The organism is Acinetobacter sp. YH12098, from assembly GCF_013419235.1.
GTDB lineage: Bacteria > Pseudomonadota > Gammaproteobacteria > Pseudomonadales > Moraxellaceae > Acinetobacter > Acinetobacter amyesii.
In genome coordinates, this window is the sequence record NZ_VPAO01000016.1 from 1 (window position 1) to 57,671 (window position 57,671).

Consider the following 57,671-nt stretch of genomic DNA (forward strand, 5'->3'; position numbering starts at 1 on the left):
ATTTCGGTAAAAACTGGTCGAGGTACGCCAACCAAGCGTTTAAATTCAGAATCTGAAAAACGGTTTAAGTTCTGATATCTCATGAAACTTAGATTGAGGTGGTTTTTACTTTCGCAAGAGATCTAATTGAAAAAAAATATCAGGAAATATTTGATGAAATTGTATCGTATATGGAAAAAGCTAGATCTGAACAAAAATCTAACCCTCTAATTTTACTTGAAATTTTAAAGAACTCTGAATTACCAAATTTTTCAAAAAAATTAGCTCAAGAAAATAAAATAGAAAATTTTAATTTTTGTATTTCATTAGCAAGTAGGTATTTACCGTCAATCCCTATAGATATAAATCAAGAGCTAATAAATCTTTCACAGAAGGTTGATAATGTAGAATATCTATTAAAGTCAGGATCTTACAGGGGATATTCAATCTATTTATCAGAAGAAGAACAAATAGAACAAGAAAATAAAGCTTATAATTCAGCTATGAATAGCTTAAGTGAAAATTTTTCAAAATATATTATAACCTGGATTCATGCATATAGAATTACTATGTCTATCAGAAGTAGTAAGAAAAATAATGAAATTATTGCTCATTCACATAAATATAGAGGATGGTCATTACCAAATTACAAACTCAATGAAGACCTGAGCTTTCAATTTAATACAAACTTTGGTTATGGAAATTCTAGTTATTTTTATAGCATTTTAGTATTTAAAAATCTTCAAATTTTTCCATTCATGGACTGGTGTAACTATAAGTATGCTCGAGTGAGTGAGATGATCCAATATACTGAAATATTTCATAAATTTAATACTGATCAAAAAAAGAAAGTAATAATTAATGATGATTTCTGGTTTGATGCAATGAGCTTTGTAGCTGACGCATGTAATACTTCTATACAAAGTGAGTATAAATTTATTAATAAATACATAGTTGAGCCAATTGAAAACTTAATTTCATTCTTAAATGAAATCGTAGAAATTAGTGATGAAGAACTTAACAGGAAGTATAGAAGTTTTGAGTATGGGCTAGAAAGTAATAATAATTCTATATATAAAGAAAAAATTTATAATATTAAATTAATGAGTGTCAAAGGGGCTAGAGTATCTGGTGCTTTGGACTTTATATGTAAGTTTAAAGAGTTATCTACATTAATAGAAAATTCATCTACATATATTAAAAAAATAGAAAGATTTAATGAAAAAATTAAACCATGGTTAGAAAAAGTTTCTATTGACTCAAAAGAACTAATGAAAAAATTAAGAGAGGAGCTTGATATATTACAATCTAAATTAATAGAACTCTACCAAGGAAATAACAGTAAAATAGGATTGAAAGATATGCAATTAGATAAAAAAAATCTAGATGAGGTATCCTTTAAAGAAAAACATCCATACTTTTTAGAACATGAAAAAAAATATATAAATACTTTAAAGGAAAAACAAAATATTGAAAACGACATAGAAAACGTTTCTAAATTATTAAAAAATATAAAATCTTATAATGATAAAATCGATGATTATTTTAATAATAAATAGAGCCTTGTTGCATAAATATTTTATAACCATATGCTTTTAAAGTATTTTATTGAAATTTTTAAATAAAATTAATTAAAATAAAATACTTATATGTTTATACAACAAAGCGATCAGGATATAAAAGATAAGTCGGTAGCACGTCAGTTTTTAGTGCTACTAAAATACTTACCATCAAAGCTGTTTAGATAATTATAAAATACTAATTTCCGGATAATTTTCTAGTAAAATTTTTTTAGTGGAAAAAAATAATTCATTAGCACTAGAAAATAAATTTTCAATTCTCTCCGCTAAGATTTTTAGCTGATCAATTGATGGGAAACTTTCGAACTTCTTAAGCTCCTGACTTAAGAGGTTTGTTTCATTTTCAATTTTAATTTTAATTTTAATTTTAATTTTAATACAATTTAATATATCTAGATGCGAGTCATCTATAGTTTTATCACCATATTTTTCAGCAACCAAGTTAAAAAGGATATTCAAAATATTAATCTCAACTTTCATATATGAGCTATATTTCTTGAATAGACCAAGATTTTTATTTTTTATTAACTCATTAATATGTTCTTGATATTCAATTTTTTTCGGCAATAATTCCTCTACTTTATGAATATTTATTTCCGAAATATCTTTATCACCCTTTACATGTTCAACAACTTTTTCAAAACTCTCTTTAACTTGTTTTTTATATTGTTGAGCATGAATAGGAGAAGCTGCATATTCTTCAGATTTTTTAGCAACATCAGCAGTTACATTTTGTAAGGCTTTACCTAAACTACTTAATTCATCCCAAAGCCCCATACTTAAAACTCCTAAACTATATTAATTACTAATGATATAGCGAGCTATTGTATAAGAATATTGGATCTGTCTGAAAAATTATTCATCTTGAATAATATCCATTTAACATAATGGCGGTTATACGAAGTACACTTGTATATTAATATAAATATCAACTACTTAATAAAACAAGAAAAATCCCAAAATGCTCAAAAAGCCGATTTTGAAACAAGTCGGCTTTTTTATGATCGTTTTTGATAGTTTTTGCCAATAAAATTGTTTAAAAAATGGTCAATTTTGGCATTTTCCCAATGTTCTCAGCTCTTCCAGGGCGAAAACTATCCCCAATTACTGTGGATGAAATTTAGGCTATTTTGTACGCTTAGGCTCACATCAATCTCGGCCCTTTGCTGCTATGCGGCATACTGGAATTTTCATATTATTGAATGGTCAGGAACAGGAAGTTCCATATAATAAAAAATAAGCACCAGGATGGCGCTATATAAGACATGCAAGAGCACAAAGACCTAATGTTCCAATAAAAAACCCCGGCAGGATGCCGGGGTTTTTTATTTGTATAAGCTATTTAAATAATAGCTTGTTCTTTTAAATGAGATAGTGCAGCAAGAATATATGATGAGTTGAAGGTTACATCGGTATAGGTTGATGGAGATCGACTTCCAGTTTCCTTAAAAATCTTATAAAAATTATCAACTTCATCAGTGCTTAAAGGGCGAATATTATCTTTGTTATTGTGAACAAATAATTTTCCGTCCTCACTAAACATAATAAATTTAGATTTTCTAGATTCAGTTTCTAAATTAACTGGTGTAGAAAAAAATTTAACGAGAGTTTCATATAGATTAATATTCATATAACTTAACCCTTTGTTTTCATGTATATATTTTTTCGATAAGCTCTCAATACTCATAGAAATAGCTTCTCTGGCTAAAAATGATTTCGTTCTTTGACTCTTTTCAGCCAGTTGATCTAACTGTTTTTCTAATTCTACAGGTAATCGAAGCATCAACATTATAAACAACCCAATCTAAATGTATATCAATTAGAGTATATCATTAAGATGGTAGTTTCAAATTTTTTGAACCGCTCTTTCTCTGATTTCAGGGGTATATTTTAATTTTGTCATCGGGATAGTCTCTCAGAATATTGACTCTCCGACAAACCCGGTACGGTTCACCTGGACAAATTCAAACAGAGAATCTCCAGATGATCCAAAATAGGATTGAGCATAATATTCATTTATTGAATTGAATATAAAAAATTTTCATGAGGATCAAGAATCATTATATTAAATTATATAATGTTGTTATTTCTCATGAAAATTAGCACCAAAATATAGGTGACTTTTATTGATTAAAATTTCCAATATGAAGTGACCAAAATACCCTTAAATGATCTAAATTGCTAAAAATTTCACCCCACTAAAAACTACACATAATAAATTAAATCATACACTTATAGTTAACATCATTTAATAGTATAAATCTCGGTGACCTTGCCAAGGTTGGGGTCTTGGGAGTTCGAGTCTCCTTTCCCGCTCCAAATTCAAAAAGCCCTCATCGAAAGATGGGGGCTTTTTTATCTATCGCTTACACCAATCAAAATCAATCTATATTTATTCAGTATGTGGAACATGGTTTGAGTCAGGTTCCACAAATATGAATAAAAATTAAAATTGCGTTAATAGGTCACACGGACATAATCACGATATTCAGGTTTCCAGAAATTCGCTTCAATCGCATGTTCGAGCACTTCAATGCTGACATTTGGCGCAACACCATCAGCAATCGCAGCTAATGCCACTTTCAATGCGATTTTCTTCGAAATATCCTGTAAATAATCCAAACTTGGCAATAAATCGGCATTTGGATCTGCCAATTTTGGTGAACAGTCTGCCAACGCCGTACTAGATGCCATCAGCATATTTTCCGTCACACGTTTCGCCCCAGATGCAATCACACCCAGTCCAATCCCCGGGAAAATATAGGAGTTATTGCACTGTGAAATATGATGAATCTTGCCGTGATAATTCACTGGTGCAAATGGACTACCAGTCGCAATCAGAGCCTTACCTTTGGTCCACTCGATAATATCTGCAGGCACCGCTTCGACACGCGATGTTGGATTAGACAGTGGCAACACAATAGGCTGTTCACAATTCGCAGCCATCGTTTCAATGACCTCTTGGCTAAACAGTCCCGGTTGTCCCGAAACCCCAATCAATACAGTCGGTTTGGCATGTGTAACTACATCCAAGAGTGAAATAACCGAATCTGCATTTGCCCAATGAGCAACGTTATCTGGTGCTTGTGCAAGTTTGCGTTGGAAATCTAAAAGATTCGGCTGATTTTCAGTAATTAAACCAAAGCGATCGACCATAAACACCCGCGCACGCGCTTGAGCATCGGTTAAACCTTCCGCCACCATTTGCTTGATGATCTGTTCTGCAATCCCACAACCTGCTGAACCCGCCCCTAAGAAGGTGACGATTTGATCTTTGAGCTGTTTACCTGCTGCGCGTGATGCTGCTATTAAACTTCCGACAGACACTGCTGCTGTCCCTTGAATATCGTCATTGAAGCAGCAAATTTTATCGCGATATTTTTCCAGTAAAGGCATCGCATTTTTTTGTGCAAAGTCTTCAAATTGAATCAGCGCTTTAGGCCAACGTTGTTGTATGGCTTTAATCACGTCATCGACAAATTGATAATATTCTTCACCGCTGATACGAGGCTGACTCCATCCCATATAAATCGGGTCATTCAACAGCTGTTGGTTATTGGTTCCGACATCTAAAGTAATCGGCAATGTATAAGCTGGACTGATCCCACCACATGCGGTGTACAGCGACAACTTACCAATTGGAATCCCCATCCCGCCAATGCCTTGGTCACCAAGTCCAAGAATACGTTCACCGTCCGTAATAACGATCACTTTCACGTTCTTTTTATTCACGTTATGAATAATTTGGTCAATATGATCACGGTCAGGATATGAAATAAAAATCCCACGATGACGACGGTAAATATCTGAAAAGCGCTGACAAGCTTCACCCACTGTTGGTGTATAGATGATCGGCATCATCTCACTAAGGTGGTTTTCAATTAAGTGATAGAACAATGTTTCATTGGTATCTTGAATATTGCGCAGGTAAATATGCTTATTGATATCACTATTAAATGCACAATATTGTTGATAAGAACGCTGACTTTGTTCTTCAATGCTTTCTGTTACGTGTGGAATCAAACCGTGTAAATTAAAGCTCTTACGTTCATCTTCATTAAACGCAGAACCTTTATTTAAAAGTGGGAGTTCTAAAAGTGTATTTCCGGCATAAGGAATATATAAAGGTCGTTTCGTTTTCAAATTTTCACTGGGCATTATTTAACTCGTTTAATTAATCTTTTGTTTCGCACTGCAAAAAGCGAAATGCACAAAAGTGACTATCTCGTTATTTGTTATAGCCTATCCTGATTCGAGCGCTTTGGGGCATTTAGTAAATTGATAGTAGTTTTAGTTAGATTTTATAATCTGATAACTCGATCATGCATCCAATCATCGCAACGCCTATTTTGGCTTAAACATATACGACTTTTAGCGAATTTTAGAAAATAGCAAAAATAATTAATGATTAAATTTCAGTCAATTAAATAAACTCAATACAAAGCCCTAAATTTGGTAGGTCTTTGGTAGGTGTGAATTTAAAACATCCCTCGCAATACTCAGTTTAGGTGAGTATCACCCATAACAAATGACAATGAATGGTAGAAGGAATCGCACCATGGCTTTTAAAAATATTGCAGATCAAACAAACGGTTTTTACATCCCTTGTGTTTCACTTTTTGGCCCCGGCTGTGCTAAAGAAATTGGTGCAAAAGCGCAAAATCTTGGCGCAAAGAAAGCGCTTATCGTGACCGATGCCGGTCTTTACAAATTTGGTGTGGCAGACACCATTGCCTCATATTTAACTGAAGCTGGCGTAGAAAGTCATATATTCCCGGGCGCAGAACCCAACCCAACTGACACCAACGTACATAGCGGTGTAGATGCCTACAATGACAATGGCTGTGATTTTATTGTCTCTCTCGGTGGCGGCTCTTCTCATGACTGTGCCAAAGGCATTGGCTTAGTCACTGCGGGTGGTGGCCATATTCGTGACTATGAAGGCATCGATAAAAGCACAGTCCCAATGACCCCGCTGATTGCGATTAATACCACCGCAGGTACGGCATCAGAAATGACCCGTTTCTGTATTATTACCAATACCGACACCCACGTTAAAATGGCGATTGTCGATTGGCGTTGTACCCCACTTATCGCTATTGATGACCCGAAACTGATGATTGCGAAACCTGCGGCGCTCACTGCAGCAACCGGTATGGATGCATTAACACATGCGGTCGAAGCTTATGTTTCTACAGCAGCCAATCCTATTACCGATGCTTGTGCTGAAAAGGCCATTGCAATGATCAGTGAATGGCTCAGCCCTGCCGTAGCCAATGGCGAAAACCTAGAAGCACGTGATGCGATGAGCTATGCACAGTACTTAGCAGGGATGGCATTTAACAATGCATCTTTAGGTTATGTTCACGCAATGGCACACCAACTGGGTGGCTTCTACAACTTGCCACATGGCGTATGTAATGCCGTGCTGCTACCACACGTTTGCGAATTTAACCTGATCGCCTGCCCTGACCGCTATGCACGTATCGCACAGCTCATGGGTGTGCCAACCGACGGTTTAACGGTGACTGAAGCGGCTTATGCAGCGATTGCAGCAATCCGTGAACTCTCTGCTTCGATTGGCATTCCATCGAGCCTTTCTGAACTTGGTGTGAAAGAACAAGACCTCAGCATCATGTCTGAAAATGCGCAAAAAGATGCCTGCATGCTGACCAATCCACGTAAAGCGAATCATGCTCAAGTGGTTGATATTTTCAAGGCAGCGCTTAAAGCCAATGCTTCTGTCGTCGACTTCAAAGCAGCAGTTTAAGTTAAGTCCAAAAGGTCTTCATGTTTAAGTGACCTAAGTGCCTACATTACCCTTTGAGTCTGGTGATGTAGGCTCAACTGAATCCATTTCACTTTTTATTTCAGGGAAGCGACTCTAGATTGGTCGTTTTCATACTGAGGTCACTCTTTTTTAGTTCGCATAACAGCATCGATTATTCATTTGACAAAAGCTTATGGCTCATCAAGGATAAAGCATAATGTCCAATAATATTGATGAGTATAATAATGAGCCATTCACATATTCAGTATCAGCCTGACATTTTGGGCGCAGGCTATGAACAAGCCACGCTGACCTTCCCGGATGATTATGAAGGCCCTGTGGTTGCCACACTGGTTCGCAAAAAAGCAGCGGCCCCCACCTCCAAAGCGGTGCTCTATATCCATGGCTTTATCGATTATTTTTTCCAAACCGAAATGGCGGAACGCTTTAATCAGCACGGTTTCGACTTTTATGCCTTGGATTTAAGAAAATATGGCCGCTCCATCCGCCCGCATCAAAAATACTATAATGTGCATGAACTATCTGAATACGATGCCGAAATAGATCAAGCCCTAACGATCATTGCAGATGAAGGTCACGATGCCTTACTGCTTTGTGGTCATTCAACGGGTGGATTAACCACCACCTTGTATGCGGCGCATCATCAAAATCATCCTTTAATTCAAGCCCTTTGGGTCAATAGCCCATTTTATGATTTCAACATGAATCCAGTGAAACGCGCACTGGGTATTCCACAGCTGAGTAAATTGGCAAAAACCTTTCCCAATTTAAAATTTCCAAGTGAACTGAATAAGTGGTACACCGCCAGCTTACACCGCGAACTCAAGGGTGAATGGGACTTCAATTTAGACTGGAAAAAGACCCGCTATCCAATGGTGTATTTAAGTTTCGTGCGGACAATTTATGAGGCTCAAAAAGAGATTCATCGAGGTATCAGCCTAGATGTACCGGTCTTGGTCATGCACTCGCATCAAACTAAAAATCCCAAAAAATGGGGTAAAGCAGCGCAGACCAGTGATGTGATTTTAGGTGTAAAAGACATCCAAAAATATGCCAAGAAAATTCAGGGCGATGTCACCATTCAAAGCATACACAATGGCTTGCATGATTTAGTGCTTTCGGAAAAAACCGCGCGTGAACAAGTCTATACCCAGCTCTTTGAATGGCTGGCCAATAAAGGTTTTTAACAGCCCGAATGACATTGCAACTTACTGTTTTAATTTCAACAAGGTCTGATGTACGGGATGCGATCTCGGCATCAGCTCAATCAGGCGTTCAACCGCATCGATAGCTTCAGGGAAACGCGCGACATGTTTGAGTAGAACATCTGTTTCTTTGGCATTAAAAATCGCTTGGCTCAATCGTGACTCAAGACAATCACGCCATGCCCCTAAAAAAGGACTTTCGGTTTTGGCCAAGAAAACCCCTGAACACAGTTTTAACGCCGAATCGAGATAACCTGCATCTAAAGCTTGCTCGGCTTGTAAAAAATCGGCTTCGACTTGCGCCAATAAACGATAGGGTCTTGAGCCTAACATGCCGCCCAAAATATCGCGTAGCTGCGACATTTCCGCTTTTAAAGTCCCAACACTCACCTTGCGTTCACCGTATAAGGCTTGATGCAATGTATCTAAGGTCATGCCTTGTGGACATAGCGCCAAGATGGTCAAAATTTCAATTTGCCGTGGGGTCAGCACCATCACTTTGCCATTAAATAACACTTGCGGCACTGCAAAGGCCCGAATGTACAAATGCTGTTTTTGAAAATCGAGCAAAGCCGATTGAATAATCGAAGCGCAGCGTTCAGCCGCAAGTAGCCCTAAACTATTGTGGTTTTTCCACACGGTGGATAAATCAACCACACCTAAAATTTGCTGTGTGTGTGGATCGATAATCGGTGCTGCATAGCAGACCCATTCATGTACAGACGGCATATAATGTTCATTTGAAAACACACAACTCGACTGTTGGGTTTTTAGAGACAACGCTAATGCATTGGTGCCGACCAATTCTTCGCGCCATTGCCCACCTGCAATAAAATGCACACTTTCCGCAGCACTTTGCATTTGCCGACTCGACGCACTCCAAATAATCGTGCTACCTACATCGCCCACGGCAAGTACCATCGACGACTGTTCGGCTATGTGTTTTAAATCTTCTGCACAATGTTGCAACGCATGATGCAATGCCGACTGTTGTTGACTTTGAGGGTTCAAATTCACCAAAGGCGCAGCACTCCGATTTTCCGGAATTTCCGCCTGCGCCGATCGCTGCCAAGAGCTCGCAATGCTCTCATTCAATTGCGAGGTTTGCTGCTTTGACAGACTCATGCCCTGCCTTAACCGTTCGACATTCTGTCGTTTTTCAGATAAATCCTTCTGTATCATCATTCATTATTCTCACAACAATTCATGACTAAAAATCCGTTTCCCGGCTTTTGTTTTTAAGACTGAAAAAAAATATTGTAAACCTTCTTGTCTCCAACCTTTTTCCAACCTTATACAGGCTATGCTAATCAAATAATGTACAAAAGTACCTTATACCAAAGCTGTAGATTGCCACAGATGGGCAGCCCAACAAGATCATAATAAACAAGCAAAGGAAAATTCATATGCGTTATGTCGATCCTAATCAACCCGGTTCAAAAGTTCAGTTTAAAGCTCAGTATGAAAACCTGATTGGTGGCCAATGGGTCGCGCCAGTGAAAGGTGAATACTTTGAAAATATCTCCCCTGTAGACGGTAAAGTTTTTACCAAAGTGCCACGTTCTTCTGCTGAAGATATTGAATTGGCTTTGGATGCAGCGCATAAAGCCAAAGCCCAATGGAACGCCTCTTCCCCAACCACACGCTCAAATATTTTATTAAAAATTGCCGATCGACTTGAAGAAAACCTAGAGCTCCTTGCGGTCGCAGAAACCTGGGACAACGGTAAACCGATTCGTGAAACCTTAGCCGCTGATATTCCACTTTGTATCGATCACTTCCGTTATTTTGCTGGCTGTATCCGTGCCCAAGAAGGCGGCATTTCTGAAATTGATGAAAATACTATTGCTTACCATTTTCATGAGCCACTTGGTGTGGTCGGGCAAATTATTCCGTGGAATTTCCCAATCTTGATGGCGGCGTGGAAACTTGCTCCAGCATTGGCTGCGGGTAACTGCATCGTGTTGAAACCTGCGGAGCAAACGCCTGTCAGCATCTTAGTCTTGGCTGAACTCATTCAAGACTTACTCCCACCGGGCGTGCTGAATATTGTGAATGGTTATGGTGTTGAAGTCGGTCGTCCATTGGCGACCAATCCACGCATCTCAAAAATCGCCTTCACAGGTTCAACCGCTGTCGGTCAAATGATCATGCAATATGCGACTGAAAATATCATTCCTGTGACTTTAGAACTTGGTGGAAAATCACCAAATATCTTCTTTGAAGACATCATGGACAAAGACGATGAGTTCTTAGATAAAACACTCGAAGGTTTTGCCATGTTTGCGCTGAACCAAGGTGAAATCTGTACCTGTCCTTCACGTGCTTTGGTGCAGGAAAGCATTGCTGATCGATTCTTGGAAATGGCTGTCGAACGTGTCAAACGTATTAAGACTGGTCATCCTTTAGATACCGACACCATGATTGGCGCACAAGCATCGCAAGAGCAGCAAGACAAAATCTTGGGCTGTATCGCGACAGGTAAAAATGAAGGTGCACAGCTCATTACTGGTGGTGACCCACGAAATGAAGTCGGTACAGGTTTCTATATTGAACCAACCATTTTCAAAGGCACCAATGACATGAAGATTTTCCAAGAAGAAATCTTCGGCCCTGTGCTTTCAGTAGCAACCTTTAAAGACTTTGATGATGCCATTAAAATTGCCAATGACACGATTTATGGTCTAGGTGCAGGGGTTTGGTCGCGTTCAGCGCATACTTCATATCGTGCGGGTCGTGCTATTCAGGCAGGTCGTGTATGGACCAACTGTTATCATATCTACCCTGCACACGCAGCATTCGGTGGCTACAAAAAATCAGGGATCGGCCGGGAAAACCACAAAATGATGCTTGATCATTATCAACAAACCAAAAACTTGTTGGTGAGCTATAACACCAAACCAATGGGCTTCTTCTAAATCTTGATTTGATCCAGACCATAAAAAAGCGAACCGAGGTTCGCTTTTTTATTTCAATTTTTGAATGGATCTAGGCATGTATCACCAAGCGTTACTGCGCTTGTAACGCATCCTCTACGAAATGTAGATGATCCACACCCCAATACAGCTCATCATTCACAAACCAACTCGGTGCGCCAAAAACACCTCGTTCAATGGCTTCTTCGGTCACCACTTTCAGCTCAGATTTGACTTTTTCATCATCCAACCACTGTTTCACTTGTTCTGCATCTAACCCCAGTTCTTGCATGAGTTGAATGAAGATGGTGAGATCATTTAAATTACGGGGTTGCCCAAACATGGCATCAAAAATACCCGTCGCCACTTGTACGAAGTTTTCAGGCTGAAACAGCTGAACGGCTGTGAGTAAGCGCATCAATTGTAAGGTATTGATTGGAAAATAAGGATTCATCTGTACGGGTATCTGCCATAGCTTTGCCCAACGTTGAAGATCAATCATGGAATAACGTGCCTTCGCAGGTACCGCCATCGGGCTACTATTGCCTGTGGCTTTAAACACCCCACCGAGTAGCATCGGCTTCCAGATCAGCTCTGCTTGATACTGCTGTGCAATCTGTTGAATGCGATGAAAACCGATATAGCTATATGGGCTGCCGACATCAAAATAAAATTCAATGACTTTCATTTTTTCGTCCTTTTTTTGCTTATTTTCCTAATATTTTTAAATCAGTGCTTACCAGCGTTCCATCCACGGTCGCAGATCTAATTCATGCGTCCATGCATCTCGTGGTTGCTGTGAGAGATGCCAATAATTTTCTGCAATATGTACTGGATTTAAAATACCATCTTGCGCTTTTTTCACGTACAAATCGGGAAAAGTATCTTTAATAAAGTCGGTATCAATCGCCCCATCAACCACCACATGCGCCACATGAATATTTCTAGGCCCAAGTTCACGCGCCATGCTTTGTGCCAAGGCACGAAGCGCATGTTTTGCGCCAGCAAAAGCGGCAAAGCCTGCGGCACCACGAACCCCAGCCGTCGCACCCGTAAAAATAATTGTGCCAGATTCACGGCTCACCATGCGCTTCGCCACTTCCCGACCCGTTAAAAATGCCGAGAAACATGCCATTTCCCAAATCTTGAAATATTTACGTGCGGTTTCTTCCAAAATACTACAAGGGACGTTGGCACCAATATTAAAGACCATCACCTCAATCGGGCCAATATTTGATTCGATATGCTCGATGAGTTCAATCACTTGCTCTTCTTTTCGAGCATCAGAAGCAAAACCATAGGCTTTACCACCCAGTTGTTCAATCTCATCAATTAAAGGCTGTAATTTGTCTGCATTCCGACGTGTCATACAGGCAATATAACCCTCTCGCGCAAAACGCTTGGCAATTTCACCGCCGGTTGCATCACCTGCACCAATCACTAAAGCGACTTTTGCTGAAGTCTTGTTGATTTGTTGCATAGTCTCACTCCATTGCTGTTTTATTTTTATTCCACGCTCATTTTATTTACGCGTCGGTTTTAAACCACACTTTATTAAATAACGATCGTTACTATAACGAATACTATGTTATGATTAATTTATCGTCAATCATAATTTTTTAGGGTCATGCACATGCGCTATAAACCCGAATACAAACAACAAAAACGACAAGAATTGCTCAACATTACGGGGCAAATTGCGAAAAAAAATGGCTTTGCTGCAACAGGTGTTGACAGCTTAATGAAAGCTGCAGGTGTCACTAGTGGCGCATTCTATTCACATTTTTCTTCAAAACAGGATTTACTCAAAGCATTGGTTGAATATGAATTGCAACAAAGCTTTAACATGTGGCAAAGCAACCCGCATCATAATGCAGCCGACTGGATTAATTTTGAATTAGATCGTTATTTAACCCCTTCCCACCTTGAACATCCTGAACAAGGCTGTGTTTTGCCGACACTTGCGACCGAAGTAGCTCGTGCAGATGACACGATTAAACAGGCCTATGAAAAGGAATTACTGCGTGGTCATGCTTTATTTAGCGCACATTTGGCGAGTGAAGAAAAAGCTTGGGCCATGATGTCCCAACTGGTCGGAGCGGTTTTAATTGCACGGGCAATGCATGATCCCGAATTACAAAAAAGCATTTTGCAGGCCAATAAAATGATCATTCAAGATTATTTAGCTGCACACTCAGCTGCATAAGTGACGATTATTTTATGTGATCTTTCATGTAGTTATGCGATTAAATGCTTCCGATAAACTGTCAGCTCCCTATGACTTAATTATTCAATATCCGTATAAGGTTGCCAATTTTTATGCTTTTCAATCGCTTAAAGATTGGGCATAAATGGCACAATTCAAATAAAGTCCTCTTTTCAAGGTTCTAACGACTGTGTATAACAATGAGCCATTAAAGGAAAATGATAAGCATAGGCAAAGAACGCAAAAAAACGTTAGACTATGCAACAATCAATGCAAGTAAATGTCATTCGAGACAAACAAAAAGGTGAAGATTGATGCCGCTCAATACTGTTGAAGAGCTCGTAGCTGATATTCGTGCAGGTAAAATGGTCATCCTCATGGATGATGAAGATCGTGAAAATGAAGGCGACCTTGTTATCGCTGCGACCCACGTACGCCCTGAAGATATCAACTTCATGATTACGCATGCGCGTGGTCTTGTGTGCTTAACGCTCAGCAAAGAGCGTTGCCAACAGTTAAATTTACCACTCATGGTTGATGCCAATGGTGCGCAGCACGGTACCAACTTTACCTTGTCTATTGAAGCAGCAAATGGCATTTCAACAGGCATCTCACCTGCAGAACGTGCGCATACGATTCAAACAGCGGTGGCAGCACATGCTAAACCTGCGGATATCGTACAGCCAGGCCATATTTTCCCGCTGATGGCGCAGCCTGGTGGTGTCCTTCACCGTGCCGGTCATACTGAAGCCGGTTGTGACTTATCTCGTTTAGCTGGCCTAGAACCCGCATCTGTGATTTGTGAAATCATCAATGAAGACGGCACTATGGCACGTCGCCCTGATCTTGAAGTGTTTGCTGAAAAGCATGGCTTAAAAATGGGGACGATTGCGGACTTAATTCACTACCGCATGACCAATGAGCAAACCGTTGAGCGCATTGATCAACAAACTTTAGATACTGAATATGGTACTTTTGAATTGTTCCGTTACCGTGAAATTGGTAACCCAGACATTCATTTGGCACTGGTTAAAGGCGAACCAAAACAAGGCATAACCACAGTCCGTGTACATGGTTTCAGTCCGGTTCGTGACTTATTAAAACTCAATAAACAAGATGGTGCTCCGGCGTGGAATCTCGATAAAGCACTCAAAGAAATCGCATCCAGCGATCGTGGTGTTTTAGTATGGATTGGTCAGCGTCATTTACAGGACTTAGGCCCTGCTTTAGAAAATTTAACTGCACCGAAAAATGTTAAATCCAATGCGGCACTGTCTCAGCAGTATCAAACCATTGGTGTGGGTGCACAAATTTTACGTGATTTAGGCGTGGAAAAAATGAAGCTACTCAGCTCTCCACTACGCTTTAATGCACTATCAGGTTTTAACTTAGAAGTGGTGGAATACATCACCGCAAATCAAACATCAGAGAAATAATCGAGGTTGCTATGGCAGTTCGCCGTATTGAAGGTATGTTACATCTCGCGAACGAAGACCGTTATGCGATTTTAGTTGGTCGTTTTAATAGCTTTGTTGTTGAACATTTGCTAGAAGGTGCCGTTGATACATTGAAACGTCATGGCGTATCAGAGGATAATATCACTGTTGTTCATGCACCGGGTGCTTGGGAACTTCCTGTGGTTGCAAAAAAACTTGCAGCTTCAGATCGTTTCGATGCCATCATCGCGCTTGGCGCAGTGATTCGTGGTAGCACGCCTCACTTCGATTTTGTTGCTGGCGAATGTGCCAAAGGTTTAGGCGTTGTTGGTCTAGACACTGGCTTACCAGTAATTAATGGTGTATTGACTACGGATAGTATTGAACAAGCGATTGAACGCTCGGGTACTAAAGCAGGCAATAAAGGTAGTGAAGCTGCCTTGACTGCTATTGAAATGGTTAACTTGTTAAAGGCTATTTAACGCTATGTCGCAAACACTTCAAGCAACTTATGCAGCAAAACGTAAAGCACGTCGCTTTGCTGTACAAGGAATTTATGAATGGCAAATGAGCCGCAATCCTGTGCATGAGATTGAAGCACGTACGCGTGTGGAAAATGCCATGCACAAGGTAGATCTCGGCTATTACCACGAGTTATTGACCGAGGTTGTTGCCAATCATGAAGCATTGGATGCGCTTTTAATCCCTGTACTCGATCGCGAAGTTGAAGCCTTAGATGGCGTTGAACTTGCAACCCTTCGTTTAGGCGCGTATGAACTCAAAGAACACCTTGAGATTCCTTACCGTGTCGTACTCGATGAAGCGATCGAGTTAGCTAAACATTTTGGCGGTGCAGACAGCCATAAGTACATCAATGGTGTATTGGATCGTTTAGCGACTACATTGCGTGCAGCAGAAAAGCAACAAGCTAATTAATTTATTAAGTAGTATGTTGTATGGCTGAGTTCTCTATCATTGATACCTATTTTAATCGTCACAGCAGTAGTGCTGTCGATTTAGGGGTCGGTGATGACTCAGCCTTGCTCACCCCTCCTCCACAGCAACAATTGGTCATCTGTGCCGATACTCTCGTTGCTGGACGTCATTTTCCTCTCGACACCAACCCACATGCCATTGGCTGGAAATCTGTTGCCGTCAACCTTTCTGACATTGCTGCAATGGGCGCCAAACCGCATAGTATTTTACTGGCATTAAGCCTACCCCAAATTGATCATGAATGGCTCAAAGGCTTTAGTCAGGGTTTATATGATTGTTGCGATCAATTTGGTGTGAGTTTAGTTGGTGGTGATACCACACAAAGTCCTCATCTGACGATTTCAGTTACAGCCCTCGGCTGGGTAGAATCAGGACAAGCTGTCCCACGTTCAGGTGCCCAAGTCGGTGATTATATCTGCGTCAGCGGACAAGTCGGTGATGCTGCATTTGGCTTAAACCATTTAGGTCATCGCTTACAACGCCGTTTAGATTATCCCACACCACGTTGCTTATTGGGCCAACAGCTCAAAGGCTTAGCCAACAGTATGATTGATGTCTCTGATGGGCTCGCACAAGATTTAGGACATATCCTCGCTGCTTCACACGTCGGTGCAGAAATTGAATTAGATCAACTTCCTATCGATCACGATGTAAAACAATTACAACAAGAAAAGCAGTGGCAATACGCCCTCGCGGGTGGAGATGACTATGAGTTATGCTTTACAATAAGTCCGCAGAATTATCAAAAACTTCTGCAACTAAAATTAGATGTAAACATTAGTAAAGTCGGTCAAATCACCCCAAATTTGGGAATCCGTTATAACAACCACGGTGTGGACCAAGTCATAAAATTTAAGGGATACCAGCATTTTGCATAAGCCAGCCATTAACTTTAAATCCATGTCTTGGTTTAACCGAGTCATCGCCTTTTGTGGCGTGGGATTTGGCTCGGGTCTTGCACCCAAAGCACCGGGCACCTTTGGCTCTGCTTTTGCTTTGTTGTTTATTCCAGGTTGGCTTGCAATCGGCTTTTTCAACTCCATTATAGTCATGATCATCATGTCGATTATTGGGATCTATATTTGCGGTCAAACCGCCAAAGTCATGGGTGTTCATGATGATGGCCGCATCGTATGGGATGAATTTGCCGGTCAGTCCATTACCTTCCTCCCAATTTTATATCTTGGGCAAATGAGCTGGACTTGGGCATTGATTGGTTTTGCTTTATTCCGTTTATTTGATGTCTGGAAACCGTGGCCTATTCGTGTCATTGACCGTCAAGTCGGTGGTGGCTTTGGCATCATGTTTGACGATATTATTGCGGGCCTTTGGGCTGCGCTTTGCATCTGTATTTATTTTTATATTTTGTCTATGTAATAGAAACACCTAGGATTAAACATGTCTACTAGCGTTATTATTCTTGCTGCAGGTAAAGGGACACGTATGCGTTCTCGTTTACCCAAAGTATTACAACCACTCGCAGGACAACCTTTACTCGGCCATGTCATCAACACTGCGAAAAAATTAAATGCAGAAGAAATAATTACCATCTATGGGCATGGCGGTGAATTGGTTCAAAACGCGTTTGCACATGAAAATGTCAAATGGGTTGAACAAGCAGAACAATTGGGTACAGGCCATGCAGTCAAAGTGACTCTCCCTGTTCTAGCAAAAACTGGGATTTCTTTGATTCTCTCAGGTGATGTGCCTTGTATCACTGAAGCAACATTACAAAAACTATTAGATGCATCTACTCAAACAGGTATTGGCTTAGTAACTTTAACGGTTAATGATGCGACAGGTTATGGTCGTATTGTACGTGAAAATGGGAAAATTCAAGCCATTGTTGAACACAAAGATGCCTCTGAAGAACAACGTAAAATCAAAGAATTTAATACCGGTATTTATGCCGTAAGTAATGCTAAATTGCACGAATGGTTGCCAAAATTAAGCAATAATAATGCGCAAGGTGAATATTACCTGACCGATATCGTTGCCATGGCGATTGCTGACGGTCTCGAAGTTGCATCTGTTGAACCAGAACGCGCTTTCGAAGTGGAAGGTGTCAATGACCGCGTACAATTGGCTGCATTAGAGCGTGAATTTCAAAGTTTCCAAGCAAAACAACTGATGCAACAAGGCGTTCACCTGATTGATCCTGCTCGTTTTGATTTACGTGGCACACTGACTGTCGGTCAAGATGTCCGTATCGATATCAACGTAATTATTGAGGGTGATGTTGAACTCGGTGATAACGTTGAAATTGGTGCAGGCTGTATCATTAAAAACACCAAGATTGCGGCAGGCACTAAAGTTCAACCGTATAGCGTTTTTGACAGTGCCATTGTTGGTGAAGACGCTCAAATCGGTCCATTTGCACGTTTACGCCCTGGCGCAAAATTAGCTGCAGAAGTACATATTGGTAACTTTGTTGAAGTTAAAAATACCACTGTCGGCTTAGGCTCTAAAGCCAACCACTTTACCTATTTAGGTGATGCGGAAGTCGGTGCAGGTTCAAACATTGGCGCAGGCACCATTACCTGCAACTATGATGGCGCAAACAAATTTAAAACCATTATCGGTGACTCAGCTTTCATCGGCTCAAATAGCTCATTAGTCGCTCCTGTCACCATTGGTCATGGTGCAACAGTGGGTGCTGGCTCAACCATTACCCGTGACGTGGCAGACAATAGCCTTGCGGTAGAACGTTCGAAGCAATTTGCCAAAGAAAACTATCAACGTCCCCAAAAATTGAAGAAATAAGAGGATTAAATTATGTGCGGTATTGTCGGTGGCGTTGCAGAACGTAGTATTACCAATATTTTAATTGAAGGCTTAAAGCGTCTTGAATATCGTGGCTATGACTCTGCGGGTTTAGCGCTGATTAATAAAGGCCATGTTCTACGTGAACGTCGCGTAGGTAAAGTTGCAAATCTTGAACAAGCCGTTGAAGAAGCAGATATCGCAGGTTCGGTCGGTATTGCACATACGCGCTGGGCAACCCATGGTAAACCGACTGAAAATAATGCCCATCCGCATATTTCAGGCAATGTTGCTGTAGTTCATAACGGCATTATTGAAAACTATCAAGAGCTTAAAGATGATCTTGAAGCACTTGGTTATGTCTTTACCTCACAAACAGATACAGAAGTTGTCGCGCATTTAGTCAATGATGCTTTAAAAAGCACTCCGAGTCTTTTAGAAGCAGTTAAAAGTGTCGTGCCTCAACTCAAAGGTGCTTATGCACTAGGTATCGTACATACCGACTATCCTGATGAATTAATCACGGTGCGTGAAGGTTCACCTCTTGTGATTGGTGTCGGTATTGGCGAGAACTTTATTAGCTCGGATCAATTGGCACTTTTACCGATTACCAACCGTTTTATCTACCTTGAAGAAGGTGATATTGCACGTTTGACACGTAATACCATTGAAGTATTCGTCGAGGGTAAATTGGTGAAGCGTCCAATCAAAGAGCTTGATGCGACTGTAAGCAATGCTTCAAAAGGTGAATATAAACACTATATGCTCAAAGAAATTTATGAGCAGCCTGAAGCGATTAAACAAACGATTTCACAAGCCTTAAATGGTAATGCGCTTCGTGATGATTTCCTTGCCAATGCAGCTCAAGATTTCAGCCAAATTCAACAAGTGCAAATCATCGCTTGTGGTACTAGCTACCATGCCGGCATGATTGCCAAATATTGGTTTGAACAACTGATTGACGTGCCTTGCCAAGTCGAAATTGCCAGTGAATTCCGTTATCGCTCACCTGTGATTGTGAATAATACACTGTATGTATGTATTTCTCAATCTGGTGAAACAGCCGATACTTTAGCTGCGCTGCGTGATACGCAAAAGCGTGCAGCAGCGAAAAGCTTGAATATCACCACCATGACCATTTGCAACGTGGCAACCTCGTCGATGGTACGTGAAACCAACTACAGTTTGTTGACGCTTGCAGGCCCTGAAATTGGTGTTGCTTCGACCAAAGCATTTACCACACAGCTTGCGGCATTGATGCTATTGGTATTGAAAATTGGTCAAATTAAGCAAAGCATTTCAACTGACCGTGTCTCTGAAATTATTGCTGCGCTTTGGCATACACCGAAAGTGATTTTAGATACTTTACAAAATAATGCTGAGATTCTACGTCTATCAGAATTATTTGTTGAAAAAAATCACTGTCTATTCTTGGGTCGTGGAACTGAGTTCCCGATCGCCCTTGAAGGTGCTTTGAAACTTAAAGAGATTTCATACATCCATGCTGAAGGCTATGCGGCTGGTGAGTTAAAACATGGTCCATTGGCACTGGTTGATAATGATATGCCTGTGGTGATTCTTGCTCCACAAGATGACATGTTGGATAAACTCAAATCGAATATGGAAGAAGTGCAAGCGCGTGGTGGTGAGTTGTTTGTTTTTGCAGATGAAAACAGCGGCATCAAAGCGAAAGATCGTCAACACGTGGTTTATGTGCCAAGTGTGAATGAAATCTTGTCACCAATCGTATACAGCGTACCCGTGCAATTACTCTCATACCATGTTGCCGTGCTGCGTGGAACAGATGTCGATCAGCCACGTAACTTGGCGAAGTCAGTGACGGTGGAATAATAATTTTTGATCAAGGGCTGGAATTTCCAGCCCTTTTTTCTATAGTTGGAAATAAACATGACAATGCTAACTTGTTTTAAAGCCTATGATATCCGCGGCAAACTCGGTACAGAACTCAATGAAGAGATTGCTTATAAAATCGGTCGCGCTTATGGGCAAATTTATCAACCTAAAAAAATTGTGGTTGGCTGCGACATCCGCCTAAGCAGTGAAGCTTTAAAGCAAGCCACCATCAAAGGTCTGAATGATGCGGGTGTTGATGTTTTAGATTTAGGCATGACGGGAACAGAAGAAGTCTATTTCGGTGCCTTTCATCTAGATGTTCAAGGTGGGATCGAAATCACGGCAAGCCACAACCCGATGGACTATAACGGCATGAAATTGGTCCGCGAAAATGCACGCCCCATTGGAGCAGATTCAGGTCTAAAAGAAATTCGCTTACTGGCTGAATCAGGCAACTTTAATGAAGTTATCACTAAAGGCAAAACTGAAAAATACAATATTCTTCCTGAATATATTGATCATTTAATGTCTTATACTGATCCTGCCAAAATTCGCCCACTCAAATTAGTCATGAATGCTGGTAATGGTGCTGCGGGCCATGTGGTCGATGCCATTGAAGTAAAGTTCAAACAACTTAACATTCCTGTTGAATTTGTGAAAATTCACAATGATGCTGATGGTACTTTCCCGAATGGTATTCCCAACCCTATTCTTGTTGAAAACCGTGACAGTACCCGTAATGCTGTAATTGAACATCATGCAGATATGGGTATCGCTTGGGATGGTGACTTTGACCGCTGCTTCTTATTTGATGAGAAAGGCAAATTTATTGAAGGCTATTATATTGTCGGTCTATTGGCACAAGCGTTCTTACTGAAACAATCTGGTGAGAAAATTGTGCATGACCCTCGTCTGGTTTGGAATACCTTTGATGTGATTGAACAATACCAAGGTGAAGCGATTCAGTCTAAATCAGGGCATTCATACATTAAAGAAAAAATGCGTGAGCACAATGCAGTGTATGGCGGTGAAATGTCAGCACATCATTACTTCCGTGATTTCTCTTATTGTGATAGCGGTATGATTCCTTGGTTATTGGCAATTTCTGTACTCTCAGAAACCCAACAAACCCTGTCTTCACTGGTTGAAGGCATGATTGAAAAGTTCCCTTGCTCAGGGGAGATCAATTTTAAAGTTGCGGATACTCAAGCCACCATTCAAAAGATTTTTGATCACTTTGCCGATCAAAATCCTGCAATTGATGAAACGGATGGCATCAGCCTGAATTTTGGTGCATGGCGTCTCAATGTTCGAGCATCGAATACTGAACCACTTTTACGCTTAAATATTGAAAGCCGAAAAGACCAAAATCCAAAACCAATGCAAAATTATGTCGATGAATTAACGCAGTTGATTCAAGGGTAAATTTTTCTGCATGCTAATAAAAAACCATTCAACTTATTCATTAAGTTGAATGGTTTTTTTCTTAGCTCAACTAGAAAGAAATTCTATTTAAGCTGACAACTGATTAAAATAATGAACGATCCAATGGAATTTCGACTCCGATAGACACTCCCGCATCTTCACCATAGACATCAGAATCACTCACCCATCCATTCAGCTTCAATGGCGCATTTGGTTTTAAGTAATGTGTCCAAGTAAGATCTAAAGCTTTAATTTCATCTTTTTGCGCAAATGCATGATTATTTATTGAATTTGACTGATTCACTTTGGCCATCATTACTCGACCATTTAAGCGATTCATAACATCAAAGCGAATATCTCCACCAAGACTTAGCATTTGACCATCCCCGCCCATGGCATGCCCTAACGGGAAGCCGTGTTGATAATAGCCATCCTTATAGTTACGATGGTTATAAGAAATACCTTGAGCATCTCCATTGGTTCGGGTATCGGCCCACTCCGTATATAATTGAAATGGCATATTATTGAATTGTGAAGAATAATCGACACCTGCTAAATACATTTTTTTTGAAGGAAGAAGCCCAGCTTCATCTTCACCTACATATTGCCCATAAACGCTAATCGGCACACCACTCCAGCGGTTTAAATTAAGGCGTGCATCAAAACCCGCAATTTGATTAGACTTATCTAGAGCACCATCATCAAAGTTGTCATTCCCTTTAATCGCATTCCATAATGAGTCAAAACTTTCTGACCGCCCTTCACCTCCCCATTGAAGAATTCGAGAAGCACCAAGCTCCAAGTACGGCAATGGCTGTGCAGTTAAACGAAATCCTAATAGTTTGGCGTCTGGAATTGCATGATAATCATCTAATTGACCTGCAAAAGCTTGATATTGCCAAGGTCCAATCCAAGACAACCACTTTGTTTCAAAGGCCTGTTGTTCCGCTCTTTGCATAGTAAAACCATAAACAGGGCGACTCGCATCACCACGGATTAGGCTTCCTTCATGTCCAGGTCCCCAATAGGTTGGGATTTGTCCCGCAATCAACCATTGATTCCACAATTTTCCTGCAATATAAGAACCTTCTAAATTGACATCATGTCCATGGTCAATGATTGGATCTTTTTCAGTATTGACTCGCAGTCTTGCATCCCACTGCGTTCCACCTGCATTCAATTCAAGGGCCGCTTGATATTGCGATTTTTGCTCATCTGCAAATTTTTGCGGGATGTTCTGTGGATCTGTTTCAGCAAATAAAGCGAGCTTAATAGAGGTATTTTCTGCTTCTAAATTTGCCATAACCGAATTGACAACTTTCTGCTGAGCATTATTTTCAATTTTGGCAGTAGATAATGCACGCTGAATTTCTTCACTACTCAATGGCCAAGTCGAAGTGCTGATTTGGATCACACCTTGCTGATTCAGCCAATTTAGATCTGTACGTAGATCATTATTATTCAAAATGATCCCTTGAGCGTAAACCGGCAGAGCTAGAGAAGAAAAAATGGCAAACGATAAAACCCTAAGAGCTTGATATTTCATATATTATTTCAGTCAATTTATCTTTCACATATGATAACGATTTTTTTCAAACAAAAGATAAGATCTATCATCATTTTTGCACAATCAATACATGATTCAATACTTAAGTTAAATAGTTAGGAGTATGACAAATACAAAATTTGCCATACTGTCTTTAATGAATTTACACATTAAATTTAAATCTTAGTTGTATCCATTTGGATTTTGCTTTTGCCAGTTCCAGCTATCCTTCAACATATCTTCTAAACCATATTGAGGCTGCCAATCTAACTCTGCGACAGCACGGGCATTATCAGCAAATGAAGTTGCAACATCACCTTCTCGACGAGGTACATATTCAAATGGTATCTCAACACCATTTACCTTCTCAAAAGTATCCCGAATTTGTTTTACTGAAATCCCATTGCCTGTACCAATATTCCAAGCACGGCATCCTTGCGTTTTTAAACGATGATTCAATGCGCATAAATGTGCATTGGCCAAATCAACCACGTGAATATAATCACGCACACCTGTACCATCTACCGTGTCATAATCATTGCCAAAAATTGACAACTTATCACGACGGCCGACTGCCACCTGTGTGACATAAGGCATCAAATTATTGGGTATCCCTTGTGGGTCTTCACCCATTTGACCACTTTGATGTGCCCCTACAGGGTTAAAATAACGCAGCAATGCAATTGACCAGCGCTCATCTGCAGCCGATAATTTCTCTAGTAATTGCTCGACAATCAGTTTGGTATAGCCATAGTTATTACTTGGCATACCTGTAGGCATGGTTTCATTCAAGGGTGAAATATTGGCTTCATCATAAACGGTTGCAGATGAACTAAAGACTAACTTAAAGACTTGAGCATGCTCCATCGCTTTAACTAAGCTAATAGAACCTGAGATATTATTTTCAAAATATTTTAGTGGCTCTTTTTGGCTTTCACCCACAGCTTTTAAGCCTGCAAAGTGAATCACCGCATCAATCGCATGACTTTTAAAGATTTGATCTAAAATTTGCTGATCGAGAATATCACCTTCAACAAAATCTAATTTTTTAGCTGCCAACGCTTGAACACGTGCTAAAGATTCGACAGAACTGTTGGACAAATTATCCAGTACAACAACCTCATGCCCTGCGCTCAAAAGTTGAATACAAGTATGTGAACCAATATAACCTGCACCACCTGTTACTAAAATTTTAGCCATTGGTTTTTCCTAATAATATTTGTAGTAAGCCTTGTGTTGAGCCATCTAAATCCGCAATATCCTTTCGATCACCATTTAATATTGGAAGTAGCTGATTGGCAATTTCTTTGCCTTTCTCTACACCCCATTGATCAAACGGGTTAATGTTCCAAAGCACCGACTGTACAAAAACTTTATGTTCATACATTGCGATCAACATGCCCAAACTATATGGATTTAGCTCTTGCAATAAAATGGTTGAACTTGGTTGATTACCTTCATATTGTTTATATTCCGGCAAATCTTGTACTTCTTGTTGATTTAAAGCTTGATTACCAAATGCCAGTAAGCGCGATTGAGCCAAACAATTGGATAAGGCCAAATGATGCTGTTCCACCAGCGCCTCTGCATTATCGACATAGGTAAATTGTTGGGCCTGATAGCGCTGCACTGGCGCAATAAAATCACAACTCACTGCTTGACTACCTTGATGCAGCAATTGATAAAAAGCATGCTGCGCATTTGGTCCCACTTCCCCCCATATAATCGGGCAAGTATCCCAATCCACTTTTTGACCATTACGCTGAATCGATTTACCATTCGATTCCATTTCTAACTGCTGCAAATAAGAGGCGAAATATTTCAAACGCCCATCATAAGGCAGTACTGCATGAGTCTGAATATCAAGGAAATTATTATTCCACGCACCCAATAAGCCCATTAATACAGGTATGTTCTGTTCGAAAGGTGCCGTCTGAAAATGCTGGTCTACTGCATATGCGCCAGCTAACAGTTGTTTAAAGCCATCAACACCAATTGTCAGTGCAATCGGTAAACCAATACATGACCAAAGTGAATAGCGACCGCCGACCCAATCCCAGAGCAAAAATTGGTTTTCGGCTGCAATACCCCATTCTGTCATTTTATCTGCTTTGGTAGATACGCCAATAAAATGATGCTTTAAAATTTGTGATTCTTGACCAAGTGCTTTTTCGAGCCATAAACGAACTGTTTGCGCATTGGATAAGGTATCAATGGTCCCGAACGATTTTGAAGAAATAATAAATAGCGTGGTTTCGGGGCGAAGTTGATGCAATAAATCTGAAAGCTGACTACCATCAATGGTCGAAACAAAATGTACATCGAGTGGCTTATGTGTGGATTTTTTGAAATCAGATAAGGCATGACTCACCATCAGTGGTCCTAAGTCTGACCCTCCGACCCCAATATTCACCACGTCTTGAATGACTTCACCAGTTGCGCCGCGGCACTGGCCAGCATGAATTTTTTCTACCAAAGCATACATACGCTCAAGTTGTGTATGCACTTGTTCTGCTAATTCAGGATGAGACTGATCATCTTTAGGTAACCGTAGCGCCCAATGCATGGCTGCACGCTGTTCGGTATAGTTAATTTCTTCAGTAGAAAATAAACGTTTCATCCACGACATTAAATCTTGTGTCTGTGCCCACTGGACTAGATTTTTGACAACGGGCTGATTGACTCTATGTTTACTAAAATCAAAAACCACCGGCTCTAAAGGCACAGAGAATTTTTCGAATCGCTGAGGGTCTTCAGCAAAGAGTTCTGTTAAATGCTTATTTTCAAATTCAGTTTTCAAACTATGAAGACTGCCTAAAACTGAATCTAAATGTTCGACCGTATAGGGTTGAGTTTTCATAGCCATTAACGTCCTACCCCCATATATGCAAAACCTTGAGACTTCACATATGCTGGATCATAAATATTGCGCCCATCCAAAATAAGCGGATGCTGCATGGTTTTAAGCAATTCGGTATAATTTGGACTCCAATATTGTTTCCATGCAGTCAATAAACACAAAGCATATGCATCTTGCACTGCCTCATATTGCTCTATGCAATATATAAGATCAGGTCGCTCACCATATATTTTTTTAATTTCATCCAAGGCTTGAGGGTCGTGTAATTTAACTTTTACACCTTGAGCCCATAGTGCTGCCAACATGGCATGAATAGGAGATTGTCGCGTACTGGAGGTTTTTTCTTTAAATGCAGCACCCCATATCGCAACAGTTTTCCCTTTTAAATCACCATGATAATAATTCCATAATTTACGGAATAAAACTTCTTTTTGCTGCTCATTAATGTCCCAAACTTGAGCTAGTAATTGGCTATTTGCACCAACACCTGACACCGTATGCGTTAGGGTCTGAATATCATGTGAAAAATTTTCTCCACCAAAGCCTGCACCCGGATAGAGATAAGATCCTCCAATACGATTATCCGCAGCCATCCCCTGACGAACTGACTCAATATCAATGCCTAATTTCTCAGCAACCATTGCCAAGTCATTGATATAACTAATTCGTGTCGCCAACATGCCAGAGATACTCAACTTGGTAAATTCAGCATCTAAAATGGGCATAAAAAGATACTGCTGCTGACGTGGGAATAAAGGGCGTAAGAGTTCCTTAATTTTAATTTGAGCAATATCCGATGCAGTTCCAACAATCAACTGCTTGGCTTGGGCAAAGCTTTGTAAAGCGTTTCCTTCCTGAATCATGTCGGGTAAATAGACCCACTCATCTTCATGCAAAATTTTTACAAACTTTTCTGTCCCATGTAGTCCTAAAGTGGACGCATTGATCATCAGTTTAGGGTGAATAATGGGACGTTGCTTGATGTCATGAAGAATTTCAATACATTGCTTTTCTTCAGTAGGATTAAAACTAAAGAAATAAGCATCTACATCTAGTGGAATATCATTAAAATCGCAGTATTTTAAAAAACTACTTTGTTGTTTATTGAGTAGATTTTTTACAGCTTCATCTTGCATATACATTGGTTCGCTTTCATACGTTTTCAGTGGTTCATACCAAAAAACGTGATGGCCACATTCTGCCAACAAAGCAGCAAATACACCTGAAAAGAGTGTTTGTCCAAATACTGCAACCTTCATATCAGTCTCTTTTTATAGTTTTAGTTCTTTGATCAGCGCTTTAAATTCTTCACCTAATTTTGGATGGTCTACGCCATAATGTAAAACTGCTTTCAGATAACCCAATTTACTGCCGCAATCAAACGTTTGCCCTTTCATACGATAGGCTTCCACTGTATCGGTCGCTTGCAAAGCTGCTATTGCATCGGTCAACTGAATCTCATTCCCTGCCCCTTTAGGCGTGTTATCAAGTAATTGCATAATTTTGGCAGGTAAAATATAGCGACCAACGACTGATAAATTTGACGGTGCTGAACCGACTGCTGGCTTTTCTACAATCCCTTGCATTTGGATGCTTTGACCTTCTGCAGGTGTCGATGCAACATCGACAATGCCGTATTGATCTACCATGTGATCTGGTACAGCTTCAACCATAATTTGTGATGCATGGGTTTCATCAAAACGTTGGATCATTAAACTCAAATCATTGGTTTCTGATGAATCTTTTACAAGAACATCTGGTAATAGCACAGCAAAATCATCATCACCTACTACAGCTTTGGCACACAGTACAGCATGACCTAAACCCAGTGGCTGAGGTTGGCGCACACTGATTACACTCACATGTGGCGGTAAAATTTCGGTAATCTCTTTGAGTAAATCAAATTTCTTTTTATTTTCTAGGGTGGTTTCTAGCTCAAAACTGCGGTCAAAGTAATTTTCAATCGATGCTTTGGAAGAATGTGTCACTAAAATAATTTGCTCAATGCCAGCAGCAACTGCTTCTTTAACTACATATTCAATCGCTGGGCGGTCTACCACTGTGACCATTTCTTTGGGAATAGATTTACTCGCAGGTAAAAAACGTGTACCTAAACCGGCAACAGGGAGAATGGCTTTTTTGATCATTACAAATAGTTCACTAATAAAAATTTATGACTTGATTTTATCTTTAATTTTTTCAGGATCATTTCCTTGAAATAAAGAAGGACCAACATGACCAGGTGCATTAATACCTTCTCGTTTGGTCATCACACCGACTGTTTTGAACATGATTTTAAAGTCAACCAAAGTATTATGGTTATCTACATACCATACATCGCATTTAAAGCGCTCTTCGTAATCAAGTTCATTTCGACCACTTACCTGAGCTAGGCCAGTCATACCGGGTTTAACTTCCAAACGACGTGCTTGTTCTGGTGAATATAATGCTACAAAGTCTTTCAGCATAGGACGTGGTCCAACAATACTCATATCACCTTTTAATACATTAATGAGCTGTGGCATTTCATCCAAACTGGTAGAGCGTAGTTTCTGGCCGAATGGTGTAATGCGCTGTTCATCTGGCAACGGTTCACCGTTTTTATCGACTGCATCTTTCATAGAGCGAAACTTAATCATTTTAAAAAGCTTGCCGTCTTTACCAGGACGCTCTTGCAAGAAAAAAATTGGAGAACCCAAATTTTTACGAACTTTTATTGCAACTAAAATAAATATAGGCGATAACAAAATAAGTGCTATTATTGCAATAACAATATCTGTAAGTCGTTTCATTTATTTAATCCTATAATTTTCATCAACTTTTCATTAACTTTTTGAGCATCAAATTTTTCACAAGCAATAGTATAACTCGCATGACCCATTTGATTAATTTGGATTGGATTTTCGATAAAATAACACATTTTTTCAACCAATGCGTCTACATTCCACTTAGGAACTAAAAAGCCATTTACACCATCGACTACAGTTTCACGGCATCCAGGCACATCTGTAGTAATAACAGGACGTCCTATAGCCATAGCTTCTTGCGTACTGCGTGGAACCCCCTCTCTATAATAAGAAGGTAAAACAAAGACTGCACTATCTGCTACATGCTCTGTTACATTCGTTACAAAACCAGGATAAATAATGATATCTTCAGCAACTAACCGATCTAGCTCTTTTTTTGATAAGCCATATGGATTTTCTAAATCGAGACCACCAATTACTTTAAATTTAACATCTGGAAATTGAGCTTTAACCAATTTAGCAGCTTGGATATATTCATAAATACCTTTTTCTGCCAATAAACGTGCCACAAAAATAAAAGTAATATCTTTAGATTCATCCCATTTTTGGAATGGATAATCTTTAAGATCTAAGCCAATTGCTCCTAAAACATTAACTGCATTTTTCTTGTGAAATATTTTATTTTTATTTATCAAATCTTTAGGATCATCTTCATTTAAAAAAATAATTTTATCTAAAAATGGAAATACAATTCTATATAATGTGACCTGAAAGAATCGAATCATTTTCATCTTCCATGATTGGCCTGTCGGGTGCTCCGTGAAAGGAGAACCTAACCCTTCTATCATACCAATGACTTTTGGTGATCCTGCTAATTTGGCCGCAAGAGAACCATAAATAACGGGTTTTGTAAAAAATGAGAATACAATATCCGGATTATACTGATTAATATATCGCTTTAACTCAACCATTGATTTAAGATCCTTGAAAGGATTTAAACCACTTCTACTAAGCTGATATGTGATTACTTCAGCACCTAATTTTTGAATTTTTTTTATCCAGTAATCGTCATATTCAGATACTAATGCATAAACTTGATAACCTTTATTGATACAAGATAGAATAAAATCTTTGCGAAATAAATATAGATTTGATGCAGTTGTGCCTATTAATAAGATAACCTTATTCATTTTTTAAAATTCCTCAAAAAATCTATCAAGCCTGAATTTAAAAAAACATCTTCCCATTTTTTTACTTGATAATAGCTCTGAGATCTTCTTTCCTCATAAAAACTATAAAAATCTTTATTTAAGGCATTAAAATCATCAAAAAAAATTAAGGAAATATTATTTTCAATTACAAAACCTTCAACCCAAAAATTACGATTAGATAAAACTGGAATATTAATAGCCAAATATTCTAAAAGCTTAGTCGAAGTTTGAATATTATAAGGATAAACATCAGGAACAAGATTAATAGCAAACCGAGATTGATTCATTAAATGTGGAATCTCATCGTTATTAACACGCCCTTTAAATACTATATTTTCACAATCATTTAAGCCTAATTTATTATCTCCGATTAATAATACTTTTAATTTTGTCTTCTTAAAAAATTCAATAAGGCTATCAATTCCTCTTTCTTTAGAAATATCACCAACGTAGCAAAAATCAAATTTTTTCCCAAAAAAATCAAAATCATATGTATCAAAGAATGATTCATTAACACCCATATCACGAAAACCGAATGGAACATTATCCCTAAAATTAAAAACGGTCATCACATTTTGGTTTAGAAAAGTCCGGAATACTGGCTTTTTCTGGAAATTTCTTTTAATGAAATTCTTTAAACCAATAAATTTACCAGTAGAAATAGAAGCATAGTCATGAATTTCAGGAATATCAATTGAGTTAAAAATCATAGGTGAATAACCCATCATTCTATAAACAACATCAAATTCTGACTGCTTTAACTTTAAATCATTTAAATTAATAACTTGTGAAAAAATTTTATCAGAATGATAACTTACAAGATGTTCATGAAGAGCATATACTTCTGGACCGTAACAAAATTCAGGTTTCAAAATCGCTAATCTAAGCATTTATATAATCCTCAACAAATAAAAACAAAAAATACAAATATGAAATCATAAATACTAATAATGAATAATATAAAAAATGTTTTTTCTTACTAAGGAAAAAATATACAAATAAGGCATTCATATATGGTATTAAAAACCAAAATAAAAAAGCATACCTATTTGAAAAAGGTAAATATCCAAGCAAATAAAATGGAAAACTTAAAATAATAAAAACCTTTATTATCTTAAAAACATTCAACTTAAGCTCAGTATCTAAATTCATATACTTGTTTAAAAACAAGTATATAAACACCCAGAAAGCACTATAAACAAATAACCCGAAATGAAAACCCTTATACATAATTACATTAGTATAAGAATCTTCCGAAAACAATATCACCCCATACCGCCCCAACAAACTGGAAACAACAACCTCATTCCACCCCATAACATACAAAAAATTTAAAAATAAAAATAAAAATAAAATTTTACCCATAGGCAATATTAATAAAAAAGGAATAATTAAAACCAAGAAAGATGACTTATGAAAAAACAACGAAATAACTAAAAAAAATATAAACAATAAATATTTTTTACGTAAAAAAAACAATAATGATAATAATGCTATATTTAGAGATAATCCTTGCCTTAATGCATTAGTTACAGCAACCTCAAACCAAGATGACCAAAGTAAAAAACTAAAAGATAAAAAATAAAATGGTAATATTCTTGTAATACCAATATACAATGAAATCTGTTGAATTAAAAAATATATTACTATAAAATTTAAAATAAAAATTGAGAAAAAGAAAACTTCAACCCCAAAACCATTTGAAGAAAGGCTCTCAATTAAAGCTTGAAATAAAAACTCATATGAAACATACTGAGAATGGTAGTAAAGAAAACGATACGTAACAGTATCACTACCAATAAGGTCTGTCCTTATGCCTACAAAAAATCCTAAAAAAATAAAAAGTATCAAAAAGACCAAGAACCTCATTATGAAATTACTCTTTTTATAAAATTTAAAATTCTATCCAAAAAACTTGGTTTCCAAGAAAAACTCCAATGATGAATTGCAAATGTATCCTCCTTAATATCGCTGTAGAATAACTGCTTTACATTCTGATCAGAATCAAATGGGTTATATGGATAAAAATATTGACTTTGATATATTTTGACATTTTCAAATAATTTATTATTATAAACAGTAGTTAAGACAAATGGTGATGTTTCATAAGACTCTAATTGATCATAATATGCCAAAACACTCTCTAAATACTCATGTTTCTCAACTGAACCTAAAACCCCTGCACTTACATTCTTATTATCTCTATTTTCTGAACCTGAAAAAAATTTATTATTTAATAGCGGGTCTAGATTTTTTACCAACTCTATATCAGTATCTAAATAAACTCCCCCAAAATTATATAATGCATAGAATCTCACATAATCAGCAGCAAAAGCATATTTTTTCTCATGTAAAGCCTTTTTTACAAAAGGATGATCAATAGGAGAATTACTTTCATCCCACAAAATAAACTCCCAATCAGGTAAATATTTAGCCCAAGTTTCCATACATTTTTTAACCAAAGGTGTATATTCATTCCCACCAAACCAACAGTAGTGAATTTTTTTTGGTATTAAATTAACACTCACGCTTAGAACACTCCTAACTTTTGTTTCTTGCTGTCTGAATATATTTTATAAATATACAATGGTGCTCTAATACCAAACATTAAGAATAAACCCATTAGCCTAAAGTGCCATTTAAAATTACGGTTAACCATCATTTTTAATCCAAATCTACCAGTTTGAATATCCTTTGGATGTTGACTTAAAGCAATCTGAATGTCTATCAGTTCTTTGACTTCTTTTAATTCTATTTCTGTTAGAACATCTGTTAATAACTCAATTTCAATTTCACTAGAAGACTTAAATTTCTGGATAGAAAGATTATCAGTTTCATTCGTATAGGAACCCAATCTTTGTCTATAAAAATAAACATTTGAACTTATACAAGAGATTTTTAAATTTTTATTATTTTTTAGTAATTTAAACAAATATAATTTATCTTCCATGTAATTAATATTTGGTATGAAAGATATATCTCTACATATATCACTTCGAATTAACTTATTCCACAAAGCACCATGCATTTGATCAAATGCTAATTTTCTAATTAACTCTTGATTACTAAAGTCTCCAGTTACTTTAACTCTTATACATTTATTCGGAAACATTACACTATAAGAAGCAATACATACATCACATTTTGTTCTTTCTACTTCAGTTGCCATCGACTCTAGTGCGTCATTAGCCAAATAGTCATCAGGATCTGCATGTATAATATATAGACCTTTAGCTTTTTCTAAACCATATTGTCTAGCTGATGCAACGCCACCATTAATTTTCGAATATAGCTTAAATCTAGAGTCACACTTAACATATTGATTACAAATATCTAAACTTTGATCAGTCGATCCATCATTTACCAAGATTACTTCAAAGTTTTTATATGTTTGATTTACTAGAGATTCCAACAAATCAACAATATATTTCTCCATATTATAAATAGGGACAATTACAGAGATAAACGGCATAATAGTTAGACATCCAAATCTAGCTTTCTTTTAAGCAGATTAATTGATTTTTGAATAAGCCTTGGATCTATGGCTTTGATATGTGTCAGTTTGGACGAGTATTCTTTCAAATCAGCTGAAAGACCTAAGGTTTTGAATAGTGAAGAAAATCTTGAAGCTCCACGTCCTTCATTAACTATACAAATAAATGGTTTTTCAAAAATTATTGAAAAGACAACCCCATGAAATGAATCAGTAATGACATATTTCGCATTTGCAAATCCAGCAAGCCAATCTCTTGGATCTGGCATCATAATATCATGATGATCAATTGAATCCTCAATAGAAGATTTCGCTTGGCAGCTATAAACCTTTTCTGCATGCTCTTTAGCGAAAGATTCAATTAATTGTGTCTTTTCACTGCTAGGATCTAGGATATAAGTGTAAATACCACTACTTTTTGAATCTAACCTATCTTGACCTATAAGTTTTTTATAATAAGATTGACCTAATAATAAAGTTGGATCGAGAACATGATCTACATCTAGATTAAAATATTTTTTACATAGCTCAACTCCAGAATCCTCTCTGACACTTATCCAATCAAATAAGTTAGCTAACTTTGAGCATCTAGCTGTCAATTCAGCATCATATTCCCATTCACTCACACCAAATGATGATGCATAGGCAATTTTTTTAATTTTCTTTTTTTCTAAAAAATCTAAGTAAAAGTTTTCAATACAAGGTGAATATTTAGGCCTCCAAGTTTGATCACTGCCAACTATAACAGCATCATACCCAATGTCATCAAAATGCTCGATTAATTGTAGCGTACTAAATAAAGGTTCTGACATGATTAAATTTGTGCTAATAAAATCTCTGGTATTTTTATAGGCAACCTTTTTTTTCGATTCTATAAAGATAGGTGATTTCCCTTTACCCAATCCTTTTAACAAAGCTCTATAAGCCAACCGTATGAAAAGATATGCAAGACTCTGTTTAGCTGGCTGACGATCAATCGTAACCACATTATAACCCAGTTGGGTAACAACTTGTTGTAGTGCCCACGCTTGCAACATGCCACCATAGTTATGTCCCAATGGTTGCGTTAAAATTGCAATCTTCATTACTTCATTACTCTCTTGATAAGTTCAATATTCTTTCCACCCATAATCTTTTTTAAAATAGCTTTAACTTGATTTCCTGAATTAGTACTTAGTCTATGCATGACTTTTAGGGCTTCACTTTCATCAATACTTTCAGTGAAGACCTCAAATATCATAGGTTTATTAATTAATGGATTAATAAATTCCTTATAAACACCTTCAAATGTATCTTTACTATTTGCAGAAATATAATCAAAACCTAAACTTTTTGCATATTCTTTGACAAGTGTCGTTGATTTAGCACCATAATGGCCAGCAGCGGCGACAAACTCATCTCCGTCATCACCAAAATGTGCAGCATGGTGATTATATTGTCTAAATTCTGTCCCCTTGCCATTATTTACTAATAAAATTCGTATGTTATTAGTTGTATGTCTATTACCAATAGCATTTAAGTCATAAAAGAATGCTAAATCCCCAATTACTCCAAAAAAAAGTTTATTCGGTTGCGCGAGTGAGGCTCCCAATAAAGATGAAACTCCTCCATCAATACCAAAACCTCCAACATTTGAATAACCTACTACACTTTCGGGTAAATTATAAAAATTCCAGGTTCTTAAACTATTAAGTATCCCAAAATGGATTACAGAATTTTCAGGAATTTTTGAAGCCAACTTAGATGCTAACCATACATTTGAAAAAGGAACATCTTTAATATTATCACGTACACTTTGTATAAATTTAGCACATGCTTCATAATAATCATGATTTGATTCTTTTTTAATAGCATGAGCATATTTTAGAAAAAATTGTTGTTCTGGCATTTCAAAAATATATTTTAGTTTCCTAAATGTATCTCTCAATTCTCCATCTGGATTTATACGCCACACTTCTGAACCCGCCAGACTTAATAATGGATAATCACCTGTTATCTCTCCAATATGTAATGTTATATCAGATTTTAAGTCAATTTTATTATGGAGTTCTTGAGCTGCTGCTAATGAAACTTGAAAACTATATTTGCCTTTATAGGCACTTGTATGATCGCAAAAAACCACCGCATTATAGACTTCACAAAAACTTTCTAATGCTTTAACTTCTTCTTGAGTCCATTTTTTATGTGAGCCAACAATCACAGATATACGTTTAGAATTATCTAATTTAGGTAATTCATCAAAATAATTAAATCTAGATATTTTTCTACAAGTGATATCATTTTTCTTTGTAAATGGAAGGCTATACGTGGTAGGCAAATTAATATGTACAGGCCCTCCACCATTACGAGTTAATTCTAAAATCGCTTGATTTACTTTAACCTCACATTCCCAAAAATCCTCTTGATCTTTAACGATAGGCAAATTGACACTTAATTTAGCTATATCTTTTGAAATTGTTGATCTGTCAATGACCTGTGCTACATGATGTCCTATACGTCCAACAGGCTGTGTAGAAGTAATTGCCAATACAGGTAACTTTCTATAATATGCTTCAGTCATACCCGGTACATAATTTCTGGATGCTGTAGCTCCTGTACAACTAATTACCACACTTTCATTGGTTTCCGCTGCAAGTCCACAAGCCATATAAGCAGCGGACCTTTCATCTACAGCTGAATAAATTTTAAAAAAAGGATCTTTTTGTATACTACCAATTAATGCTGTATTAGTATTTCCTGGTGAGGCAATTACATAACGAATACCATGTGCCTTTAACAACGATATTACAATTAATGCATTTTTTTCTGGTGTCGAGTAATAATCAATCATTGCTTAGTTCATCCTAGTCATCATTAACGGAATTGTTCTGAATAATAAATATTTAATTTTATCTTTAAAACTACTAATTTCACTTAATTGAGTAAATTCACCGGCAACTTTATCTTTTAAAGCCTCTTCTCTCCAGTTTATAGGCTTAAAGACAAATTGCTGATTATCGATAAAATTAAGTAAACATTCTTCCAATCCATCAGAACAACTAATGAACTCAGATGTATTTATAAAGTTATTAATTTTATCATTATTAAATGTCCTGTCATATAATCTGTCATAATAAATTTGATATTTTGCTTTTCTCCAAGAACTAAAATTTTTCAGGTCATCTTCAATCAAATTTGGGTTATAACCTTTATCTTTCAAAACATTTATATAAATATTTGTGATATCCCCCCATGTTAAACTAACATTACTGGTAATATGGAATGCTTCACCTAATGCATTTTGACTACCTAATAATGCTAAAATTCCGCGTGCTACATCCCTTCCTGAGGTTAGGGTTGTTCTTTTATTTTGCATTTCTTTTAAGGTTATAATACTTTTACCATTTAATACTCTATATAACCAATCTTCTTTCTCTAACACCCCCAATTGGAGACGTTCATTATCATAGGTTATATAAGGTCTAATAATTGTCCAATTATTCATTTTACAAGCAAATAAAAGATCCTCCTGTCTGGCTTTACTTAGTGCATATTCATCTGTTCGTAAGTACTCTTCATCTGTACTTACATCTAGTAATCGAGGAGAGTTTTCGGTAATAGATTCTTCTGAATTAGCATATACACGTGCTGAACTAATAAAAACATACTGGTTAGTATTTTTTAATAGAGACACATAACGTTTTTGGAAATGGGATGTAGAATAAAACATAAAATCAACAATAACATCCCATTTTTGAGATAAAAGCTTATTTAAAAATGTGTCTTCTTGTGCGTTTCCTTGGATGTATCTGATACTATTAGTGATACCTGAACGTGTTCTAGAAGTAACATTAACATCATGTCCTCCTTTTACTAACATATCACAGAGATGGATTCCCATCGCACCCGTTCCACCTAAAACCAGAACTTTCATATTTTTTTCCCGCGCTTAAATTTTTTAAATACCATATTCTTTACTTTACTTTTCCATTCTTTACTCAATCCAGCATAATAGATTAAAATAATTGAAAAGAGTAAGGATAAAATAATATATAAAGATACAGTGTAAAAATTATCCACATAAATAATTATTTCTAATAATTTAGAGACAAAAGTCGATATTATAACAACAAGAAATATTGGTATGAGAACATTTTTAAAATAAACAAAAATTTTAAAACCAATAAGATATTTTACTAATATCAACCTCAAATAAAACATTAACAAATTAGCTAAAATTGCGATATAAAAAACCCACTCAGCGCTGAAACCTGATTTTAAAAAATAATATGTTATAAAAAATATTAAAATTTGTACAGACCCTAAGCTAATTTCATACAAAGCCATCTTTCCTGGAGCTCTAGCAGCATTTGCGATAGGAAGAGCTAAAGCTATAATTAAACCTTCAATAATGGCTAATCGAGAAAATATAACTGCTTGAGGAGGTGGATTGACTAGCCAAAGCTTCAGAATATAATCCATTTTTATTATCAATGGTAATGCAAACATCCACATTAAAAAGAAAGTCAGCTTAGACCCATTATGAATTAGACTCATCATTTCTCTATTCTCCCCAGCAGCATAATGTTTGACTATAGGAGGATAGAGACTAGTATTTAAATTTGTAGCAAGAATCGCTATTTGGTTTGCAACATTTAAAGCTATAATTCTAGCAGCTACTGTAGCAGGATTAAAAATTTGATTAATAAGTACTGTTACAGCCTGATTTCTAAATGCCGTACTAAGTTGACCGAATAAAGTCCACCATGTAAAACCTATAATTTCTTTAAATATATCATTATTCCAATAAATTTTTTTTAATTGACATTCTTTATATTTTCTAAGACAAAGGATTATATAACTAACAGCTACAAAAGCTGATAAAATCAATAATATTAATCCATAATAGACAAGTTTATCATAATTTGTGTACGCTAAAGATAATACTATTATAAATTTCAACAAAGCATCCGCCACAGAAAGTAATGCATATATATGCATATCTTCATGTGCTATTAATATTGATATAAAAGGTGCTGTAAAAATTGACACAACAAATGCTAGTGAAGAATAGTTATATAAAGATATCGCAGCTTGTACTCGACTATCTGGTAGTTTCAAATTTTCTTGCACATACCAAAATCCGATAGTCTTCAATAAAAAGTAGGCGATTAATGCCATTCCTATATATATAATTAAATTTATACTAAAAATAGTTTTTAACTTATTATCATCATTTTCTCCAATAGCATAAGAAAAAAATCGCTGAGTTACTGCTCCCATACTGCCTGGTAGAAAAGCCAGTAAAGTTACAAAACCTGTAATTACTCCATAAACGCCAAAATCTTCAATACCAAGTTCATTCAAAACGACACGCATTGAATATAATGTTATCAGAATTATAATAATTTGACGTGAATACAAATATAGAGTATTACTTAATATCCTATTTTTCATTCTACCTCTAATTAGTAAAAATTTATAGTTATTAATCTACTCAATAACTAAAAAGAATTACTTACATAAATAACCATCAACATATTTAGTAAGTATATCATTCAATAACAATAAATTATTGCTATAACATAATTTCTTTAAATCGCAAAAAATAAAAGTTATTTCATCATATTCTCTATACTTTTCAAACGATTTTAAAATCCGCTCATGCTTTGTTTTTTCAACATTATCCGCATCAATCAACAACTCTTCATATAACTTTTCACCCGGACGTAAACCGGTAAATTGTATCTCAATATCGCCTAGACCATTTTCATCTATTGCTCGAAAACCACTCAAACGAATCATTTGTTTGGCCAAATCCACAATTTTAACCGGCTCACCCATATCTAGCAGAAATACATCCCCACCTGTACCCATCGCACCCGCTTGAATCACGAGCTGAGCTGCTTCAGGAATCGTCATAAAATAACGCGTGACTTCTGGGTGCGTTACTGTAACAGGCCCGCCTTGAGCAATCTGCTTTTTAAACAAAGGGACGACAGAACCTGACGAACCAAGTACATTACCAAAGCGTACAATACTAATTTGCGTTTTTGGATTCGTCGACGCTAGGCCCTGACAGTAGAGTTCCGCCATCCGTTTCGAAGCGCCCATGACATTGGTCGGGCGTACGGCTTTATCTGTCGAAATTAAAACAAAGGTTTCTACACCTTGGGCTACAGCTGCATCAACACTACGCTGCGTACCAATCGAAGTATTGTAAATCCCCTCAAAAGGATTGGCCTCGACTAAAGGCACATGCTTATAGGCTGCTGTATGATAAACCGTTTGTACCGCATACTGTTGCAATATACGTTCTAATTTTTGCTGATTGGTGACAGAACCCAATACTGGTATAACTTGTACACCCGAAGTCTGCAATTCACGATCAATTGAATACAAAGCAAATTCAGACATTTCAAACAGCACCAGCAATTTCGGCTGATGCTTCACTATCTGACGACATAACTCAGAGCCGATCGACCCACCTGCTCCTGTCACCATCACCACTTTATGTTTGATATTTTTCTCTAAAAGCTCAGGCTTCGGTGGTACAGGATCACGGCCGAGTAAATCAATAATATCCACTTCACGGATATCAGAGACTTTGACTTTACCATCGACCAGTTGAGTGACACCCGGTAATTCCATGATTTTGACATCAGTGGCTTCAAAGGATTCAATAATTTCCTTCTTACGCGCACGCCCTACCGATGGCATGGCAAGTAAAACTTCTTCAATGCCAAATTTACCGAGTTTCTTTTGTGCTTTTTTCGGTGAATAAATCTTTAACCCACTTAAAGACTGCCCGTGTAAAGAACGTTTATCATCAATAAAACATACAGGTAAATAATCATCTGAACGGTTTAGCGCTGCTGCAATTTGCTGACCTGCTAAGCCTGCACCATAAATTGCCACACGTTTACGGCTTTGTTTCTTAGCAAAAGTTTTAAGAGTAGCGTAGCGAATGACGGCACGGCTCCACCACATGTATGAAAACAGCATAAAGCCATACATGAGCGGAATACTCATGGGAATAAATGCAACATTCAATTTTTTAATCGTGTATAAGGCCACGATTTGAATAAATGTTCCGATTAAAATTCGCAGCAAATAGTCTTCATTAAATGAACGCACAATTGCACGGTAAATACCGAGCAAAGCAAAAATCAGAATGCCAACCACACCGACATATATGTACCAAGCATCCAGTCCTTGCATGACCTGTACATTGGGGCGTGCCAAACGTATGGCATAAGCCAGCCACATCATCAATGGTAAAATACAGATATCCATCAGCACCAAAACGATTTGTTTTTGGCGACGCGGTAATGATGCTATAGAACGGATAAAGTCTTTCACAAGATGCTCAAATGGGGTCAGTAAAGCGAATGAGAGCGCATATTATACGCTCTTTTCAGGTTTAGATTTTTGCGATCACCGCTTGGATCGCATCCACGGTTTTCTGCAGGCTGTGCTCAGACAATGTTGGGTGTACAAGGAACATTAAGCTTGTTGTACCGAGCTGATTAGCTTGCGGTAAAGACTGCGCAGGACGCCAAGGCGTACCATCAAATGCTTTTTCTAAATACACTTCTGAACACGAGCCGCTAAAACAAGGCACATTCAATGCATTGATTTCTGCCATGATTCGATCACGCGACCAGCCGTTGGGTAATGCATCGACATTGACGTGAACATAGCATTTATAGGCTGCATGCACATATTCAACAGATGGTTTTGCTACAGTAAAATACGGACTATTATCAAACGCCGCTTGGATACGCACCATATTAGCATTACGTTTTGCAGTCCATTCTGGCATTTGTTTGAGCTGTAAACGGCCAATCACCGCCTGCATTTCCATCATGCGCCAGTTGGTGCCAAATGAGTCATGCAGCCAGCGGAAGCCCGGTGGATGTTGCTTGTTATACACGCTATCAAAGTTTTTACCGTGATCTTTATATGACCACATTTTTTTCCACAGACTTTCGTCATTGGTAGTGACCATGCCACCTTCACCGCCCGTGGTCATGATTTTGTCTTGGCAGAAAGACCATGCGCCTATATGACCGATGGAACCAGCTGATTTTCCTTTGTACATTGCACCATGCGCTTGGGCACAATCCTCAATCACAAAAAAGCCTTTTTCCTCAGCCAACCGCATGATCGGATCCATATCACACATCCAACCCGCCAAATGCACACAAATAATGGCTTTGGTTTTCGGAGTAAGCACAGCTTCAATGGTACTGCGTGAAATATTCTGTGAATCCAGCTCAACATCGGCAAAAACAGGATTGGCACCTGCAGTCACAATCGAGCTTGCCGAAGCTAAAAAGGTACGTGAGGTAACAATCACATCATCGCCTGTGCCAATGCCAAGGGCTTTTAAGGCCAAATCCAGTGCGACTGTGCCATTCGCTACAGCGACGGCATACTGCGTCTGTGCAAATGCTGCAAATTCTTTTTCAAACTCACGGCACTCTTGTCCTGTCCAATAATTGACTTTATTGGATAAAAGGACTTTTGATACCGCATCGGCTTCTGCTTGAGTAAAGCTTGGCCAAGGTTCAAATGCAGTGTTTAACATGAGTTTTTCCTAAATTTATCATTTACTGGTCAGTATACGGGCAGGATTTCCCACCACTGTTACGCCCGCAGGCACGCTTTTGGTCACCACAGCGCCCATACCCACCACAGCACCACGACCAATCACTAAAGGCTGATCAGGTGTACCCTGCTTAATCATCGCACCCGCACCAATATAGGCATGGTCATGAATATGAATATTGCCGTTGCATTTTACGCCTGGCGCAAAAGTAACAAAATCCCCAATCACACAATCATGCTCAACATAACTGTATAAATTGGCTTGAAAACACTTACCGATTCTGACATTTGAGCCAATAGTGACAAATGGACTTAAAGCAGAGCCTTCAGCGAGCTCAAGCTGATCCATTAAAACCACATTGTCCGCAGTGATCGACCAAAGCTGAATGCCATCCATCTTTAAACGCTGAGCGATCTTTTCTCGCACATGACTATTGGCAATGGCAATTTGTACGTATTTTTCTGAAGCCATTTCATTTAAAAATGCGAGGTAATTCATGGCACGATGACCATTTACGTCTGCAACCGATTCTAAGGCATCATCAATAAATACAATTTCTGAAGCATCATTTTCACGTGCTAATTGCTGGCGTGCAACAGGCATCAGGCTACGCCCACAACCTGAAGCTCCATAAATCGCATAGAGTGTTGTCATTATTTTTGTTCCGGTGTGCCGGTAAATTTGGTCGTGGTGGCTTCACCTTCGGCACTGATATCATCCTTGGCAATCACTTTTTTCACGGTTTTTAACATGATTTTAAAATCGAGCCATAAAGACTGATTTTCCACATACCACGTATCGAGTTCAAACTTTTTTTCCCATGAAATGGCATTACGACCATTCACTTGAGCATGTCCTGTGATGCCCGGACGCACGTTATGACGTTTGGCCTGCTCACGATTATAGAGCGGTAAATATTCCATCAATAATGGTCTTGGTCCGACAATACTCATATCGCCTTTAATCACATTCCACAGTTCAGGCATTTCATCCAAACTGGTGGCACGAAGCATTTTACCAAATGCGGTCAGACGCTCACTGTCTGGCAATGGATTGCCATCGAGATCTAGTGCATCTTTCATGGTGCGGAACTTCACCATTTCAAAAGGCTTGCCATACAGACCCGGACGTAGCTGACGGAATAAAACAGGAGAACCTAAATTCTTTTTCACCTTATAAGCCACCAAAGCATAAACAGGAGACAGCAGCACCAGCGCAGATGATGCAATAACAATATCCAATAAACGCTTTAACATGGTTCACTCTTAAGATTAGATGAAGATGGGGGAATGGTATCCATTTATAGCAATGATTATACCCTGTTCGAGACCATCAGATTTGTAAAATATTTTCAACCGTCAAAGGGACTCAAGTATTGCCCATTCCAAAAGATCCCGAAAATATAGTCGTTTAGAGATCGGTCCAACGACGATTGACTGCATGACCCGGGTTATTCATGCTGATCACCTTCGCGTAGTTTCCTACCGCAGTTGCATTTTCAGGAATGTCTTTCGTCACAACGCTGCCCGCACCGATAGTGGCATTATTGCCAATTTTGACATGCTCAATGATGCAAACATTCGGCCCAATATAAACATTGTCACCAATTTCTGCTGCTTGACGGCCACCATTGGCACCAATCGTTGTAAATTGCGATAAATTTACATTATTGCCAAGCACAGTCGTAGGGTTAACAACCAGCGGCCCGCCATGACCAATAAACAGACCATATCCAATTTGAGTTGTGGTATGAATATCTATGCCGTACTGCTTTTTTTTATAATAATAAATGGGATAAGCCAACTTTGCCCAAAATGATTTTGCACTGGCCAAACGCAGCCAAAATGAAAAATTAAAACCACGATTGAATAAATAAGTTTTCAAAAATGATTTAAAACCAAGATTGCCCGTATAACGGTATAAATCACTTTTTATATATTTTAAAGTCATCTGGATCGCCTCTTAAATTGGGTGAATCGCCTTTAATGGATACCCATTTCAGCCAGCATATGCTTATTCACTTGATGCACATCATATTTATTCAGCGCGATTTCTCGCGAACGCTGCCCCATATATTCAATCAATTTTGGATCTTCAATAAAGTATTGCATGCATTGCACCAAATCATCTATAGACTTCACCCCGACCAAATAACCATTCACACCGTGCGATACCGTTTCACGACAACCTGGTGCATCGGTGGTAATAATCGCCCGTCCCATAGCCATCGCCTCTAATACCGTACGTGGCGTGCCTTCACGGTAGGAGGGCAACACGTAGACCGAGCTTTCCGCAATTGCAGGACGGACATCACTGAGTTTGCCCCAATATTTGAGGCGATCATCGGCAATCCATTCATCGAGTTCGGCTTTAGAAATAGCTGATGGATTATCATCAATCCAACCGACCAAATGAAATTCCGATTCAGGATATTGTGCTTTGATGATGCGCGCCGATTCAGCATATTCGCGCACACCTTTATCACCCAAAAGCCGTGCAATAAGTAAAAATGAGGCTTTAACTGTCCCCACATCATTTTGCGGTAAAGGCAATACATCAAAGTCTTGTACATTGACACCCGAACCATTCACCACCACCGTCGGTTTACTAACATCCAGTAAGTGCATCTCTTGGAACAGCTTTAAATCATCTGGGTTTTGGAAAAAAACTTTGTCGCTACGTTTGAGCGCTTGTGTATATAAGCCATGCACCAGCTTTTGAAACAGACTACGCTTGCCAGATTCCACATTTTGAAAGGCATAGCCCAGACCTGTAATTAAAGCAAAACGATGCGGTACTTTCACAAGCCATGACGCAAGCGTGCCATAAATCACAGGTTTGATCGTGTAAGACAGTACATAATCCGGCTGAATTTGACGGATCTTCTGATAGAGATGTTTTAACAGTTTTAAATCCGCCAGCGGATTGGTGCCTGTGCGCTGCATGGGAATTTCATGCAGATGATAGCCAAGGGCTTGCAGTTTTTGCTGCTCTTCAGGAAATGATGCAAACTCAGGCGCCATAATATGAATTTCATAGTCTTGCGTATGAATAGCTTCCAACAGTTTCCCGCGGAAATTTAAAACAGAAGGCAGAAAACTGCTGATCATCAGAAATTTCAACGGCTTTGCTCCCAAACTTGCATATATTGCTGACTCACTTGCTCAATACTGAAATGTGCTTCTACACGCTCACGCACGGCTTGTTTTAAGCTTTGTTTTTCTGCTTCTGATTTTTGTGTATAGGCTAAAATCGCATCTGCCAAAGCTTGCGCATTACGTGGTGGAACAATACTTCCTAAATCCTGCACAATATATTTGGCATCGCCAACATCGGTACTGATACATGGCAGTCCCGATGCCATCGCTTCCACCAACACATTCGGAAAACCTTCGGTAATTGAGGTCATGAGAAATGCATCAATGGATTGATAAAAAGCAGGCATATCCGAGATTTGATCAAGCAAATGCACTTTTTCGGCATCTAGCTGATACTGCTCAAACAAGGCTTTTACTTCAGGATTTTCTAAACTCGCGCCGCTGCCAGCAATTTTAAAGATGATATTTTTATCTTTCAGTAAGCCCATCGTTTCAAACAAATAGGGGTAGCCTTTGGCCGTGTGATAACGCCCTGCAAAACCAATCACCGTAGGCTGATTTAACTGTAAATTCGGCTGAAACTTATCGAGAAACACGCCATTGGCAATCACTTGGCTATTGCCATTTTTAAAGCCGAAGGCCTGATGCTGTTGCATGGATGAATGCGCACAATAAATAATAGCACTAGGTTGCTGTGACAGTATTTTGCTTATGCCCAACGCAATCTTGGTACTGATCGATTCATCTTTAGGAGAAGCAAGCGAATGATGAATACCCCAAACTACTTTTGGTTTTTGGGCTAAACCAATAATGCTTAAACTTGTCAATGCATTGGCATGGTACATCCAACATTGCACGGTTTTCGGTTGTAATTGTTTGAGTAAAACACGCAGTTTTTGAATCGTCCCCAGCGTATTGATTCCATTCCAACCCAATGCATAATATGACTGACATCGATCTAAAGTACTTTGATACACCTCGGAGGTTTTCATCAATGCAATAACCACATGCTGATAGTCATGTTCAGTTTGCTGGATTAAGCGTGCCAGCATCATCTCAGCACCGCCCACCCCTGCAAAGTTGGTGATCACATGCACCATCAACGGTTTGCTCATGTTGCAGACTCCATCATGTTTAAGTACTGCTGCAATACCGTTGCTTTGTGGAATTGCTGAATATGGGCTTCAAAATTAGCTTCTGAATAATGTACATAATCAGCAAAAATTGCCTGTTGCATCGCCTGGGTTAAACCTGCCTGATCATTACATTCAACCAATAAACCAAACTTAGAGTTTTCTAGAATTTCCATTGGTCCACTTGGACAGTTGGTACTCACCACTTTCACTTTAGAGGCTAAGGCTTGAATAAGTACACCCGGCAAGCCTTCCCAATTCGAGCTTAAAACAAATAGCGATGCATATTTAAAATAAGCGTATGGATTGGCATCAAAGCCCGGCAAATCCACGACATCTTTTAAACCTAAGTCAGATACCAAATCTTCAAACTCTGCACGCAGTTCGCCCTCACCTAAAATCAATAATCGGGTTTCAGGATGCTGATCATGCAAGGCTTTAAAGGAGCGGATCAGAAAACCAAAGTTCTTTGCTTCAGTGAGACGCCCCACTGCCAAAATCACTTTATGGTCACCATTTAAAAATTTGTGTGTGACTGGCGCTTTGAGTTTTTCAAAATAGGCATCGTCCAATACAGGGTTATAAATCGTGCTCAGATTATTATTTTTATAGCCATAATATTCACGAAAATCGGCTTCAACCCCTTTGGAAACACAAACCACTTGCTGTGCTATGGGATAAGTCCAATTCACCAAAGTTTTCAGCAAAAATTTGGCAAGACCTTGCAATTTTAAGTTTTTGGACGGCGTAGATACTTCACGGAAGATTAATAGCGTTTTAACACCTGCGAGTCTTTTCGCAATACCTGCCACAATATTGGTGTGGGTTTGCGTTGCGACTAAGCAGTCGTATTGCTCAGCTTTCATTTTTATTTTTAAAGGCGTGATGCTATTCATCACCCGACCGCAATTAAAATTCACCAATTCAATTTTAGAACTCACTTCGGGTAATAGCTTGGCTTTGTCACCTGTGACATTACACACGCCCAAATGAATATTGAGACCTTGTTCTGCAAAGCTATTGGCGAGTTGAATGACTGTACGTTCTGCACCGCCACCGCCCAAGCTCGGCAAAAAGAACATGACTTTATTCAACATATGCAGACCTAAATTTTAAAATGGGAGAATATTAATGCAGTGTTTTTGAGGCTTGAATCGCCATGGCATGCTCAACACGCTCACGATAATCCGTGATGCCAGCAAGCTCACTGTCACTGGCACAGGTGCTTTGAATTTTGGATTGATAATCGGAAAAACTGGATACCACTTTGGCAGGTACGCCAATCGCCACGCTGTGATCAGGAATGTCTTTGGTCACCACCGAGCCTGCGCCAATCACCACGTTGGAGCCAATGCTTACACCCGGCATTACAATAGTATTGACCCCAATAAATACATGAGAACCGACTTGAATCGGCGCAAAGCGTTGATAGCGCTTCCCTTGCTCATCTTTGACTAAACAGGTACTGCCATCATGGGTAATAAATTTCACTCCTGAAGTGACCGTCACATGATCGCCAATACTGACCAAGAACGGTTCCGAGCCCCAACTTTTAATATAGATTCGGCAGTTTTCACCAACTTTCACACCTTTTTTACGTGCATAAGCCACACTGCCTTTTACCATAAAATAAGCTAAATCAAACAGCTGTCGAAAAGCAGAAACCATAAATGACATACACAGTACCTGAATGAGGCGAGGCAACTTAAAAGGAGGAAAATAAGTCAGCTATTTTACGCTGAAAATACACTTTACGATATGGAAACCGCAGTCACGATGCAGGATGAAAAATAAGATCACAGCGATTTAATTTTTTTGGCAGGACTGCCGACATAGACACCCGAGTCGTCCAAAGGTTTCGACACGAGGCTACACGCGCCAATCACCGAATCATTTGGAATTTTCACGCCATCAAGTACCGTCACCCGCGCACCAAGCCAAATATTTTCACCTAAACTGACCCCTTGTTTGGTAATCGCATCTTTCACCAAAATATCAGGTTCACCAAATTTATGATTGCTGGCAATGATGATGCTTTGCGTGCCAATACGGGTGTTATCGCCAATGCTCACACCGCCACAGCCATTGATAAATGACTTAGAGTTAATACTGACATCTTTACCAATCGACACCTTGCCACCAAAGCATTTGATATAACAACTTTCACCAATAAAACTGTTATCCGCGATTTCTAAGCTCGCACCTTGCTCGACAATTAAACTGACATGATCGCCAATATAAACATTGTTGCCAATTTTCACTTGTCCGCTAATATCGACCGTACAGGCTTTGCCGAAATAACGAAATTTGGTGCCAAAAGCCACATTATAAAATTGCTGACGGGATTGTGCAGTGAACCAATTCATCAGTTTTAACAGTTTAAAAAACATCAGCTTTTGTTTCTCCACACCACATATAAAATGGCAAAGTTATAAATGATCAGTGCTACAGGCACCGCAAGCAACATATATACTTTATCAGCAAAGACTGCATAGAAGCCTGCAAATAAAGCGAACTTAATGATGAGTTCTACGATTTGCAACTTAAACAGCACTTGGCTATTGCGCTTAGCAATCAGAAAAGCTGAGCTTGGCGGATTACAGAAAATCGCCCAATAGCCCAAAGCTAAAATTTGGAAATAGCTCGAAATACCCACCCATTCACTGCCAAAAACCCATAAATATAAAGATTCAGGCAATACAAAGACCAAAGCAAATAATGGCAGTGAAACCAGACTGAGTAGTACACTCGCCTTTAAAGCACTTTGATTGGAATCCGTGGTTTTAAATTTGCGAATAAAGAACTGACGCAAAGTTTGCGAAATCAAATTAATCGGAACACGCAAAGTCCTTTCGACAATGGCATAGAAGCCCATCGCCTGCACACCGACAAAATGCGACACCACATAGTAAGGCAAATTATGCGAAAAACTATTCAGCAAGGCATGCGGTGTATTGGCATAAATAAAATCTTTGTAATGTTTAAATGCTTGCCAACTCACTTGATACAGTTGATTATTTAGTAAATAAATCAGCACCGCCACAATCATGATAATCGAGCTGACGTTATAACTATTCGCCAAGCTGATCTGCATCACGAATGGCAACGAGAGTTGCACCAACACGACAATGGCACTTCTAAAAATATTTAAACCTGCACAAAAATATTCTTTATGCGCTGCAAATTGATAGTTATACAGACTTTGAATCAAAGTGTTGGCAAGTATGCCTGTGGCAACAGCCCCTGCCATTTCAATATTTAGAATAAAACTAATAACAATGCCGCTAACAATCGCGATGAAAGTTGAAAATACTACCCCTTCAAAGATCAGGCTTTTTTTATCACCTTCTTCGGCAACTAATAGCGCTTGATCCAAACGCAAATTGGCTACAGTTGAAAGTACACTGACTATCGCCAATGCAATCCCGTAAGCCCCAAAGTCAGCAACAGAATATAGGCGTGTTAAAACAGGAAGTGCGATAAATGTCATTATCGCACCTGCCAGTAAACTTAAGGTAATTAGCCCAATCGACTGATACTTTGCGAAAATTTTCGCAATCATCTGTTCAATATCATTTTAAGTTGTTTACGTACCAACGCATCGCCAGTTGAATGCCTTCGGCAATTTTGAACTGCGGTGCATAACCCAAGCCTTGCTCAATTTTGGCAATGCTGGCTTGTGAATGACGTACATCACCAGCTCGGAAATCACGGTACACAGGATCGCGCTCAAAGTTCACCGCATTTTCAGCAAGTGCCACCTGAATGGCACGATATAACTCATTCAACGTAGTACGGTCACCCACAGCCACGTTATACACTTGGTTTTTCGCTTCATCCGATGCTGTCGCCGCCAAAATATTGGCTTGAACCGTATTATCAATAAAACAGAAATCACGACTGGTTTCACCGTCACCGTTGATGAAGACATCCTCACCATCAATCATCGATGCCGTCCATTTCGGGATCACTGCCGCATAAGCACCGTTTGGATCTTGGCGTTGACCAAACACATTAAAATAACGTAGGCCAATCGCTTTAAAACCGTATGCACGTGCAAACACATCGGCATAGAGTTCATTTACATACTTGGTCACCGCATAAGGTGAAAGTGGATTACCAATATTTTCTTCCACTTTTGGCAATGCCGGATGGTCACCATAGGTTGAACTGCTGGCCGCATAAGTAAAGCTAGCAACACCCGCATCACGTGCTGCGGTGAGCATATTTAAGAAACCACTGATATTGGTTTCATTGGTGGTGATGGGGTCTGCAATTGAACGCGGTACAGAACCTAAAGCGGCTTCATGCAAGACATAATCCACGCCAACACAGGCTTTTTGGCAGTCGGAAAATTGGCGAATATCACCTTCAATAAAACTGAATTTCGCCCATTGCTCAGCAGTCACTAAACTTTGCACTTCATCCAAATTATGCTGATGACCTGTAGCAAAGTTATCTAAACCCACTACGGTTTGGTTGAGCTTAAGTAATGTTTCGAGAAGATTCGAGCCAATAAAGCCCGCAACACCCGTTACCAGCCATGTTTTAGGCGCTGTTTTAAGGTGTTCACATACCTGTTGATATTGATTCATTTGGTATGCCCCTTACAAACGAAGATCAGATTCAGCTTGAGATAACACGTATTTCAAGTCATACAACACATGATCAGCTTTACCCAAAGCACGGATGGCATCTACGCCCATGTCTTTAAATTGCTCATGCGCGACTGCCAAAATCACAGCATCATACTCACCTTGTGCAGGCATTTGTACAGGCTGAATCCCATATTCATGCACAGCTTCAGCAGCATCCACCCAAGGATCATATACATCAACATTGACATGATATTCTTGCAGTTCTTTCACAATATCAATGATACGGGTATTACGGATATCCGGGCAGTTTTCTTTAAAGCTTAAGCCTAAAATGAGGACTTTGGCATCTTCCACTTGAATGCGTTTTTTCAGCATGGCTTTCACTAGCTGAGTCACAACGTAAGCGCCCATACCATCATTTAAACGACGACCCGCTAAAATAATTTCAGGGTTGTAGCCAATCGCTTGGGCTTTATGCGTTAAATAGTACGGGTCAACACCGATGCAGTGACCACCGACTAAACCCGGACGGAATGGAAGGAAGTTCCATTTTGTTCCCGCTGCGTGTAATACCGCTTCGGTATCAATACCCATTTTATTGAAAATCAATGCCAATTCATTAATTAAGGCAATATTCACATCACGCTGAGTGTTTTCAATCACTTTCGCTGCTTCTGCAACCTTAATGCTAGCTGCTTTATGAGTACCCGCTTCAATAATCAGGTTATAGACTTCATCAACATAATCAGCCACTTCTGGTGTTGAACCCGAAGTGATTTTTAAAATATTGGTTACCCGGTGTAATTTATCACCCGGATTAATTCGTTCAGGGCTATAGCCTGCATAAAAATCCTGATTGAATATTAAGCCTGAATTTTTCTCTAAAACAGGAATACAGACTTCTTCTGTTGCACCCGGATAAACCGTTGATTCATAGACAACCACATCACCTTTTTTCAACACTTTTGCAATGCTTTCTGAAGCTTTAACCAATGGGGTTAAATCTGGTTGTTTATATTCATCAATCGGGGTTGGCACTGTAACAATAAAGAAATTACAGTCTTTTAAATCTTCTAAATTTGCGCTGTAACTTAATTGAGCTGATTGTGCTAATTCTTCAGGAGAAACTTCTAGGGTATGATCACGTCCGCTACGTAATTCATCAATACGCTTCTGATGAATATCAAAGCCCACCACGGGAACTTTTTTTCCAAACTCAACAGCTAGCGGTAAACCGACATAACCTAATCCGATTATGGCAATTTTTAATTCGGAGAGTTGTAACATACTGAAGCCTATGTCATCGATGAATCATCAATCATCGTTATGTTGTAAATAGCGTTAAATTATATCAGAAAATCAAATTTCGATTGTGTAATGATGTTCTATGAGGACTGTAATTTTAATCAACAATATTTATTGGATTAAACAACTCCCCCTATAAAACCAACTTTGTATATTTAAAAAAATTTAACTAACAACAAGATCTTTAAAAAGATATTTATCCATACAAGTGTTGATTAAACTTACGATTTAAAACAAATGTAAAGCTATATTCTACGAGGTGAATAGTATAAACTTAACATTCTAAAATGAGTAATTTGGGTACTTAAACCCGTATTTCAATGATTCAAAAATTTTATAAATAGGATTTGTATTCGAGTGAGTTACTATCGTTATAGCTGTATGTTAGCTTTGAGTCTGAGTATGACGGGTTGTGCCATTACTTCAGGCTTACAAACCTATGACCTTCCTAAGGAAGGTACATTTCAGACTGATTTAGGCTCGACAGTCAATGTTATTAAACTAACTCAAGAAAATTTAGTTGCTGTTCAACCCGCCCAAGTAAATCAGCAAAATTTTGCCCATCTATTCAATCAACAACAAAAAAGTTATCGTTTAAATCCGGGTGATATTTTATCTATTTATTTATGGGCATATCCTGAAATTACACCACCCACAAATACAATAAGCAATGCAGAAGCGATTAAATCAAATGGTTACCAAATTGATCAAAGTGGCTATATCCAATTCCCTATTATTGGCCGATATAAAGCTGCCGGAAAATCGCTGACACAAGTCAATCAGGAATTACGCAGTCAACTTGCTCGTTACTTAAAAACCCCAGATGTGATTGTTCGGGTACTTTCCTACCAAGGCCAACGTTTTTCTGTTCAAGGTAACGTGATGAAAGGTGGTCAGTTTAATTTAACCGACCAACCAACTAGTATTTATACTGCATTAGGTATGGCGGGCGGAGTAAATAGTCAATTTGGTGACAATGCATCTTTAACCTTAGTTAGAAATGGTCAAAGTTATGTACTCAATAGTATTGAACTTGAAAAAGCTGGATATTCTTTACACAACTTACTCATCAAACCAAATGACACAATTTATGTCAACTCACGTGAAAACCAAAAAATTTATGTGATGGGAGAGTCTGGCAAAAACCAATCGTTACCAATGCGTGAACAAGGCATGAGCCTCAGTGATGTCCTCGGTGAAAGTCTAGGGATTAACTCACTTTCAGCAAGTCGAGGTAAAATCTACGTAGTGCGTAGCGATGTAAATAGCCCGATGACTGAAATTTACCATTTAGATTTAACCAGTATCGGTGACTTTGGGCTCGCTAACCAGTTCAAAATGCGCAGCAATGATATTGTGTATGTTGATGCATCTGGTTTAGCTCGCTGGCAGCGTGTAATCAATCAAGTGATTCCTTTCTCAAATATCATCTATAACTTGGACAGATTGGGCCAATAATGTTATTTAAAAATATTTTGGTGGTCTGTGTAGGTAATATTTGCCGAAGTCCTATGGCGGAGTATCTCCTAAAAAAAGATCATCCCGACCTGAATATTTATTCAGCTGGAATCTCAGGTATGATTGGACATGCAGCAGATGAAAAAGCTCAATACTGTATGCAAAAAATTGGCATCGATATGAGTGGACATATTGCCCAAAAATTAAATGCTGAACTGATCAAAAAATCAGATTTAATTTTGGTCATGAGTTCAAATCAACAAAAGCATATTGAACAGACATGGCCATTTGCAAAGGGAAAGACTTTTCGTTTAGGTCATTGGCAAGGTAAAAATGTGCCTGACCCATATCAGCACGATCAAGCTTTTTTTGACCAGACCTCAGAACTGATCCAATCTTGCGTTGCAGATTGGACTAAACAAATTTAACTTTTGATGTACGATTATGAGCCAAAATACCAATACAGAAGATACAATTGATTTAAAAGAATTATTTTTCTCTCTGATTGCACAGTGGAAGTTAATTGCTTTATGTGTAATTTTAAGTCTCGTTTGTGCCCTGCTTTATTTAAGAACCACGCCTGATACCTACGCAGTAAATGCACTGGTACAGGTTGAGGAAAGTAAAGGAACTTCAGCAGCACTCTTGGGTGATCTATCAAGCATGATTGATCAAAAACAATCTGCCCAAGCAGAAATTGAGATTCTTAAATCACGTTTAGTTCTTGGTAATGTCATTCAGAGTTTACATCTCGACCTAAAAATTTCCGGTACAGAAAATTCTTTCACTGATCGCTTATTTTCCCCGCATGAATATGTCACAGAATATAAAAATAAATCAGTAACTTTTAAAGACGATGAAAAAAGTTTTGAAGTCCGTCAATTTAATGTGCCTAACGTATATCGTGATAAAGACCTCAGTTTAAGCTTCGAAGATAATCTCATTACACTGATAGATACCGAAACTGAAGAAAAAATTCTGACTGCGAAGCTCAATCAAGCGAATTCATTACGTACCACTGATGGATCGTGGGATATTTCGATTTTTACCCGCGACAAGTTAAAAGATCACTACCTAATTCAAAAGCAATCTTTACCTGCTGCAGTTGATAATATTTTAGAGAATTTTTCGGTTGCTGAAAAAGGGAAAATGACCGGTGTCCTTGGATTAAATTATCAGGGTCAAGATAAAGAACATATTACCCAAGTACTCAATTCAATTTTAGCAGCCTATAGCCAGCAAAATATTGAACGCCGTTCAGCTGAAAGCGCGCAGACCTTAAAGTTTTTGGATGAGCAACTACCTGAACTAAAACAACAACTGGATGTTGCGGAACGCGAATTTAACAAATTCCGTCAAGAGTTTAATACGGTAGATGTCACTAAAGAGTCTGAGTTGTATTTAACTCAAAGTATTACACTCGAAACCCAAAAAGCACAGCTTGAACAAAAAGTAGCTGAGGCGTCTGCAAAATACACCAGCGAACACCCAGTGATGCAGCAAATGAATGCACAATTGGGGGCAATTAATAGCAAAATTGCTGAACTAAATGCCACATTAAAAAAACTTCCAGATTTACAACGCCGCTATTTACAGCTTTATCGTGAAGTTGAAGTGAAACAGCAACTCTATACCGCTCTACTCAACTCTTACCAACAACTCCGTATTGCAAAAGCAGGGGAAATTGGTAATGTCCGTATTGTGGATACTGCTGTAGAACCGATTGAACCAATCAAGCCGAAAAAATTAATTGTTCTGATTTTATCGTTATTTGTCGGTGGCTTTATTGGTGTATTAATTGCTCTTGTTCGCAATATGCTTCGCTCAGGAATTAAAGATTCTTCAGAAATTGAAAATAATCTGGATCTTCCGGTTTATGCCACTGTGCCACGTTCCCCTGTTCAAGAAAGTCGCATCAAGTTACTGAAGAAGAAAAAGACCATTCCTGTACTTGCGGTTAAAAATAGCGATGATATTGCAATTGAAAGCCTGCGCAGTATGCGTACTGCCATTCACTTTGCACTGACATCTGCAAAAAATAACCTGATCATGATTTCGGGGCCAGCACCAGAAGTTGGTAAATCGTTTATTTCAACCAATTTAGCTACCATTCTTGCGCAAAGCGATAAACGTGTTTTAATTATTGATGCCGATTTACGTCGTGGTTATTTGAACAAATACTTCAATCATGACAACCAACCAGGTCTTTCTGAGTATTTAAATGGTCAGCGTGATCTAGACAGCATCATTAAAACCACTGAAATTCCAAATTTGAGTGTGATTACTCGTGGTAAAAGCCCTTCTAATCCATCTGAGCTTTTAAGTTCTGGTAAATTCAAAGAATTCTTAGATTTGATTTCACCGATGTTTGATCATGTGATCATTGATACCCCTCCTGTACTTGCGGTGACAGACGGTTTCATTATTTCGCAATATGCTGGTGTGAATTTGGTGATTGCTCGTTATGCGAAAACTCAGTTGAAAGAACTAGAGTTAACCGTGAACCGCTTTGAACAAGTGGGTGTGAAGGTCAATGGTATTATTTTAAATGACATTCAACGTAGCTCAGCTGGTTATGGTTATGGCTATAACTATTCTTATGGTTATAAAGCTTCAAAAGACCAAGACTAATTCAAGCCTATTCAAAAAAGCCACCGAATACGGTGGTTTTTTTTATTTTCGAAATTTATGTTGCATGCATCATTCTGTATAAAAAATGTTTTATATATTCATACCGTTATAGTATAAAAATAAGAACATGACTATGATGATCTTTCCTGCACCTTACCTGATCATAGAGATAGGTAAGCGCTGAACAGGAAAAGTCTGCTAGAATTTCAGCAACTTTTTACATATAAAATAATTGTGGGAAAATATATGAGTAAGGCCCTACCTATCGCTGTCGCTGTATTACTCGGCGGTGCCGCACTTGTTCCTGTTTACTATGCAACTAAAACACCTGCTACGCAATCAGCAACATCAACTCAACCAGCTGCAAATGCTTCTGCTGTCGCTAAAATCAGTTATGCACTTGGTTATGAAGTTGCCCATCAAACGCCTCCAGAATTAGATATTGATAGCTTTGTCACTGGCGTTCGTGCGGGTCATGCTCGTGCAAAACCTGCATATACTGAAGAAGAATTACAAAAAGCATATGCTGAGTTCCAGCAAGAAATGCAAAACAAGCAGCTCGAAAGCAATAAGCAAGCACAAAGTAGCAGCGATAATTTCTTAACAGAAAACAAAAGTAAAGCTGGGGTTAAAACCACTGCTTCTGGTTTACAGTACCTAACAACGAAAGAAGGTACAGGTAAACAACCGCAAGCCACATCAGTTGTTAAAGTTCACTACACAGGTAAGTTAGTAGATGGCACAGTATTTGATAGTTCAGTACAGCGCGGCGAGCCAATTGAATTCCCATTGAACCAAGTAATTCCAGGTTGGACTGAAGGTCTACAGTTAATGAAAGAAGGCGGTAA

Annotated in this window: 51 protein-coding genes (1 of these 51 running past the window's edge); 17 read left to right on the forward strand and 34 right to left on the reverse strand. The window is 38.4% G+C overall.

The features are described 5' to 3' along the window. Positions 1 to 170: 170 nt before the first annotated feature. The gene (locus FTU38_RS06680; protein WP_180110826.1) at positions 171 to 1,538 is read left to right on the forward strand and encodes a hypothetical protein; all 1,368 of its coding nucleotides are present in this window, start codon (positions 171 to 173) and stop codon (positions 1,536 to 1,538) included. A 189-nt stretch (positions 1,539 to 1,727) separates the two neighbouring features. Here FTU38_RS06680 and FTU38_RS06685 read toward each other — a convergent pair whose 3' ends face one another. The 3 genes from FTU38_RS06685 to FTU38_RS06695 all read right to left on the reverse strand — a co-directional run bounded on the left by FTU38_RS06685 (position 1,728) and on the right by FTU38_RS06695 (position 5,717). Then, positions 1,728 to 2,336, reverse strand: coding sequence for a hypothetical protein (locus FTU38_RS06685; protein ID WP_180110827.1), 609 nt, complete (start codon positions 2,334 to 2,336; stop codon positions 1,728 to 1,730). Between the two features lie 565 nt (positions 2,337 to 2,901). Then, positions 2,902 to 3,348 carry a ribbon-helix-helix protein, CopG family gene (locus FTU38_RS06690; protein ID WP_016658834.1) on the reverse strand — a complete coding sequence of 149 codons (447 nt, stop codon included), beginning with the start codon at positions 3,346 to 3,348 and terminating at the stop codon, positions 2,902 to 2,904. Positions 3,349 to 4,016: 668 nt separating this feature from the next. Further along, complete coding sequence (locus FTU38_RS06695) at positions 4,017 to 5,717, reverse strand: NAD-dependent malic enzyme (protein ID WP_180010820.1); 1,701 nt, start codon at positions 5,715 to 5,717, stop codon at positions 4,017 to 4,019. A gap of 400 nt (positions 5,718 to 6,117) precedes the next feature. Between FTU38_RS06695 and FTU38_RS06700 the strand changes: the two genes are divergently transcribed. Beyond that, positions 6,118 to 7,329, forward strand: coding sequence for an iron-containing alcohol dehydrogenase (locus FTU38_RS06700; RefSeq protein ID WP_180010822.1), 1,212 nt, complete (start codon positions 6,118 to 6,120; stop codon positions 7,327 to 7,329). A gap of 245 nt (positions 7,330 to 7,574) precedes the next feature. Then, positions 7,575 to 8,537 (forward strand): alpha/beta hydrolase, encoded by a 963-nt coding sequence (locus tag FTU38_RS06705; RefSeq protein ID WP_180003558.1) that lies wholly within the window; start codon positions 7,575 to 7,577, stop codon positions 8,535 to 8,537. Positions 8,538 to 8,558: 21 nt separating this feature from the next. Here the strand turns inward: FTU38_RS06705 and FTU38_RS06710 are convergent, their stop codons facing one another. Then, positions 8,559 to 9,740, reverse strand: coding sequence for a transcriptional regulator (locus FTU38_RS06710; RefSeq protein ID WP_180003559.1), 1,182 nt, complete (start codon positions 9,738 to 9,740; stop codon positions 8,559 to 8,561). Positions 9,741 to 9,961: 221 nt separating this feature from the next. On the opposite strand from FTU38_RS06710, the gene FTU38_RS06715 reads away from it, so the two are divergent. Further along, positions 9,962 to 11,473: an aldehyde dehydrogenase family protein gene (locus FTU38_RS06715; protein ID WP_180003560.1), complete on the forward strand. Its 1,512-nt coding sequence runs from the start codon at positions 9,962 to 9,964 to the stop codon at positions 11,471 to 11,473. Between the two features lie 91 nt (positions 11,474 to 11,564). Here FTU38_RS06715 and FTU38_RS06720 read toward each other — a convergent pair whose 3' ends face one another. Together FTU38_RS06720 and FTU38_RS06725 are read right to left on the reverse strand one after the other, a co-directional pair. Continuing rightward, positions 11,565 to 12,158 (reverse strand): 2-hydroxychromene-2-carboxylate isomerase, encoded by a 594-nt coding sequence (locus tag FTU38_RS06720; protein ID WP_180010826.1) that lies wholly within the window; start codon positions 12,156 to 12,158, stop codon positions 11,565 to 11,567. 48 nt (positions 12,159 to 12,206) lie between these two features. After that, positions 12,207 to 12,950: an SDR family oxidoreductase gene (locus tag FTU38_RS06725; RefSeq protein WP_180110828.1), complete on the reverse strand. Its 744-nt coding sequence runs from the start codon at positions 12,948 to 12,950 to the stop codon at positions 12,207 to 12,209. Between the two features lie 153 nt (positions 12,951 to 13,103). Here FTU38_RS06725 and FTU38_RS06730 point away from each other — a divergent pair, with 153 nt between their 5' ends. The 9 genes from FTU38_RS06730 to FTU38_RS06770 all read left to right on the forward strand — a co-directional run bounded on the left by FTU38_RS06730 (position 13,104) and on the right by FTU38_RS06770 (position 22,150). Beyond that, positions 13,104 to 13,676: a TetR/AcrR family transcriptional regulator gene (locus tag FTU38_RS06730; protein WP_180110829.1), complete on the forward strand. Its 573-nt coding sequence runs from the start codon at positions 13,104 to 13,106 to the stop codon at positions 13,674 to 13,676. 314 nt (positions 13,677 to 13,990) lie between these two features. Continuing rightward, positions 13,991 to 15,112 carry a bifunctional 3,4-dihydroxy-2-butanone-4-phosphate synthase/GTP cyclohydrolase II gene (gene ribBA, locus FTU38_RS06735; RefSeq protein ID WP_180026167.1) on the forward strand — a complete coding sequence of 374 codons (1,122 nt, stop codon included), beginning with the start codon at positions 13,991 to 13,993 and terminating at the stop codon, positions 15,110 to 15,112. An 11-nt stretch (positions 15,113 to 15,123) separates the two neighbouring features. Further along, on the forward strand, positions 15,124 to 15,594 hold the full coding sequence (gene ribE / locus FTU38_RS06740) for a 6,7-dimethyl-8-ribityllumazine synthase (RefSeq protein WP_067765591.1): 471 nt from the start codon (positions 15,124 to 15,126) through the stop codon (positions 15,592 to 15,594). Positions 15,595 to 15,598: 4 nt separating this feature from the next. Beyond that, complete coding sequence (gene nusB / locus FTU38_RS06745) at positions 15,599 to 16,048, forward strand: transcription antitermination factor NusB (protein WP_067765594.1); 450 nt, start codon at positions 15,599 to 15,601, stop codon at positions 16,046 to 16,048. A 20-nt stretch (positions 16,049 to 16,068) separates the two neighbouring features. Then, a complete protein-coding gene (thiL, locus tag FTU38_RS06750) occupies positions 16,069 to 16,986 on the forward strand; it encodes a thiamine-phosphate kinase (RefSeq protein ID WP_180110830.1) in 918 nt (305 codons plus the stop codon). Between the two features lie 22 nt (positions 16,987 to 17,008). After that, positions 17,009 to 17,485, forward strand: a complete 477-nt coding sequence (locus tag FTU38_RS06755; RefSeq protein WP_078194116.1) for a phosphatidylglycerophosphatase A — start codon at positions 17,009 to 17,011, stop codon at positions 17,483 to 17,485. Positions 17,486 to 17,506: 21 nt separating this feature from the next. After that, positions 17,507 to 18,871: a bifunctional UDP-N-acetylglucosamine diphosphorylase/glucosamine-1-phosphate N-acetyltransferase GlmU gene (glmU, locus tag FTU38_RS06760; RefSeq protein ID WP_180110831.1), complete on the forward strand. Its 1,365-nt coding sequence runs from the start codon at positions 17,507 to 17,509 to the stop codon at positions 18,869 to 18,871. 12 nt (positions 18,872 to 18,883) lie between these two features. Next, on the forward strand, positions 18,884 to 20,722 hold the full coding sequence (gene glmS / locus FTU38_RS06765) for a glutamine--fructose-6-phosphate transaminase (isomerizing) (RefSeq protein ID WP_180003566.1): 1,839 nt from the start codon (positions 18,884 to 18,886) through the stop codon (positions 20,720 to 20,722). A 57-nt stretch (positions 20,723 to 20,779) separates the two neighbouring features. After that, positions 20,780 to 22,150, forward strand: a complete 1,371-nt coding sequence (locus FTU38_RS06770) for a phosphomannomutase CpsG (RefSeq protein WP_180110832.1) — start codon at positions 20,780 to 20,782, stop codon at positions 22,148 to 22,150. A gap of 103 nt (positions 22,151 to 22,253) precedes the next feature. On the opposite strand, the gene FTU38_RS06775 is transcribed toward FTU38_RS06770, so the two are convergent. The 28 genes from FTU38_RS06775 to tviB all read right to left on the reverse strand — a co-directional run bounded on the left by FTU38_RS06775 (position 22,254) and on the right by tviB (position 52,716). After that, a complete protein-coding gene (locus FTU38_RS06775) occupies positions 22,254 to 23,696 on the reverse strand; it encodes a capsule assembly Wzi family protein (RefSeq protein ID WP_180110833.1) in 1,443 nt (480 codons plus the stop codon). A gap of 183 nt (positions 23,697 to 23,879) precedes the next feature. Next, a complete protein-coding gene (gene galE / locus FTU38_RS06780) occupies positions 23,880 to 24,896 on the reverse strand; it encodes a UDP-glucose 4-epimerase GalE (protein WP_180065125.1) in 1,017 nt (338 codons plus the stop codon). Next, positions 24,889 to 26,556, reverse strand: a complete 1,668-nt coding sequence (gene pgi, locus FTU38_RS06785; RefSeq protein WP_373683965.1) for a glucose-6-phosphate isomerase — start codon at positions 26,554 to 26,556, stop codon at positions 24,889 to 24,891. The genes galE and pgi overlap by 8 nt, the downstream gene beginning before the upstream one ends. A gap of 5 nt (positions 26,557 to 26,561) precedes the next feature. Continuing rightward, entirely contained in the window at positions 26,562 to 27,815 is a 1,254-nt protein-coding gene (locus FTU38_RS06790; protein WP_180110835.1) for a nucleotide sugar dehydrogenase, read from the reverse strand. A 12-nt stretch (positions 27,816 to 27,827) separates the two neighbouring features. Next, positions 27,828 to 28,703 (reverse strand): UTP--glucose-1-phosphate uridylyltransferase GalU, encoded by an 876-nt coding sequence (gene galU, locus FTU38_RS06795; RefSeq protein WP_180110836.1) that lies wholly within the window; start codon positions 28,701 to 28,703, stop codon positions 27,828 to 27,830. 24 nt (positions 28,704 to 28,727) lie between these two features. Then, on the reverse strand, positions 28,728 to 29,348 hold the full coding sequence (locus FTU38_RS06800; RefSeq protein ID WP_180026180.1) for a sugar transferase: 621 nt from the start codon (positions 29,346 to 29,348) through the stop codon (positions 28,728 to 28,730). Continuing rightward, entirely contained in the window at positions 29,345 to 30,493 is a 1,149-nt protein-coding gene (locus FTU38_RS06805) for a glycosyltransferase family 4 protein (protein WP_180026181.1), read from the reverse strand. The genes FTU38_RS06800 and FTU38_RS06805 overlap by 4 nt, the downstream gene beginning before the upstream one ends. Further along, on the reverse strand, positions 30,490 to 31,404 hold the full coding sequence (locus FTU38_RS06810) for a glycosyltransferase (RefSeq protein WP_180110837.1): 915 nt from the start codon (positions 31,402 to 31,404) through the stop codon (positions 30,490 to 30,492). The genes FTU38_RS06805 and FTU38_RS06810 overlap by 4 nt, the downstream gene beginning before the upstream one ends. Then, on the reverse strand, positions 31,397 to 32,383 hold the full coding sequence (locus FTU38_RS06815; RefSeq protein ID WP_180110838.1) for an EpsG family protein: 987 nt from the start codon (positions 32,381 to 32,383) through the stop codon (positions 31,397 to 31,399). Before FTU38_RS06815 ends, FTU38_RS06810 begins: the two co-directional genes overlap by 8 nt. After that, positions 32,383 to 33,042 carry a glycosyltransferase gene (locus FTU38_RS06820; protein ID WP_180110839.1) on the reverse strand — a complete coding sequence of 220 codons (660 nt, stop codon included), beginning with the start codon at positions 33,040 to 33,042 and terminating at the stop codon, positions 32,383 to 32,385. The genes FTU38_RS06815 and FTU38_RS06820 overlap by 1 nt, the downstream gene beginning before the upstream one ends. A 2-nt stretch (positions 33,043 to 33,044) precedes the next feature. Then, positions 33,045 to 33,986 (reverse strand): glycosyltransferase family A protein, encoded by a 942-nt coding sequence (locus tag FTU38_RS06825; RefSeq protein ID WP_180110840.1) that lies wholly within the window; start codon positions 33,984 to 33,986, stop codon positions 33,045 to 33,047. Between the two features lie 5 nt (positions 33,987 to 33,991). Beyond that, positions 33,992 to 35,092, reverse strand: coding sequence for a polysaccharide pyruvyl transferase family protein (locus tag FTU38_RS06830; protein WP_180110841.1), 1,101 nt, complete (start codon positions 35,090 to 35,092; stop codon positions 33,992 to 33,994). Beyond that, entirely contained in the window at positions 35,092 to 36,837 is a 1,746-nt protein-coding gene (locus FTU38_RS06835) for a thiamine pyrophosphate-binding protein (protein ID WP_180065137.1), read from the reverse strand. The genes FTU38_RS06830 and FTU38_RS06835 overlap by 1 nt, the downstream gene beginning before the upstream one ends. Before the next feature lie 3 nt (positions 36,838 to 36,840). Then, positions 36,841 to 37,920 carry an NAD-dependent epimerase/dehydratase family protein gene (locus FTU38_RS06840; RefSeq protein ID WP_180110842.1) on the reverse strand — a complete coding sequence of 360 codons (1,080 nt, stop codon included), beginning with the start codon at positions 37,918 to 37,920 and terminating at the stop codon, positions 36,841 to 36,843. Further along, the gene (locus tag FTU38_RS06845) at positions 37,917 to 39,443 is read right to left on the reverse strand and encodes an oligosaccharide flippase family protein (protein ID WP_180110843.1); all 1,527 of its coding nucleotides are present in this window, start codon (positions 39,441 to 39,443) and stop codon (positions 37,917 to 37,919) included. Before FTU38_RS06845 ends, FTU38_RS06840 begins: the two co-directional genes overlap by 4 nt. Positions 39,444 to 39,500: 57 nt before the next feature. After that, complete coding sequence (locus FTU38_RS06850; protein WP_180110844.1) at positions 39,501 to 41,348, reverse strand: nucleoside-diphosphate sugar epimerase/dehydratase; 1,848 nt, start codon at positions 41,346 to 41,348, stop codon at positions 39,501 to 39,503. A gap of 61 nt (positions 41,349 to 41,409) precedes the next feature. Beyond that, positions 41,410 to 42,579 carry a DegT/DnrJ/EryC1/StrS aminotransferase family protein gene (locus FTU38_RS06855; protein WP_180110845.1) on the reverse strand — a complete coding sequence of 390 codons (1,170 nt, stop codon included), beginning with the start codon at positions 42,577 to 42,579 and terminating at the stop codon, positions 41,410 to 41,412. 18 nt (positions 42,580 to 42,597) lie between these two features. After that, the gene (locus tag FTU38_RS06860; protein WP_180110846.1) at positions 42,598 to 43,254 is read right to left on the reverse strand and encodes a NeuD/PglB/VioB family sugar acetyltransferase; all 657 of its coding nucleotides are present in this window, start codon (positions 43,252 to 43,254) and stop codon (positions 42,598 to 42,600) included. After that, positions 43,254 to 43,856: a sugar transferase gene (locus FTU38_RS06865; RefSeq protein WP_180110847.1), complete on the reverse strand. Its 603-nt coding sequence runs from the start codon at positions 43,854 to 43,856 to the stop codon at positions 43,254 to 43,256. Before FTU38_RS06865 ends, FTU38_RS06860 begins: the two co-directional genes overlap by 1 nt. A gap of 154 nt (positions 43,857 to 44,010) precedes the next feature. Continuing rightward, a complete protein-coding gene (locus tag FTU38_RS06870; RefSeq protein ID WP_060513820.1) occupies positions 44,011 to 44,550 on the reverse strand; it encodes a serine O-acetyltransferase in 540 nt (179 codons plus the stop codon). A 32-nt stretch (positions 44,551 to 44,582) separates the two neighbouring features. Then, the gene (locus tag FTU38_RS06875) at positions 44,583 to 45,722 is read right to left on the reverse strand and encodes a glycosyltransferase family 4 protein (RefSeq protein ID WP_180110848.1); all 1,140 of its coding nucleotides are present in this window, start codon (positions 45,720 to 45,722) and stop codon (positions 44,583 to 44,585) included. After that, positions 45,719 to 46,813 (reverse strand): glycosyltransferase, encoded by a 1,095-nt coding sequence (locus FTU38_RS06880; RefSeq protein ID WP_180110849.1) that lies wholly within the window; start codon positions 46,811 to 46,813, stop codon positions 45,719 to 45,721. The genes FTU38_RS06875 and FTU38_RS06880 overlap by 4 nt, the downstream gene beginning before the upstream one ends. Then, positions 46,810 to 47,928 carry a glycosyltransferase gene (locus FTU38_RS06885; RefSeq protein ID WP_180110850.1) on the reverse strand — a complete coding sequence of 373 codons (1,119 nt, stop codon included), beginning with the start codon at positions 47,926 to 47,928 and terminating at the stop codon, positions 46,810 to 46,812. Before FTU38_RS06885 ends, FTU38_RS06880 begins: the two co-directional genes overlap by 4 nt. Positions 47,929 to 47,959: 31 nt before the next feature. After that, positions 47,960 to 48,508 carry a DapH/DapD/GlmU-related protein gene (locus FTU38_RS06890; protein ID WP_180110851.1) on the reverse strand — a complete coding sequence of 183 codons (549 nt, stop codon included), beginning with the start codon at positions 48,506 to 48,508 and terminating at the stop codon, positions 47,960 to 47,962. Between the two features lie 119 nt (positions 48,509 to 48,627). Beyond that, the gene (locus FTU38_RS06895) at positions 48,628 to 49,221 is read right to left on the reverse strand and encodes an acyltransferase (RefSeq protein WP_180110852.1); all 594 of its coding nucleotides are present in this window, start codon (positions 49,219 to 49,221) and stop codon (positions 48,628 to 48,630) included. Further along, on the reverse strand, positions 49,221 to 50,393 hold the full coding sequence (locus tag FTU38_RS06900; RefSeq protein WP_180110853.1) for a lipopolysaccharide biosynthesis protein: 1,173 nt from the start codon (positions 50,391 to 50,393) through the stop codon (positions 49,221 to 49,223). Before FTU38_RS06900 ends, FTU38_RS06895 begins: the two co-directional genes overlap by 1 nt. Before the next feature lie 10 nt (positions 50,394 to 50,403). Next, positions 50,404 to 51,426: an NAD-dependent epimerase/dehydratase family protein gene (locus FTU38_RS06905; RefSeq protein ID WP_180110854.1), complete on the reverse strand. Its 1,023-nt coding sequence runs from the start codon at positions 51,424 to 51,426 to the stop codon at positions 50,404 to 50,406. Between the two features lie 12 nt (positions 51,427 to 51,438). Then, a complete protein-coding gene (gene tviB / locus FTU38_RS06910) occupies positions 51,439 to 52,716 on the reverse strand; it encodes a Vi polysaccharide biosynthesis UDP-N-acetylglucosamine C-6 dehydrogenase TviB (RefSeq protein ID WP_180110855.1) in 1,278 nt (425 codons plus the stop codon). A 399-nt stretch (positions 52,717 to 53,115) separates the two neighbouring features. On the opposite strand from tviB, the gene FTU38_RS06915 reads away from it, so the two are divergent. From FTU38_RS06915 to FTU38_RS06930, 4 genes are all read left to right on the forward strand, one after another. Continuing rightward, complete coding sequence (locus FTU38_RS06915) at positions 53,116 to 54,192, forward strand: polysaccharide biosynthesis/export family protein (protein ID WP_180110097.1); 1,077 nt, start codon at positions 53,116 to 53,118, stop codon at positions 54,190 to 54,192. Further along, on the forward strand, positions 54,192 to 54,620 hold the full coding sequence (locus FTU38_RS06920) for a low molecular weight protein-tyrosine-phosphatase (RefSeq protein WP_180003627.1): 429 nt from the start codon (positions 54,192 to 54,194) through the stop codon (positions 54,618 to 54,620). Before FTU38_RS06915 ends, FTU38_RS06920 begins: the two co-directional genes overlap by 1 nt. 16 nt (positions 54,621 to 54,636) lie before the next feature. Then, positions 54,637 to 56,823: a polysaccharide biosynthesis tyrosine autokinase gene (locus tag FTU38_RS06925; protein ID WP_180110856.1), complete on the forward strand. Its 2,187-nt coding sequence runs from the start codon at positions 54,637 to 54,639 to the stop codon at positions 56,821 to 56,823. A 246-nt stretch (positions 56,824 to 57,069) separates the two neighbouring features. Then, positions 57,070 to 57,671, forward strand: the 5' portion of a protein-coding gene (locus tag FTU38_RS06930) for an FKBP-type peptidyl-prolyl cis-trans isomerase (RefSeq protein WP_078191625.1). The gene runs 112 nt beyond the window's last position; only the first 602 of its 714 coding nucleotides appear in the window; its start codon is at positions 57,070 to 57,072; the stop codon falls past the right edge of the window.

Coding starts and splice junctions, on each gene's coding strand:
- FTU38_RS06680 (WP_180110826.1), top strand. CDS start 171: ATGGAAAAAGCTAGATCTGAACAAAAATCTAACCCTCTAATTTTACTT.
- FTU38_RS06685 (WP_180110827.1), bottom strand. CDS start 2,336: ATGGGGCTTTGGGATGAATTAAGTAGTTTAGGTAAAGCCTTACAAAAT.
- FTU38_RS06690 (WP_016658834.1), bottom strand. CDS start 3,348: ATGTTGATGCTTCGATTACCTGTAGAATTAGAAAAACAGTTAGATCAA.
- FTU38_RS06695 (WP_180010820.1), bottom strand. CDS start 5,717: ATGCCCAGTGAAAATTTGAAAACGAAACGACCTTTATATATTCCTTAT.
- FTU38_RS06700 (WP_180010822.1), top strand. CDS start 6,118: ATGGCTTTTAAAAATATTGCAGATCAAACAAACGGTTTTTACATCCCT.
- FTU38_RS06705 (WP_180003558.1), top strand. CDS start 7,575: ATGAGCCATTCACATATTCAGTATCAGCCTGACATTTTGGGCGCAGGC.
- FTU38_RS06710 (WP_180003559.1), bottom strand. CDS start 9,740: ATGATGATACAGAAGGATTTATCTGAAAAACGACAGAATGTCGAACGG.
- FTU38_RS06715 (WP_180003560.1), top strand. CDS start 9,962: ATGCGTTATGTCGATCCTAATCAACCCGGTTCAAAAGTTCAGTTTAAA.
- FTU38_RS06720 (WP_180010826.1), bottom strand. CDS start 12,158: ATGAAAGTCATTGAATTTTATTTTGATGTCGGCAGCCCATATAGCTAT.
- FTU38_RS06725 (WP_180110828.1), bottom strand. CDS start 12,950: ATGCAACAAATCAACAAGACTTCAGCAAAAGTCGCTTTAGTGATTGGT.
- FTU38_RS06730 (WP_180110829.1), top strand. CDS start 13,104: ATGCGCTATAAACCCGAATACAAACAACAAAAACGACAAGAATTGCTC.
- ribBA (WP_180026167.1), top strand. CDS start 13,991: ATGCCGCTCAATACTGTTGAAGAGCTCGTAGCTGATATTCGTGCAGGT.
- ribE (WP_067765591.1), top strand. CDS start 15,124: ATGGCAGTTCGCCGTATTGAAGGTATGTTACATCTCGCGAACGAAGAC.
- nusB (WP_067765594.1), top strand. CDS start 15,599: ATGTCGCAAACACTTCAAGCAACTTATGCAGCAAAACGTAAAGCACGT.
- thiL (WP_180110830.1), top strand. CDS start 16,069: ATGGCTGAGTTCTCTATCATTGATACCTATTTTAATCGTCACAGCAGT.
- FTU38_RS06755 (WP_078194116.1), top strand. CDS start 17,009: ATGTCTTGGTTTAACCGAGTCATCGCCTTTTGTGGCGTGGGATTTGGC.
- glmU (WP_180110831.1), top strand. CDS start 17,507: ATGTCTACTAGCGTTATTATTCTTGCTGCAGGTAAAGGGACACGTATG.
- glmS (WP_180003566.1), top strand. CDS start 18,884: ATGTGCGGTATTGTCGGTGGCGTTGCAGAACGTAGTATTACCAATATT.
- FTU38_RS06770 (WP_180110832.1), top strand. CDS start 20,780: ATGACAATGCTAACTTGTTTTAAAGCCTATGATATCCGCGGCAAACTC.
- FTU38_RS06775 (WP_180110833.1), bottom strand. CDS start 23,696: ATGAAATATCAAGCTCTTAGGGTTTTATCGTTTGCCATTTTTTCTTCT.
- galE (WP_180065125.1), bottom strand. CDS start 24,896: ATGGCTAAAATTTTAGTAACAGGTGGTGCAGGTTATATTGGTTCACAT.
- pgi (WP_373683965.1), bottom strand. CDS start 26,556: ATGAAAACTCAACCCTATACGGTCGAACATTTAGATTCAGTTTTAGGC.
- FTU38_RS06790 (WP_180110835.1), bottom strand. CDS start 27,815: ATGAAGGTTGCAGTATTTGGACAAACACTCTTTTCAGGTGTATTTGCT.
- galU (WP_180110836.1), bottom strand. CDS start 28,703: ATGATCAAAAAAGCCATTCTCCCTGTTGCCGGTTTAGGTACACGTTTT.
- FTU38_RS06800 (WP_180026180.1), bottom strand. CDS start 29,348: ATGAAACGACTTACAGATATTGTTATTGCAATAATAGCACTTATTTTG.
- FTU38_RS06805 (WP_180026181.1), bottom strand. CDS start 30,493: ATGAATAAGGTTATCTTATTAATAGGCACAACTGCATCAAATCTATAT.
- FTU38_RS06810 (WP_180110837.1), bottom strand. CDS start 31,404: ATGCTTAGATTAGCGATTTTGAAACCTGAATTTTGTTACGGTCCAGAA.
- FTU38_RS06815 (WP_180110838.1), bottom strand. CDS start 32,383: ATGAGGTTCTTGGTCTTTTTGATACTTTTTATTTTTTTAGGATTTTTT.
- FTU38_RS06825 (WP_180110840.1), bottom strand. CDS start 33,986: ATGCCGTTTATCTCTGTAATTGTCCCTATTTATAATATGGAGAAATAT.
- FTU38_RS06830 (WP_180110841.1), bottom strand. CDS start 35,092: ATGAAGATTGCAATTTTAACGCAACCATTGGGACATAACTATGGTGGC.
- FTU38_RS06835 (WP_180065137.1), bottom strand. CDS start 36,837: ATGATTGATTATTACTCGACACCAGAAAAAAATGCATTAATTGTAATA.
- FTU38_RS06840 (WP_180110842.1), bottom strand. CDS start 37,920: ATGAAAGTTCTGGTTTTAGGTGGAACGGGTGCGATGGGAATCCATCTC.
- FTU38_RS06845 (WP_180110843.1), bottom strand. CDS start 39,443: ATGAAAAATAGGATATTAAGTAATACTCTATATTTGTATTCACGTCAA.
- FTU38_RS06855 (WP_180110845.1), bottom strand. CDS start 42,579: ATGTTAAACACTGCATTTGAACCTTGGCCAAGCTTTACTCAAGCAGAA.
- FTU38_RS06860 (WP_180110846.1), bottom strand. CDS start 43,254: ATGACAACACTCTATGCGATTTATGGAGCTTCAGGTTGTGGGCGTAGC.
- FTU38_RS06865 (WP_180110847.1), bottom strand. CDS start 43,856: ATGTTAAAGCGTTTATTGGATATTGTTATTGCATCATCTGCGCTGGTG.
- FTU38_RS06870 (WP_060513820.1), bottom strand. CDS start 44,550: ATGACTTTAAAATATATAAAAAGTGATTTATACCGTTATACGGGCAAT.
- FTU38_RS06880 (WP_180110849.1), bottom strand. CDS start 46,813: ATGAGCAAACCGTTGATGGTGCATGTGATCACCAACTTTGCAGGGGTG.
- FTU38_RS06885 (WP_180110850.1), bottom strand. CDS start 47,928: ATGTTGAATAAAGTCATGTTCTTTTTGCCGAGCTTGGGCGGTGGCGGT.
- FTU38_RS06890 (WP_180110851.1), bottom strand. CDS start 48,508: ATGTCATTTATGGTTTCTGCTTTTCGACAGCTGTTTGATTTAGCTTAT.
- FTU38_RS06895 (WP_180110852.1), bottom strand. CDS start 49,221: ATGTTTTTTAAACTGTTAAAACTGATGAATTGGTTCACTGCACAATCC.
- FTU38_RS06900 (WP_180110853.1), bottom strand. CDS start 50,393: ATGATTGCGAAAATTTTCGCAAAGTATCAGTCGATTGGGCTAATTACC.
- FTU38_RS06905 (WP_180110854.1), bottom strand. CDS start 51,426: ATGAATCAATATCAACAGGTATGTGAACACCTTAAAACAGCGCCTAAA.
- tviB (WP_180110855.1), bottom strand. CDS start 52,716: ATGTTACAACTCTCCGAATTAAAAATTGCCATAATCGGATTAGGTTAT.
- FTU38_RS06915 (WP_180110097.1), top strand. CDS start 53,116: ATGTTAGCTTTGAGTCTGAGTATGACGGGTTGTGCCATTACTTCAGGC.
- FTU38_RS06920 (WP_180003627.1), top strand. CDS start 54,192: ATGTTATTTAAAAATATTTTGGTGGTCTGTGTAGGTAATATTTGCCGA.
- FTU38_RS06925 (WP_180110856.1), top strand. CDS start 54,637: ATGAGCCAAAATACCAATACAGAAGATACAATTGATTTAAAAGAATTA.